The organism is Winogradskya consettensis (assembly GCF_018332715.1).
Taxonomy (GTDB): Bacteria; Actinomycetota; Actinomycetes; order Mycobacteriales; family Micromonosporaceae; genus Actinoplanes; species Actinoplanes consettensis.
Map to the genome: position 1 here is coordinate 111,258 of NZ_BOQP01000046.1, position 57,172 is coordinate 168,429.

General features: G+C 70.8%; 51 protein-coding genes and 2 pseudogenes (2 of these 53 only partly in view). 27 read left to right on the plus strand and 26 right to left on the minus strand.

Translation table 11 applies throughout. The features are described 5' to 3' along the window. On the plus strand, window positions 1-154 hold the 3' end of the coding sequence (locus tag Aco04nite_RS37505; RefSeq protein ID WP_213001980.1) for a nitroreductase family deazaflavin-dependent oxidoreductase. Its footprint begins 269 nt before the window's first position; 154 of the gene's 423 nt are visible here — the last part of the coding sequence; the start codon falls outside the window, past its left edge; it ends in the stop codon at window positions 152-154. A 416-nt stretch (window positions 155-570) separates the two neighbouring features. On the opposite strand, the gene Aco04nite_RS37510 is transcribed toward Aco04nite_RS37505, so the two are convergent. Together Aco04nite_RS37510 and Aco04nite_RS37515 are read right to left on the minus strand one after the other, a co-directional pair. Continuing rightward, window positions 571-2,043: an aminopeptidase P family protein gene (locus Aco04nite_RS37510; RefSeq protein WP_213001981.1), complete on the minus strand. Its 1,473-nt coding sequence runs from the start codon at window positions 2,041-2,043 to the stop codon at window positions 571-573. Between the two features lie 90 nt (window positions 2,044-2,133). Continuing rightward, window positions 2,134-2,799, minus strand: a complete 666-nt coding sequence (locus tag Aco04nite_RS37515; protein WP_213001982.1) for a superoxide dismutase family protein — start codon at window positions 2,797-2,799, stop codon at window positions 2,134-2,136. 106 nt (window positions 2,800-2,905) lie between these two features. Between Aco04nite_RS37515 and Aco04nite_RS37520 the strand changes: the two genes are divergently transcribed. Further along, the gene (locus tag Aco04nite_RS37520) at window positions 2,906-3,844 is read left to right on the plus strand and encodes a carbohydrate kinase family protein (protein ID WP_213001983.1); all 939 of its coding nucleotides are present in this window, start codon (window positions 2,906-2,908) and stop codon (window positions 3,842-3,844) included. 78 nt (window positions 3,845-3,922) lie between these two features. Here Aco04nite_RS37520 and Aco04nite_RS37525 read toward each other — a convergent pair whose 3' ends face one another. From Aco04nite_RS37525 to Aco04nite_RS37540, 4 genes are all read right to left on the minus strand, one after another. Then, window positions 3,923-4,318 carry a thioesterase family protein gene (locus tag Aco04nite_RS37525; protein ID WP_213001984.1) on the minus strand — a complete coding sequence of 132 codons (396 nt, stop codon included), beginning with the start codon at window positions 4,316-4,318 and terminating at the stop codon, window positions 3,923-3,925. Between the two features lie 9 nt (window positions 4,319-4,327). After that, on the minus strand, window positions 4,328-5,872 hold the full coding sequence (locus tag Aco04nite_RS37530; RefSeq protein ID WP_213002071.1) for a PH domain-containing protein: 1,545 nt from the start codon (window positions 5,870-5,872) through the stop codon (window positions 4,328-4,330). Window positions 5,873-6,180: 308 nt separating this feature from the next. Continuing rightward, window positions 6,181-6,723, minus strand: coding sequence for a PH domain-containing protein (locus Aco04nite_RS37535; protein WP_213001985.1), 543 nt, complete (start codon window positions 6,721-6,723; stop codon window positions 6,181-6,183). 10 nt (window positions 6,724-6,733) lie between these two features. Then, complete coding sequence (locus tag Aco04nite_RS37540) at window positions 6,734-6,940, minus strand: hypothetical protein (protein WP_213001986.1); 207 nt, start codon at window positions 6,938-6,940, stop codon at window positions 6,734-6,736. A 586-nt stretch (window positions 6,941-7,526) separates the two neighbouring features. Between Aco04nite_RS37540 and Aco04nite_RS37545 the strand changes: the two are divergent. The 3 genes and pseudogenes from Aco04nite_RS37545 to Aco04nite_RS37555 form a co-directional block, all read left to right on the plus strand. After that, a pseudogene (locus Aco04nite_RS37545) lies at window positions 7,527-8,627 on the plus strand (AAA family ATPase); the annotation flags it as partial. A 796-nt stretch (window positions 8,628-9,423) separates the two neighbouring features. After that, window positions 9,424-10,410, plus strand: coding sequence for a DUF58 domain-containing protein (locus Aco04nite_RS37550; protein ID WP_213002072.1), 987 nt, complete (start codon window positions 9,424-9,426; stop codon window positions 10,408-10,410). Then, a complete protein-coding gene (locus Aco04nite_RS37555; RefSeq protein ID WP_213001988.1) occupies window positions 10,407-11,357 on the plus strand; it encodes a VWA domain-containing protein in 951 nt (316 codons plus the stop codon). Before Aco04nite_RS37550 ends, Aco04nite_RS37555 begins: the two co-directional genes overlap by 4 nt. A 450-nt stretch (window positions 11,358-11,807) precedes the next feature. Here the strand turns inward: Aco04nite_RS37555 and Aco04nite_RS50115 are convergent, their stop codons facing one another. The 4 genes from Aco04nite_RS50115 to Aco04nite_RS37575 all read right to left on the minus strand — a co-directional run bounded on the left by Aco04nite_RS50115 (window position 11,808) and on the right by Aco04nite_RS37575 (window position 16,479). Next, window positions 11,808-13,010: a hypothetical protein gene (locus Aco04nite_RS50115; protein WP_344646585.1), complete on the minus strand. Its 1,203-nt coding sequence runs from the start codon at window positions 13,008-13,010 to the stop codon at window positions 11,808-11,810. 125 nt (window positions 13,011-13,135) lie between these two features. Next, complete coding sequence (locus Aco04nite_RS37565; RefSeq protein ID WP_244876581.1) at window positions 13,136-14,059, minus strand: alpha/beta hydrolase; 924 nt, start codon at window positions 14,057-14,059, stop codon at window positions 13,136-13,138. Window positions 14,060-14,413: 354 nt separating this feature from the next. Next, on the minus strand, window positions 14,414-15,067 hold the full coding sequence (locus tag Aco04nite_RS37570) for a response regulator (RefSeq protein WP_213001990.1): 654 nt from the start codon (window positions 15,065-15,067) through the stop codon (window positions 14,414-14,416). After that, window positions 15,064-16,479, minus strand: a complete 1,416-nt coding sequence (locus Aco04nite_RS37575; protein ID WP_213001991.1) for a sensor histidine kinase — start codon at window positions 16,477-16,479, stop codon at window positions 15,064-15,066. Before Aco04nite_RS37575 ends, Aco04nite_RS37570 begins: the two co-directional genes overlap by 4 nt. A gap of 202 nt (window positions 16,480-16,681) precedes the next feature. On the opposite strand from Aco04nite_RS37575, the gene Aco04nite_RS37580 reads away from it, so the two are divergent. The 5 genes from Aco04nite_RS37580 (at window position 16,682) to Aco04nite_RS37600 (ending at window position 27,882) form a co-directional block, all read left to right on the plus strand. Continuing rightward, on the plus strand, window positions 16,682-17,386 hold the full coding sequence (locus Aco04nite_RS37580; protein ID WP_203834482.1) for a beta-ketoacyl-ACP reductase: 705 nt from the start codon (window positions 16,682-16,684) through the stop codon (window positions 17,384-17,386). Between the two features lie 31 nt (window positions 17,387-17,417). Beyond that, window positions 17,418-18,185: an enoyl-ACP reductase FabI gene (fabI, locus tag Aco04nite_RS37585; RefSeq protein ID WP_203834481.1), complete on the plus strand. Its 768-nt coding sequence runs from the start codon at window positions 17,418-17,420 to the stop codon at window positions 18,183-18,185. A 382-nt stretch (window positions 18,186-18,567) separates the two neighbouring features. After that, window positions 18,568-25,998: a hypothetical protein gene (locus Aco04nite_RS37590; protein WP_213001992.1), complete on the plus strand. Its 7,431-nt coding sequence runs from the start codon at window positions 18,568-18,570 to the stop codon at window positions 25,996-25,998. Between the two features lie 53 nt (window positions 25,999-26,051). Beyond that, entirely contained in the window at window positions 26,052-27,080 is a 1,029-nt protein-coding gene (locus tag Aco04nite_RS37595) for a ferrochelatase (protein ID WP_213001993.1), read from the plus strand. A gap of 22 nt (window positions 27,081-27,102) precedes the next feature. Further along, window positions 27,103-27,882, plus strand: a complete 780-nt coding sequence (locus Aco04nite_RS37600; RefSeq protein ID WP_213001994.1) for an HAD-IIA family hydrolase — start codon at window positions 27,103-27,105, stop codon at window positions 27,880-27,882. Here Aco04nite_RS37600 and Aco04nite_RS37605 read toward each other — a convergent pair. Further along, window positions 27,869-28,483, minus strand: a complete 615-nt coding sequence (locus Aco04nite_RS37605; RefSeq protein ID WP_213001995.1) for a TetR/AcrR family transcriptional regulator — start codon at window positions 28,481-28,483, stop codon at window positions 27,869-27,871. The two genes, Aco04nite_RS37600 and Aco04nite_RS37605, sit on opposite strands and share 14 nt — an antisense overlap. 96 nt (window positions 28,484-28,579) lie before the next feature. On the opposite strand from Aco04nite_RS37605, the gene Aco04nite_RS49820 reads away from it, so the two are divergent. The 4 genes from Aco04nite_RS49820 to Aco04nite_RS37625 are packed head-to-tail and all read left to right on the plus strand — an operon-like array spanning window position 28,580 to window position 30,602. Further along, window positions 28,580-29,119 carry a hypothetical protein gene (locus Aco04nite_RS49820; protein ID WP_213001996.1) on the plus strand — a complete coding sequence of 180 codons (540 nt, stop codon included), beginning with the start codon at window positions 28,580-28,582 and terminating at the stop codon, window positions 29,117-29,119. A 28-nt stretch (window positions 29,120-29,147) separates the two neighbouring features. Continuing rightward, window positions 29,148-29,642 carry an NUDIX domain-containing protein gene (locus tag Aco04nite_RS37615; RefSeq protein WP_213001997.1) on the plus strand — a complete coding sequence of 165 codons (495 nt, stop codon included), beginning with the start codon at window positions 29,148-29,150 and terminating at the stop codon, window positions 29,640-29,642. 46 nt (window positions 29,643-29,688) lie between these two features. Beyond that, complete coding sequence (locus Aco04nite_RS37620; RefSeq protein WP_213001998.1) at window positions 29,689-30,111, plus strand: Fur family transcriptional regulator; 423 nt, start codon at window positions 29,689-29,691, stop codon at window positions 30,109-30,111. After that, the gene (locus Aco04nite_RS37625) at window positions 30,108-30,602 is read left to right on the plus strand and encodes a Dps family protein (protein ID WP_213001999.1); all 495 of its coding nucleotides are present in this window, start codon (window positions 30,108-30,110) and stop codon (window positions 30,600-30,602) included. Before Aco04nite_RS37620 ends, Aco04nite_RS37625 begins: the two co-directional genes overlap by 4 nt. 44 nt (window positions 30,603-30,646) lie before the next feature. Here Aco04nite_RS37625 and Aco04nite_RS37630 read toward each other — a convergent pair whose 3' ends face one another. From Aco04nite_RS37630 to Aco04nite_RS37645, 4 genes are all read right to left on the minus strand, one after another. Then, the gene (locus tag Aco04nite_RS37630) at window positions 30,647-30,814 is read right to left on the minus strand and encodes a hypothetical protein (protein ID WP_213002000.1); all 168 of its coding nucleotides are present in this window, start codon (window positions 30,812-30,814) and stop codon (window positions 30,647-30,649) included. Then, window positions 30,811-31,365, minus strand: coding sequence for a hypothetical protein (locus Aco04nite_RS37635; RefSeq protein WP_213002001.1), 555 nt, complete (start codon window positions 31,363-31,365; stop codon window positions 30,811-30,813). The genes Aco04nite_RS37630 and Aco04nite_RS37635 overlap by 4 nt, the downstream gene beginning before the upstream one ends. 237 nt (window positions 31,366-31,602) lie before the next feature. Next, a complete protein-coding gene (locus Aco04nite_RS37640; RefSeq protein ID WP_213002002.1) occupies window positions 31,603-32,103 on the minus strand; it encodes an NUDIX domain-containing protein in 501 nt (166 codons plus the stop codon). Next, window positions 32,096-32,878, minus strand: a complete 783-nt coding sequence (locus tag Aco04nite_RS37645; protein ID WP_213002003.1) for an Rv1486c family protein — start codon at window positions 32,876-32,878, stop codon at window positions 32,096-32,098. Before Aco04nite_RS37645 ends, Aco04nite_RS37640 begins: the two co-directional genes overlap by 8 nt. Before the next feature lie 96 nt (window positions 32,879-32,974). Between Aco04nite_RS37645 and Aco04nite_RS37650 the strand changes: the two genes are divergently transcribed. Further along, the gene (locus tag Aco04nite_RS37650) at window positions 32,975-33,802 is read left to right on the plus strand and encodes a DUF3097 domain-containing protein (protein ID WP_213002004.1); all 828 of its coding nucleotides are present in this window, start codon (window positions 32,975-32,977) and stop codon (window positions 33,800-33,802) included. On the opposite strand, the gene Aco04nite_RS37655 is transcribed toward Aco04nite_RS37650, so the two are convergent. Next, window positions 33,762-34,838 (minus strand): aldo/keto reductase, encoded by a 1,077-nt coding sequence (locus Aco04nite_RS37655; protein ID WP_213002005.1) that lies wholly within the window; start codon window positions 34,836-34,838, stop codon window positions 33,762-33,764. The two genes, Aco04nite_RS37650 and Aco04nite_RS37655, sit on opposite strands and share 41 nt — an antisense overlap. 80 nt (window positions 34,839-34,918) lie before the next feature. Between Aco04nite_RS37655 and Aco04nite_RS37660 the strand changes: the two genes are divergently transcribed. Then, window positions 34,919-35,776 carry an AraC family transcriptional regulator gene (locus Aco04nite_RS37660; RefSeq protein WP_213002006.1) on the plus strand — a complete coding sequence of 286 codons (858 nt, stop codon included), beginning with the start codon at window positions 34,919-34,921 and terminating at the stop codon, window positions 35,774-35,776. 73 nt (window positions 35,777-35,849) lie between these two features. On the opposite strand, the gene Aco04nite_RS37665 is transcribed toward Aco04nite_RS37660, so the two are convergent. Then, entirely contained in the window at window positions 35,850-37,163 is a 1,314-nt protein-coding gene (locus tag Aco04nite_RS37665) for a serine hydrolase domain-containing protein (protein WP_213002007.1), read from the minus strand. A 120-nt stretch (window positions 37,164-37,283) separates the two neighbouring features. Here Aco04nite_RS37665 and Aco04nite_RS37670 point away from each other — a divergent pair, with 120 nt between their 5' ends. From Aco04nite_RS37670 to Aco04nite_RS37700, 7 genes are all read left to right on the plus strand, one after another. Further along, entirely contained in the window at window positions 37,284-37,733 is a 450-nt protein-coding gene (locus tag Aco04nite_RS37670) for an NfeD family protein (RefSeq protein WP_213002008.1), read from the plus strand. 29 nt (window positions 37,734-37,762) lie between these two features. Further along, window positions 37,763-38,878 carry an SPFH domain-containing protein gene (locus Aco04nite_RS37675; RefSeq protein WP_213002009.1) on the plus strand — a complete coding sequence of 372 codons (1,116 nt, stop codon included), beginning with the start codon at window positions 37,763-37,765 and terminating at the stop codon, window positions 38,876-38,878. Window positions 38,879-39,001: 123 nt separating this feature from the next. Continuing rightward, the gene (locus tag Aco04nite_RS37680) at window positions 39,002-39,670 is read left to right on the plus strand and encodes a hypothetical protein (RefSeq protein WP_203834462.1); all 669 of its coding nucleotides are present in this window, start codon (window positions 39,002-39,004) and stop codon (window positions 39,668-39,670) included. Between the two features lie 45 nt (window positions 39,671-39,715). Further along, window positions 39,716-40,306, plus strand: coding sequence for a dihydrofolate reductase family protein (locus Aco04nite_RS37685; protein ID WP_213002010.1), 591 nt, complete (start codon window positions 39,716-39,718; stop codon window positions 40,304-40,306). 50 nt (window positions 40,307-40,356) lie between these two features. Next, window positions 40,357-41,529 carry a UDP-N-acetylglucosamine--N-acetylmuramyl-(pentapeptide) pyrophosphoryl-undecaprenol N-acetylglucosamine transferase gene (locus Aco04nite_RS37690; protein ID WP_213002011.1) on the plus strand — a complete coding sequence of 391 codons (1,173 nt, stop codon included), beginning with the start codon at window positions 40,357-40,359 and terminating at the stop codon, window positions 41,527-41,529. A 58-nt stretch (window positions 41,530-41,587) separates the two neighbouring features. Then, a complete protein-coding gene (locus Aco04nite_RS37695; RefSeq protein WP_213002012.1) occupies window positions 41,588-42,232 on the plus strand; it encodes a LysE family translocator in 645 nt (214 codons plus the stop codon). Between the two features lie 458 nt (window positions 42,233-42,690). Next, entirely contained in the window at window positions 42,691-43,008 is a 318-nt protein-coding gene (locus Aco04nite_RS37700; protein ID WP_213002013.1) for a hypothetical protein, read from the plus strand. A gap of 310 nt (window positions 43,009-43,318) precedes the next feature. On the opposite strand, the gene Aco04nite_RS37705 is transcribed toward Aco04nite_RS37700, so the two are convergent. From Aco04nite_RS37705 to Aco04nite_RS37710, 3 genes and pseudogenes are all read right to left on the minus strand, one after another. Further along, a complete protein-coding gene (locus Aco04nite_RS37705; RefSeq protein WP_213002014.1) occupies window positions 43,319-43,681 on the minus strand; it encodes a hypothetical protein in 363 nt (120 codons plus the stop codon). Between the two features lie 598 nt (window positions 43,682-44,279). Continuing rightward, window positions 44,280-44,447, minus strand: a pseudogene (locus Aco04nite_RS49255) (IS630 family transposase); the annotation flags it as partial. Window positions 44,448-44,509: 62 nt separating this feature from the next. After that, window positions 44,510-45,112, minus strand: a complete 603-nt coding sequence (locus Aco04nite_RS37710) for a TetR/AcrR family transcriptional regulator (RefSeq protein WP_213002015.1) — start codon at window positions 45,110-45,112, stop codon at window positions 44,510-44,512. Between the two features lie 91 nt (window positions 45,113-45,203). On the opposite strand from Aco04nite_RS37710, the gene Aco04nite_RS37715 reads away from it, so the two are divergent. Next, window positions 45,204-45,938, plus strand: coding sequence for an SDR family NAD(P)-dependent oxidoreductase (locus tag Aco04nite_RS37715; RefSeq protein ID WP_213002016.1), 735 nt, complete (start codon window positions 45,204-45,206; stop codon window positions 45,936-45,938). 85 nt (window positions 45,939-46,023) lie between these two features. On the opposite strand, the gene Aco04nite_RS37720 is transcribed toward Aco04nite_RS37715, so the two are convergent. Then, the gene (locus Aco04nite_RS37720; RefSeq protein ID WP_244876582.1) at window positions 46,024-47,367 is read right to left on the minus strand and encodes an MDR family MFS transporter; all 1,344 of its coding nucleotides are present in this window, start codon (window positions 47,365-47,367) and stop codon (window positions 46,024-46,026) included. After that, entirely contained in the window at window positions 47,368-48,297 is a 930-nt protein-coding gene (locus Aco04nite_RS37725; RefSeq protein WP_244876583.1) for an NADP-dependent oxidoreductase, read from the minus strand. It abuts the gene before it with no gap. A gap of 83 nt (window positions 48,298-48,380) precedes the next feature. Here Aco04nite_RS37725 and Aco04nite_RS37730 point away from each other — a divergent pair, with 83 nt between their 5' ends. Next, window positions 48,381-48,989, plus strand: coding sequence for a TetR/AcrR family transcriptional regulator (locus tag Aco04nite_RS37730; protein WP_244876584.1), 609 nt, complete (start codon window positions 48,381-48,383; stop codon window positions 48,987-48,989). Here the strand turns inward: Aco04nite_RS37730 and Aco04nite_RS37735 are convergent. Continuing rightward, window positions 48,979-52,083, minus strand: coding sequence for a diguanylate cyclase (locus tag Aco04nite_RS37735; RefSeq protein ID WP_213002017.1), 3,105 nt, complete (start codon window positions 52,081-52,083; stop codon window positions 48,979-48,981). The genes Aco04nite_RS37730 and Aco04nite_RS37735 overlap by 11 nt on opposite strands. 36 nt (window positions 52,084-52,119) lie before the next feature. Next, window positions 52,120-52,917 (minus strand): TrmH family RNA methyltransferase, encoded by a 798-nt coding sequence (locus tag Aco04nite_RS37740; protein ID WP_213002018.1) that lies wholly within the window; start codon window positions 52,915-52,917, stop codon window positions 52,120-52,122. 39 nt (window positions 52,918-52,956) lie between these two features. Between Aco04nite_RS37740 and Aco04nite_RS37745 the strand changes: the two genes are divergently transcribed. Continuing rightward, the gene (locus Aco04nite_RS37745) at window positions 52,957-53,493 is read left to right on the plus strand and encodes a GNAT family N-acetyltransferase (RefSeq protein WP_213002019.1); all 537 of its coding nucleotides are present in this window, start codon (window positions 52,957-52,959) and stop codon (window positions 53,491-53,493) included. Between the two features lie 29 nt (window positions 53,494-53,522). Here the strand turns inward: Aco04nite_RS37745 and pruA are convergent, their stop codons facing one another. Further along, window positions 53,523-55,145 carry an L-glutamate gamma-semialdehyde dehydrogenase gene (gene pruA / locus Aco04nite_RS37750; RefSeq protein ID WP_213002020.1) on the minus strand — a complete coding sequence of 541 codons (1,623 nt, stop codon included), beginning with the start codon at window positions 55,143-55,145 and terminating at the stop codon, window positions 53,523-53,525. A 12-nt stretch (window positions 55,146-55,157) separates the two neighbouring features. Further along, window positions 55,158-56,078 carry a proline dehydrogenase family protein gene (locus Aco04nite_RS37755; RefSeq protein ID WP_213002021.1) on the minus strand — a complete coding sequence of 307 codons (921 nt, stop codon included), beginning with the start codon at window positions 56,076-56,078 and terminating at the stop codon, window positions 55,158-55,160. 112 nt (window positions 56,079-56,190) lie between these two features. Here Aco04nite_RS37755 and Aco04nite_RS37760 point away from each other — a divergent pair, with 112 nt between their 5' ends. Beyond that, window positions 56,191-57,172 carry the 5' portion of a PucR family transcriptional regulator gene (locus tag Aco04nite_RS37760; RefSeq protein ID WP_244876585.1) on the plus strand. 155 nt of this gene lie beyond the right edge of the window, so the window shows 982 of its 1,137 coding nt (coding positions 1-982); its start codon is at window positions 56,191-56,193; its stop codon lies off the right edge, out of view.

The following is a 57,172-nucleotide window of genomic DNA, read 5'->3' on the forward strand; positions in this document are numbered from 1 at the left end:
TGGCACGGACACCTACGCGGCGACAGCCGAGATCCTGCGCGGCCAGGACCGCGCCGACCTGTGGGACCGGGTGATCGCCGTCGCGCCGGGCTACGCCGACTACCAGAACCGGACCGCCCGCGAGATCCCGCTCATCGTCATCCGCCGCCAATAGGCGCCGGCCAGGGTCAGGCTGGGATTGCGGCCTGCGGCCCCGAGCGACCGGCGGCCCCGAGCGACCGGCGGCCCCGAGCGACCGGCGGCCCTGAGTGGCCGGCGGCCCTGAGTGGCCGGCGGCCCTGAGTGGCCGGCGGCCCTGAGTGGCCGGCGGCCCTGAGTGGCCGGCGGCCCTGAGTGGCCGGCGGCCCTGAGTGGCCGGCGGCCCTGAGTGGCCGGCGGCCCTGAGTGGCCGGCGGCCCTGAGTGGCCGGCGGCCCTGAGTGGCCGGCGGCCCTGAGTGGCCGGCGGCCCCAAGTGGCCGGCGGCCCTGAGTGGCCAGCGGCCCCAAGTGGCCAGCGGCCCCAAGTGGCCAGCGGCCCCGAGCGGCCAGCGGCCCCGAGCGGCCAGCGGCCCGCGGCGGTGGCGGAGCGGGTTACTCGGGGAGGCGGGGGCCGGCTTCGCGCTGGGAGGTCAGCCAGGACTCGACGTCGGAGGAGGAGCGGGGCAAGCCGGCCGAGAGGTTGCGGTGGCCGTCGGCGGTGACGAGGACGTCGTCCTCGATGCGGATGCCGATGCCGCGGAGCTCTTCGGGGACCAGGTCGTCCTCGGTCTGGAAGTAGAGGCCGGGCTCGACGGTGAGGACGTAGCCCTCCTGGAGGGTGCCGTCGCGGTAGAGCTCCTTGCGGGCGGCGGAGCAGTCGTGGACGTCGATGCCGAGCATGTGGCCGAAGCCGTGGAGGGTCCAGCGGCGGTAGACCGTGGAGTCCTCGGACATGGCTTCGTCGACGCTGACCGGGAGGAGGCCGAGGTCGTGGAGGCCTTCGGCGAGGACGCGCATGCAGGTGAGGTGGATGTCCTGGTAGGCGACGCCGGGTTTGACGGCGTCCATGCCGGCCTGCTGGGAGGCGTGGACGATGTCGTAGACCTGGCGTTGCAGGGGGGTGAAGGTGCCGTTCACCGGGATCGTGCGGGTGACGTCGGCGGTGTAGAAGGAGCGGGCCTCGACGCCCATGTCCATGAGGAGGAGCTCGCCGGGCTTGGTGATGCCGGTGTTGCGGACCCAGTGCAGGATCGTGGCGTGGGCGCCGGCGCCGACGATGCTGCCGTAGCCGACGTCGTTGCCGTCGGTGCGGGCGCGCAGGCCGAAGATGCCCTCGAGGAGGCGCTCCTTGACGCCGCGGTCGGCGGGCAGGACGCGGGCGACGTCCTCGAAGCCGCGGACCGTGGCGTCGATGGCCTCCTGGAGCTGGGCGATCTCCCACTCGTCCTTGACGAGTTTGAGCTCGGAGATCACGGCGGCGAGGGCGCGGTCACGGCGGACCGTGGGGTCGGCCTCGTAGGCGAGGACCGTGCGGTCGACGGCGGGGTCGAGGCCGCGCAGGACCCGGGTGCGGGCCGGCGCGGAGTCGGCGAGCGCCTGGCCGAGCAGCTGGTAGGGGGCGGTGTCGATGCCCAGCTCGGTGGAGCGCTCGGCGAGGGTGTGCCGGCGGCCGACCCACAGCTCGCCGTTGCGGCTGCGGAAGAAGCCGTCGGTGTCCTTGGAGTTGCGGTCGTGGGTGTAGAGCACCGCGTCGTGGCCGGAGCCGCTCGGGCGCATCACGAGCACCCCGTCGGGGTCGGCGTCACCGGTGAGGTAGACGTAGTCGCTGCCCGGCCGGAAGTTGTAGTCGGTGTCGTTGGCGCGCACCTTCTCGTTGCCGGTCGGGATGATCAGCGTCTCGCCCGGGAACGCGTCGGAGAGCGCGGCGCGGCGTTTGGCGTAGTTGGGAGCCTCGGGCCGGGTCACGACCTCGAGCGCGTCCTCGCGCCATCCGTCCCGCATGAACTGCAGGAACGCCTCCGGGAAGTCGGGGTCGTGCGACTCCGTCTTCGGCGCTGACGCCGGTGTTGCTGCCTGCTCGGCCATGGTTGGCCCTCCCGTCGGTCCGCGTGCCGTCCATGACGTTACCGCCTGGGGCCGACACAAATCGCGCCCGGATGCCCGGGTGAAGATCAACTACGGGTGCAGGGTGAGGCACGCCACTCTCGGTCCGGCCGTGCCGGCCTTTCCCGCCTCGGTACGCGTGAGCTCGGCATGCACGATCAGCGAACGAGGCGACGTGGTCGTGTCGAACGCCCAGTCCTGGTTCGCGGCGACGGTGGCGGCGCCCTTGCTGTCGGTGGTGAAGTCGAGCCACACCTCGTTGCGCGGGTTCGCGTACGCCGGATCGACGCTCGGTTTTGAGGGGTCGGCCTGGTGCTGGTAGTGCGGTCCGGCGTCGTCGGGCACGGATGTGCAGGTCATCGTGTGCAGATGCGCCCCGTACGCCCGCCGCGCGAGCATTCCGGTGACCGCGAGCCGTACCCGTACCCCCATGGTGGTGGTGGCGATCGTGACCTGAGCCGTCGCGCCTGCCGGGACCACCGCCTTGTTGTAGGTGATCGCCTGGACGCCCTGCGGCGCGGGCTGGAACGTGCCGGACGCCGTGCCCTCGGTCATCGGGGCCTGCGGGTCGGCGGACGCGGAGCTGGACGTGGTGGCGACGGGAAGACCGCTGGAGACGATCCACGGCGTGCCGGCCGGGGGCAGTGTCGGGGGCGTGCTGCTGCTACTTCCCGGGGTGCCGCAGCCGGCGAGCGATGTGACCAGGAGGGCGAGAGCGGGCAAGACAAGACGAGGCATGGTCAAATAATGCCAAACCAGTTCATAACGGACGAGCATCGGGCGGGTGCTAGCTTTCTGACGCTGCGGGCGCGAGGCCGGCGGCGAGGCCGGGAGGGGATCAACAATGGGGTACGCGGTAGTGCTCGGCGAGGCGCTGATCGACCTCCTCGAAACCGAACGCGACGGCGAGCTGATCTACCGCCAGGCCATCGGCGGCGCCCCGCTCAACGTGGCGGTCGGCGTGACCCGCCTCGGCGGTGACGTCCGCTACGTGGGCTCGCTCGGCAGCGACACCCTCGCCGACCGCATCGCGACGTTCCTGCGCGAGACCGGGGTCGGCACCGACTCCACGATCCGCGTCCCCGTGCCGACCACGCTCGCGGTGACGACGTTCGAGGGCGCCGAGCCGACGTTCCAGTTCTACGGCGAGCCGCCGTCCTACGCGCTGGTCGGCCCCGACGACGTCGACGAGCAGTCGGTGGCCGGTGCGGCCGTGCTCTACGCCGGCTCGATCAGCCTGATGCGCGAGCCCTTCCAGGCGGCGGCCCGCGCGGCCTGGTCGGTGCCCGGCCCGCTGAAGGTCTTCGATCCCAACGTACGCCCGAAGCTGCTGCCCGACGTCGCCGCGATCATCGCCCTGCGCGAGCTCGTCGAGGAGTACTTCGCCACCGCCGACCTGGTGAAGCTGAGCTCCGCCGACGCCGAGGTCCTGTGGGACGGCGCGACCCCCGCGACCGCCGCGGCGCACATCCTCAAGCTCGGCGCCCGCGCGGTCGTCGTGACCTGCGGCGCGAAGGGTGCCTACGTCGCCACCGCCGAGGGCACGACGATGCTCCCGGCGCCGACGGTGGCCGCGGTCGACGCCACCGGCGCGGGCGACTCGGTGATGGCCGCGCTGGTCAGCCGGCTGCTCGCCGACGGCGTCCCGGCCGACCTGGCGGGCTGGCAGCGCTACGTCACGTTCGCCCTCGCCGTGGCCGGCCTGGTCTGCGAACGCCCCGGCGGCGCGGTCGCCATGCCGACCACCGACGAGCTCACCGCCCGCTGGGGCGCGCTGAGCTAGCGGCTGTTCCTCGCTTCCTCGCTCTCGCGGTGAAGCGCTACCGGATGTTGATTGCTTTCTCGCTCTCGCGGTGAAGCGCTACGGGATGTTGATTGCTTTCTCGATGAAGCGCTGACGGTCGAGGAGGGCGCGTTCGACGCGCACCTCGGCCACCAGCGTGGCACCGTCGTGGACGGTCACGTCGAAGAAGAGCCGCCGGCCGTCCACCTTGGCGAGGACGGCCTGCGCGACGACCTTGCGCCCGATCGGCGTCGGCAGCAGATGCTCCACCGTGGCCCGGGTGCCGACCGTGGTCAGCCCGCCGGGGATCAGCCGGGAGGTCACCACCACCGTCGCGGTCTCGGCCAGCGCGAGCACCCGCGGCGTGGCGAGCACGGGCACGTCGCCGGAGCCGAGCGACTGGGCCGTGTCGGCGTCGGTGACGGTCAATTCCACCCGGGCACTGAGCCCGGGCTTGAACTCGGGAAACTCCATCCACCGACCCTATGCCGTCGGTGCCTGGGCGCGATCGGGTCGCTGCCAGAGCGCGTCGACCGGCTCGTTCACCGTGGACGTCATCAGCGGTGCGGGACCGCGGGCCTGCCGGGCGCGGATGGACAGCTGCTCGGCCAGCCACCACGCCTCGGCCACGTCCCGGTCCTTCGCGACCCCGGACTGCCCGCCGGCCGTGTCCGCGTAGACCGTGGCGAGGTCCAGCAGGCGTTGCACCGGGCCCTGGATGACGCGGACGCTCTGCAGGCGTGCGTACGGAACAAGGGTCATTTCCCTGGTCAGCACGCCGGTCCGGGCGACGAAGACCTCGGGCGTCAGCCCGGCACCCATCGCCCGGAACGCGAACGGATGCAGCCAGCGGGCCCGGCGCGGCGGGGGAGCGGTCGGCAGCGCCCCCAGATCGACACCCGGCAGCACCTCCCACACCAGCAACCGGCCCGCCTCGAACACCCCGACGGGCAGCAACCGGTCGGAGCGCTTGTCGTCGCCACCTGACTGCGGTCCCGCGTACCCGGCGATGTCGAGCCGCAGATGCAGCCAGCCCTGCAGGCGCCACAACAGCGGCCACGTCACCCCGATCGCCTGCACCCGGTTCAGCGGGACGATCTGGCTCCGCGTCTCCACCAGTCCGAACCGGACCGACAGCCGCCCGTCCGCGTCACGCCCCAGCCGGAAATCCCAGTCCTGCAGCACGCGGCGAACCGGCTGCAGCACCACACCGGCCATCGCGGTCACGGTGCTCGCGATACCGATGAACGTCCACGACCCCTCCAGCACGAACTGGGTGACCACGAACGCCACCCCGACGGGCAGGAAGAACGCCTGCGGCGTGAGCAACTGGCTGATCACGAGATCCCGGTTACGCACGCGGAACAACGGGCGTTCCGGCATCGGCGCCTGCTCAGCGGTGGCCTGCTCTCCCGATCCGGGGGTACGCCCGGCAAGCGCGAGCAACCGCTCCCGCAACGCCGAAGCCTCCTTCACCGACAGGTACGCAAGCGGCGCCTCGGTCTTGCCCCCGCCCACCACCTCGAGGCGCAACTCGGCAAGCCCGGTCAGCTGAGCGAGCAACGGCCGCCTGAGCTCCACGGCCTGCAACCGGTCGAGCGGGATCGCCCGGTTCCGCCGCCAGAGCAACCCGTCCTGGATCCGCAGCTCGCGCCCGACCAGGTGATACCCGGTGTTCAACCACCCGATCACCGAGTAGATCACCACCCCCACGGCCAGCACGGCCACCACGATCGCGAACCGCTCCAGCCCGACCTGCGACAACGTCTGCCAACTCAACGCCGCCACGATCACGGCAATCGACTTCGCCCCGTTCAGCAACGGACTCAGCGGATGCAACCGCCGCCGCGGCTCGCCCCGGGTTCCACCACCCTCAGCACCGTGCCCGCCCGCATCCGGCCCGTCCGGCAGACCCGGGTAGGCAGGCAGCCCGTCTGGCGGGCCCGCGTGGGTAGGCGGTCCGCCTGGCAGGCCTGGGTGGGTGGGTGGTCCGCTCGGAGGGCCCGGGCGGGTGGGCGGCCCTGCCAGCTGACTTGGGTGGGTGGGCGGCTCGCTCTGATAGGCCGGGTGTGTGCCCGGCCAATGGGGGCTGGGAGCGGATTGTGCAGGCGGTCCGGGCTGCGTCAGGCCGGCCTGCGATGCTGGTCCGGGCTGTGGTGCTGGTCCGGGCTGTGGTGCTGGACCGGGCTGTGGTGCCGGGCCGGACTGCGATGCCGGGCCGGCTTGCGGTGTCGGGTCAGGCAGGGGTGTGGGGTCGGCGTGTGGTGTGGCGGCGGGCAGAGGTGTGGGGCCGGGTGGCGAGGGCGGGTCGGGTTGGGGGCGGGCGTCGGGGGCGGTCACAGGCCCTCGGCCCGGTCTTCGCCGAGGGCGGTGAGGCGGTCGCGGAGGCGGGCGGCTTCGGCGGGGTCGAGGCCGGGGATCTTGGCGTCGCTGGCGGCCGAGGCGGTGTGCAGCTGAACCGTGGCGAGTTTGAAGGCGCGTTCGAGGGGGCCGGCGGTGACGTCGACGAACTGCATCCGCGCGTACGGAACGATGGAGAGCCTGCGCACCACCAGGCCGTGCCGGACCAGCAGGTCGTTGTCGCGCTCGGCGTAGCCCCAGGCGCGGACGGCGCGCACGGTCACCACCGAGCGCCAGATCGCCGCGACGACCACCAGCGCCATCGCCGCGGGCCAGAACCAGTGCCGGTTGAACCACCACCCGGCGCCGAGGCCGGCGAGCACGACGACCACCAAGGAGGCGCGGTTGATCAGTTCCACAGTGATCAGGCTCCGCGAGACGGGCCGCCACTGCACGGTCTCGGGCCATGGCTCCAGGGCGCTGAGGGGTGCGCCCGGCGGGTTGGCGCCGGGTTGAGTCACGCCGGAAAGCTCGGTCACCTTTGAAAGATTAGGCGGTGGGACGGAACGCGGTCACCTCACGCAGGAAACCCCGGGCCCCCAGAAACTCACCCAGCGTCTCCCGGTGCAGCTCACAGGCCAGCCAAATCTTCCGGTACGCGTCGGAGTGCAGTTTCGGATTGTTCCACCGAAGCTCCCACAGCGCCGCTTCACGGCAGCGTTTCGCCGAACACTGAACCGCAAGCTCCTCCACCACGCCCCCGACCGTACCCGCCCCGGTCGCGTGGCCGGGCGTGGGCACAACCGGCGGCCGGGCTCGGTTCGGTTCGGCAGTAGGACTGAAGCGGAGGCGGCGGCTGGGGCCGGCGTGGTTCCGCAGTTGGGTGGGCACGGCGGCGGCTGTGGTTTGCGCACTGAAAAGGGGGGCGGTCTCAACTCGCCCGGCGTGACCGGTGGGCCGGTGTGGTTCTTTCCGACATTTCGCCGGAGTGGAATGTCCGTTACCGGCGGGCTGCGGACATCGGGCGAACCGGGCCGGTGGGGAGTGGAGTCGCTGCTCGAAACCGCGGACAACCAGCGGGAACGGCGAATATTTGAGCGCCGGGCGACCACGGGGGAAGTCGCCCGGCGACGGGGTGAATGTTACACGGGTGATCCGGGCTTTCGTCTACCCGCTCGTTGTGCCCGTCCGTGCGTATCGCGCAGAAAGATCGACATCTCCGTAGTCTGGCGTCGGCGCGTAATGCGGCACTGCCGGACTGCTCCCAGCATGGTCGTGTAAGTCTTGAGCGTCGGCATACGCGCCGACTCGACCGCGAAGTGCACACGCTGTTGGAGGACCGGTGGCCCAGCCGACCACGCCCGAGGGTACGACCAGCGCTTCCGCGACCGGTAACCCGGCGGGAGCCCCGGTGCCGCCCGCGCAGGACGCCACCCAGCTCGAAAGGGCGATGTTCGAGGTCAAGCGGGTGATCGTCGGGCAGGACCGGATGGTCGAGCGCATGTTCGTGGCGCTGCTCGCCCGCGGCCACGTGCTGCTCGAGGGTGTGCCCGGTGTCGCCAAGACGCTCGCCGTGGAGACGCTGGCCCGGGTGGTCGGCGGTTCGTTCTCCCGGGTGCAGTTCACGCCCGACCTGGTGCCCGCCGACATCGTCGGCACCCGGATCTACCGCCAGTCGAGTGAGAAGTTCGACGTCGAGCTCGGGCCGGTCTTCGTCAACTTCCTGCTCGCCGACGAGATCAACCGCGCTCCCGCGAAGGTCCAGTCGGCCCTGCTCGAGGTCATGGCCGAGCACCAGGTGTCGATCGGCGGCGAGAGCCACCGCGTCCCGGACCCGTTCCTGGTCATGGCGACGCAGAACCCGATCGAGCAGGAGGGCGTCTACCCGCTCCCCGAGGCCCAGCGTGACCGCTTCCTGATGAAGATCATCGTCGGGTACCCGACCGACGCCGAGGAACGCGAGATCGTCTACCGCATGGGCGTCAGCGCGCCGGAGCCCAAGACGATCTTCAACGCCGACGACCTCCTCGCCCTGCAGCGCCGCGCGGACCAGGTCTTCGTGCACAACGCCCTGGTCGACTACACGGTCCGCCTGGTGCTCGCCACCCGCGCCCCCGCGCAGCACGGAATGCCCGACGTGGCCCAGCTCATCCAGTACGGCGCCAGCCCCCGGGCCTCCCTCGGCATCGTCCGCGCCACCCGGGCCCTGGCCCTGCTCCGCGGCCGCGACTACGCCCTGCCCCAGGACGTCCAGGACATCGCCCCGGACATCCTGCGCCACCGTCTGGTCCTCAGCTACGACGCCCTCGCCGACGACATCCCCGCCGACCACATCGTCGCCCGCATCATGTCCAGCGTCCCGATGCCCTCGGTCGCCTCCCGCCAGGACGCGTCCAACGGTCACACGCCGGCCGCCCCGCCGAACGGCGGCTACCCCGGCCAGGTCTCGGCCGTCCCGGCCCCGGCGAGCGGCGTGCCGTATCCGCACCCCGGCGCCTACCCGGTCGGCCCCGGAGCCATGGGTGGCCAGGCCGCCCCCACGGGCCTCGCCGGCTTCGGCAACCAGGGCGCTTTCGGCGGCCAGCCCGGCCCGGGCGCGCAAGGCGGTCCGGGCCAGGGTGGTCCGGGACAGGGTGCGCCGGGCCAGGGCGCCCAGGGTGGCCCCGGGGACGCGGGTCAGCCGCAGCCGGGTCAGGTGCGCTCCGGCCAGCCACCGACCGGCCAGCCACCGACCGGCCAGCCACCGACCGGCCAGCCACCGACCGGCCAGCCACCGACCGGCCAGCCACCGACCGGCCAGCAGCCGACCTGGCCGGGACAGCAGTGACGGTCCGCCCGTGACGACACCTGACAACCCGCCCCCACCCGCCGAACCCGCCGAGCCAGCCGCCGGATCAACCACCGCCGGATCAACCACCGCCGGCCCGGCCAGTTCCGGCCCGGCAGGCACTGCGCCGAGTGCTTCCGATTCGAGCGCATCGCCTGCCGCCGGCCAGTCCGGGGGCATCGATTACGCCAGCGGCTCGCCCTCCCGGGCGAGCGCCGACTACGCGACGGCGAATGCTGCAGGTAACGGATTCACCGGCGCGCCGGCCTCGTCGCCCAGCACCGGTCCCCAGCCGACCGCCCCCAACGGCGGTTACGCACCCACGGCGGGCAACGGCCGCGGCACAGCAACGACCACCAGCAGCAGGCCCGCGAAATCCGGGTCAGGCCGCACCGCGGATCTCCCGCCCCCGATCACGGGTGCCGGCACCGCTCGCGCCGAGGTGGTTCTCGCGCGCCTGCAACTGCTGGTGACCCGCAAGCTCGACGGCCTGCTCCAGGGCGACTACGCGGGCCTGCTCCCCGGCCCCGGCAGCGAGGCGGGCGAGAGCCGCGAATACCGCCCCGGTGACGACGTACGCCGCATGGACTGGCCGGTGACCGCCCGGACGACGATGCCGCACGTCCGGCGTACGGTGGCGGATCGGGAACTCGAGACCTGGATGGCGATCGACCTGTCGGCGAGCCTGGATTTCGGCACCGCGCGGTATCTCAAGAGTGACCTGGTGCTGGCGGCCGCGACCGCGATGGCGCACCTGACCGTCCGCGGTGGGAACAGGATCGGCGCGGTGGTGGGCACAGGTTCGGGTCTTACCGTACGCAGTGAGCGCGCCCCTTTCTGGAAACGCCGCCGGAAAACCGTCGAGCAACCACCTGAGCAGGCACCGGTCGTGCGCCTCCCCGCGCGGCCCGGTCGTAAAGAGGCTCAGGGGCTGTTGCGCGCGATTGCGCGTACCGAGATCAGGCCCGGTCGTGCGGATCTGGGTGAGTTGATCGACATGCTGAACCGGCCACCGCGCCGCCGGGGTGTGGCAGTGGTCGTGTCGGACTTCCTGGCGCCGGTGGAGAGCTGGTCCCGGCCGGTCCGCAAGCTGGGCGTACGCCACGACGTGCTCGCCATCGAGGTGGTGGACCCGCGGGAGCTGGAGCTTCCCGACGTCGGCGTGCTGACCCTCGCCGACCCGGAGACCGGGTCGCTGCACGAGGTGCACACCGGTGACGCGAGTCTGCGGGCTCGGTACGCTGAGGCCGCGGGGCAGCAGCGAGGCGAGATCGCGCGGGCGTTGCGTGCCGCGGGGGCCGCTCACCTGAGACTTCGTACCGACACCGACTGGCTGCTGGACATGGTCCGCTTCGTGGCCGCCCAAAGACACGCTCGCACCCGGGGGACCACCCGATGATTCGTTTCCTGCAACCGTGGTGGCTGCTCGCCGTCCTGCCCGTGCTGCTCGTGGCCGGTGCGTACGTGTGGCGCCAGTTCCGCAAACGTCAGTACGCCATGAAGTTCACCAACGTGGACCTGCTGCGCACGCTCGCCCCCAAGGGACTGGGCTGGCGCAAGCACATCGCGGCCAGCGCGTTCCTGCTGAGCCTGCTGATCCTGGCGCTCGCCCTGGCCCGCCCGTCCGTGGACCGCGACGAGCCCCTCGAACGCGCCACGGTCATGCTGGCGATCGACGTCTCGCTGTCGATGGAGGCGGACGACGTCGCCCCCAACCGCATCGAGGCGGCGCAGGAGGCGGCGAAGGCGTTCGTGCAGGAGCTGCCGCCGACCTACAACCTGGGCCTGGTCTCGTTCGCGAAGGCGGCGAACGTGCTCGTCTCCCCGACGAAGGACCGCGCGGCCGTGATCGCCGGCATCGACGGCCTCACCCTCGCGGAGGCCACGGCGACCGGCGAGGCGGTCTTCACGTCCCTGGACGCGATCCGCTCGGTCCCGTCGGACGGCGCGGACGGTGCCCCGCCCGCCCGGATCGTGCTGCTCTCCGACGGCTACCGCACCTCGGGACGCTCGATCGAAGACGCCGCCACGGCTGCCGAGTCGGCGAACGTGCCGGTCTCGACGATCGCGTTCGGCACGGACACCGGTGTGGTCGATATTCGTGGGGCGCTGCAACGCGTACCCGTGGATCGGTTGTCCTTGCAGCAGCTCGCCGAGAAGACCAAGGGCTACTTCTACGAAGCGGCCTCGGTCAGTGAGCTGAAACAGGTCTACGAGGACATGGGCAGTTCCATCGGCCACCGGACCGAACCCCGCGAGATCACCCAGTGGTACGCCGGGACGGCACTGCTGTTCGGTATCGCGGCGGCGGCGTTGAGCCTGCTCTGGACGTCCCGCCTGCCGTGATCTTTTTTGCTCGGCCCTTACTTTGCCAAGGGCCGAGCATCCCGGTCACGGGTTGTTGTGGACGAGGACGAACACGACGACCACCCAGGCGGCGGCGATGGTGAAGCTCAGCGGAGCGACAAAACGGTTCATGGCTATGACTTTCCGGTAGGGCGTACGGGGAAAGTGCGCACCAGGAAGTCGCGACCGGGACCCCCTGCCATGCCGCGGCGCAGCGCGACGGACATCCGGGCACGCGGCGGCGAACACGGATGTGGCAGGAGGCATCAGGGAAACTGGGTCAGCGGGTCATGACCGGCCTGCGCACCCCGATGACGGGGTGCGAGGAGGGCTCAGAGCGGCTGACGAGCGGCCCGGCCACGACTAGGAGGATCGCTATCTCGCACAGCGATCACCTCCGTCGGTAGGGGCCGTCTAGAACCGAGCCAGACAGTACTCCTTAAGCGCAAATTAAGAAATTCGGCCCCACCGTGTCGTACGCCACCTCACCCCGGCCACCGCCGCCAGCCCCACCCCGAGCACCGGCAGCCACGCGACCCGCTCGAACACCCATCCGCGCCCGTCCGGAACCCCGACCAACCCACCCCGGCCTGCGAAAACAGCCACCGCCCCCAGCAACACACTCTGATGCCAGAGATACACGGGTACGCCCACCCGGTTGACCTCCCGAACCGCCCTCCGGGCCCACGCCGCCCCGGTGCGCCCGGGCTTGCGGAGAGCGAGAAATACCCCTATCTGGGCGACCCCGAGCGCCACCGCCACCAGCGAGGGCGGAGCAAGATTCGACCGCCCGTCCCCCGGCACCCCGACAGCGCTCACGGGATACCCGCCGACGGTCACGAGCAGCCCGAGCACCACACCCCCGCCGACAACCATCCACACCCCGCCCCACCTGCTCCCGACCCCACCCGCCACCGCAATCCCCAATACCCACGGCACCACCCACCCCGCCACCACAGCTACCCCACCGGGCACCCACCCAAGGTCCGTTCCCACAACCACCACCACCGCCGGAACGGCAACGAGCACGCCGTACCGCCCGACCCACCGCACGAGAAACCCGCTACAGGCCCGCAACACCAAATAGGGCCCCAAAAACCACAACGGACTGACCACCACCAACCCCACAGTCCGCAACGTCCCACCCGGCACCCCCGCAACAACACCAGCCCCCAGCACAACCCCCCACCCCCCAACCAGCCCCAAGACCCCCCTCCCGGTACGCCCCAGCCCCCCGCTCCCACCGCCCCATGTCCGCCGTTCGCCCCATGTCCGCCGTTCGCGCTGCGTCTGGTGTTCGCGTTGTTTCTCGGGCTCGCGCCGTACCCCTTGGTCGCGCTGTACCCCTTGGTCGCCCTGCGTCGCCGACAGCCGCGACCGAGCGGCGGCGAACCCGCCGGCGAAGAAGAAAAGCCCAAGCGTCTGCAACACCCAGCTCACCGGCGCGAACAACGGCATAGCGCTGAGCGGACTGGCATTACGTAACCCATCCGGCCCCACAACGAACCCGGTAACCAGCCAATGCCCCACCACCACGCCACCCATGGCCCAGACCCGCAACACATCAACACCCCGATCCCGAACCGCCACACCACCCGCCCGAGACCCACCCGGCCCGGCCTCGCTGCTGGGCGTGCCGCCGGGCTCGGGCATGGTGCTGGGCGTGTCTCCCGATCCGGTCGTGGTGCTCGGTGTGCCGTTCTGCTCGGTCGTGGTGCTGGGCGTGCCGCCGGGCTCGGCCTCGCTGCTGGGCGTGCCGGTCCGCTCGGGCCTGGTGCTCACAGGGCGCTGCCCGGTGCGCGGCGGGGCGGTGTCGGGGTCAGGACGATTTCGGCGACTGCTTCCAGGGTTTCGGAGCCGGGGCTGAGGTAGCCGTCGTGGCCGGTGACGCCGCCGGTGGGGAGTTCGACCGCGCCGAACCGGGGGTTCGACGGGCGTCGTCCGTGGCCCAGGTGACCGATCCGGGCCTGCGGGATACGGTGGATCCAGTCGGTGGGGGCGAGCGCCGACCACACCTGGGCCCCGCCCAGATCCGCCGCCCGATTGTGGCCCATACCGGGTGCACCGAGGGCGATCACATCCGCGACCCTGGGCAGACTTGGCGCCGCCAGCCCGATCACCAGCGCGCCGTAGCTGTGACCGATGAGGGTGACGGCGGCGGGTGCGGGCAATGCTCGTACGAAGGAAATCAGGTCCTCGGCTCCCGCGCGGGCCCGCAGATCCCGGGCAGACTCCAGGTTGAGCCCCTCCGGCGGGTCATAGCCCAGCCAGGCAACCACCGCGACCCGGGCACCGGGATCAACCGCCCGCACAGCCGCAAAAATCTCCCGAGCCTGCACCGCCGGCGCCCGCCGCCGCACCCCACCCAGCCCCCGATCGAAATCCCGCAACGTGGTGTCCACCCCGGGCACCAGCACCGCGATCCGGGTAGCCCGCGCCAGATCACCGACCACTTCCACAGCCCGCCCGTCACCCCGCACGTCATACTCGAGAAAATTGCGCCCAGCGAACGCAGGCAGCACCACGCCGGCCGAGCCCACACCGGTTCCGAAGCGAGCGGGCATGGCCACATCGGATGCGTCCGGCCCGGCTCCGAAGCGGACCGGCAGCGCCACGTCGGGCGAGTCCGGGCTGGTTCCGAAATGGGCGGGCAGGCCGTAAACGCTGATGGCGAGCAGCAGGGCAATCGTCGTTATCCGCATACCGGGCAGCGTCGACTGCCGCCCATCCGCAGCGCGTCACCCCACAGCGCTCACCCAGGCGCAATACCGCAGAGCTATATGCCACCCGCCCACCCACCCGCCCGCCCACCCACCCGCCCAGTCACCCACCCGCCCAGTCACCCACCCGCCCAGTCACCCACCCGCCCAGTCACCCACCCGGCAAGTCACCCCCCAGTCAGCCGCCCGGCCACACACCCGCTCGGCCACACACTCGCCTGGCTGGGCGCCCGGCCAGTCACCCGGCCGCGCTGCGGGGCCGCTGTTGTCCGGCCGTGTGTCACGGGTCCGCTGTGCACGGGTCCGCTGTGCACAGGTCCGCTGGGCACCGGTCCGTTATTCGCCGGCTGCTACCAGTCCTGTTTCGTAGGCCAGGACGACAGCTTGCGCCCGGTCACGTAGCCCGAGTTTGGCCAGGACGCGGCCCACGTGGGTCTTGACGGTCTGCTCGGCGACCACGAGTGCGGCAGCGATCTCCTGGTTGGACAGCCCCCGCGCGATCAGGCGCAGGACCTCGGTCTCGCGGGGTGTCAGGCCGTTCAGGGCGGTCGCGCGGGGGCGGTCCGCGTGGGGGCGGGAGGCGAATTCCTCGATCAGCGTGCGGGTCACCGAGGGTGCGAGGAGCCCCTCGCCGGCTGCGACGACCCGGACCGCGTGGACCAGGTCGGCGGCCGGTGCGTCCTTGAGCAGGAATCCGCTCGCTCCGGCTCGCAGCGCCGCGAACACGTAGTCGTCCAGGTCGAATGTCGTCAGGATCAGGATGCGCGGGCCGGGGGAGCGGGTCAGTCGCCGGGTGGCCTCGATGCCATCGAGGACCGGCATGCGGATGTCCATCAGCACCACGTCCGGGTCGAGCCGGCGGGTCTCGGTGACGGCCTGTTCACCGTCCGCCGCGTCACCGACCACGAGGATGTCCGGCTGGGCGGCCAGCAGCGCCCCGAAACCCTGCCGCACCATCGCCTGATCGTCCGCGATCAGCACCTTGATCACGCGTCCGCCGCCCCGGCTGACGTCGCCTGTCCGGGCACAACGGGCGATGACGCTGCCGCCGTCGATCGTCCGGGCATGGGAGCTGGGGCCACCACCGTCGCCTGTCCAGCCGTCCCGTCCGGCGCCGCCGCCGCAACCGGATGTCCGGACGCCGCGCCCACCGCCACCGCGTCTCCGGTCGGCCCGCCTGGCGACGACCCGCCTGGCGACGACCCGCCTGGCGACGCCGTGAACGGTAGGCGGGCCGCGACCAGAAAGCCGCCCCGGCTCTGCGGTCCGGCGTCCAGCGATCCGCCCAGCGCCGCTGCCCGCTCCCGCATCCCGATCAGGCCGTGGCCGCCCTTTCCTGCGGGCCGGGGGACAGGCTCCGCCGCCGGCCCGTTCTCCACCTCGACGAGCAACGCACCGGAAGCCCCGCGGACCGCGATGTGGACCTGGCCGCCCGGCGCGTGCCGGGCGGCGTTCGCCAGGGCTTCCTGCACTATTCGGTACGCCGCCAAACCGACCGCCTCCGGCACGTCCGACGGCAACGAGGTGGCCTGCGGGAACGTCACCGAGATGCCGGCCCGGGACGCGGCAGCCACCAGCGCGACCACATCGGAGAGCCCGGGTTGCGGGGCGAGCGCCGGCTCGTTGTCGGAGCGCAGGACGCCCAGCAGGCGGCGCATGTCCGTGAGGGCTGCCCGCGCGGCCGTCGCGATCGCCAGGAATTCCTGCTGTGCCTGCTCGCCGATACCGTCCACGCGGTACGGCGCGGTTTCTGCCTGGACGGCGATCATCGACATGTGGTGGGCGACCACGTCGTGCATCTCGCGGGCGATCCGGGTGCGTTCCTGCAGGACCGCGCGGCGGGCCTGCTCCAGCTCGGTCAGCTCGGCCTGCTCCGCGAGCTGCTCACGGGAACGGCGGCGACGGGACACGGTGTCACCGACGAGGGCTATCGCCACGATGCCGGTCGCGGCTCCCCAGGCGTTCGCCTCAGGGGCGTACACAAAGATGGGCACTATGGTCAGGGTTGTCGCCCACGCGATGACACCCGACTCCTCGCGCAGCGCCAGCCCGCCGAAGACCACCAGGAAAGCCAGGAGCTGAATCGGGGTCCACGGCCATGGTTCATTCGGTTGCAACCCGATGACCCCCAGGAACACCACGGGGTACGCCACCCGCCACGCGAAAAGCGGCCTCCCCGCGGACACCAGGGCCACTGGCAGCACCGTGAGAACTGTCAGCGTCGCAGCGACCCAGGACGCCAGGCCCCGGGTGTCGGTCAGGTAGGCGGAATTGCCCAGCCCCAGGCCGATCAGGACCAGAAGTCCGAGGGGAACGGCGTACACATGGAAGCGTGATGCCGGCAGGGGCCGCCGGCTGTCACGCCCGACGGCCAGCCGGTGCAGCGGGCCGAAAATCTCCATGTCCGGCAGGCTACGGCCGATTGCTGCCCGCGTCGTCGGACCAGGGTCGTATCTTGGACCCCCTACCTGAGTGTGACGTGAGCCGCCTCCCTGCGGCCCGGTCCGGGTTCCGGATACCGGCTGGTAACGCCTAGTCTTCGAGCGATCCGTCTCCGCGGTGCACCCGGCCGCGGCGACCCGTGACGAAAGAAGGAGCAGCGCGTTGGCCCGCACCGTCCTGGTGACCGGAGGAAACCGTGGCATCGGCCTCGCCATCGCGCAGGCTTTCGCCAAACAAGGTGACCGGGTCGCCGTCACCCATCGAGGTAGTGGCGCGCCCGAGGGCCTCTTCGGCGTCGAGTGCGACATCACCGACAACGCCGCCGTCGACGCCGCCTTCACCACGGTGGAGAAGGAGCTCGGCCCGGTCGAGGTGCTCGTCGCGAACGCCGGCATCACCGACGACACGCTGCTGCTGCGCATGTCCGAGGAGCAGTTCACGCGCGTCCTCGACACCAACCTGACCGGCTCGTTCCGGGTCGCCAAGCGCGCCAGTTCCAAGATGCTGCGTGCCAAGTGGGGCCGGATCATCTTCATCTCGTCGGTGGTCGGCCTCTACGGCGGACCGGGCCAGGTGAACTATGCGGCGAGCAAAGCCGGGCTGGTCGGCATGGCCCGCTCGATCACCCGTGAGCTGGGCAGCCGTAACATCACGGCGAACGTGGTCGCGCCGGGCTTCATCGACACCGAGATGACCGACGTGCTGTCCGACGCGCGCAAGGCGGAGATCCTCAAGGCCATCCCCGCCGGGCGGCTCGCAGCCCCGGACGAGGTCGCCCAGGCGGTCACGTTCCTGGCCGGGGACAGCGCGGCGTACATCTCGGGTGCGGTCATCCCGGTCGACGGCGGCCTCGGCATGGGTCACTGACCCTTCCATAATTCGGAAAACTGGAGAATCTGTGTCTGGACTGCTGGCCGGTAAGCGGCTGCTCATCACCGGCATCATCACCGACGCGTCGATCGCGTTCTCGGCGGCGAAGATCGCCCAGGAGAACGGCGCCACGGTCGTGCTGACCGGCTTCGGCCGGCTCTCGCTGGTCGAGCGGATCGCTAAGCGGCTGCCCGAGCCCGCCCCGGTGATCGAGCTCGACGTGACCGACCCGGAGCAGCTCGCCTCGCTCGAGGGCAAGGTCCGCGAACACGTCGACGGCCTCGACGGCGTGCTCCACTCCATCGCCTTCGGCCCGCAGAGCGTCCTCGGCGGCGAGTTCCTCAACGCCGGCTGGGACGACGTGGCGAAGGCGCTGCAGGTCTCCACGTTCTCGTACAAGTCGCTCGCCACGGCCTGCGTCCCGCTCATGGGCCAGGGCGGCAGCATCGTCGGCCTGACCTTCGACGCGACCAAGGCCTGGCCGGTCTACGACTGGATGGGCGTGGCCAAGGCGGGCCTCGAGTCGGCGTCCCGCTACCTCGCACTGCACCTCGGCAAGCAGGGCATCCGCAGCAACCTCGTCTCGGCGGGCCCGCTGCGCACGATGGCGGCGAAGTCGATCCCCGGCTTCGAGCAGTTCGAGGACGCCTGGGCCAACCGCGCCCCGCTCGGCTGGGACCTCACCGACCAGGAGCCGACGGCCCGGGCCATCTGCGCCCTGCTCTCGGACTGGTTCCCCGCCACCACCGGCGAGATCATCCACGTCGACGGCGGGTACCACGCCCTCGGCGCCTGACTCATCGCAGTTTGAAAGCAGGGGCCGCGCGGAAGCGCGGCCCCTGCTGCGTTCCGGCCGCCGCCACCCAAGCCCAACACCTCGCCCCCGCGCCTCGCCCCCCAGCGCCCGGCCCAGCGCCCGGCCCAGCGCCCGGCCCCAACGCCTGCCCCGACCCCCGCAGTCCGGCCCAACGCCCGCAGGCCAAGCTGCCTACCCTTTTGCCTAGCCTCCTAGGATGCTTAAGGCGGTGCGGCGGCGGTTACGCTGCCCCGAAGCCACTCGTCGGACAAAGCCGCAGACCCTAACGTGACAAATGCGTCGGCACGCTGATACGTCAGACTTGTGAGGGTTATTCGGAAACAAAAGATCTTTCGCTTTTGCGGGGTTTAGCGTCTGGCTCGTGGTGCATACACGCTTGTTCCGGGATGATTCGGTGCTCTCGCAACGGTCGGCGATCTTCGCCGTCGTCCTGCTCGCCGTGGCGCTGGTGGGTCCGCCCAGCGCAGCCCAGGCCGCCCCTGCCAACGTCAACACGACGGCGCAGGGCATCCGCGCGACCCTGAGCCTGCTCGGGCTCCCGCTCGGCCCGATCACGACGCCGCAGAGCACGTGGCAGACCGGCCAGTCGATCAACACCAAGACGACGGCGAACGTGAGCCTGCCCGGCGTGGTCGGCACCGGTGCGGTTTCCGCGGTGACCGGCCCGGACGGCGACGGCGGTAACGCCGCGGCGAAGGTCGACGGCCTGAACCTGCTGGGCTCGGGCGGGGTGAGCGCGGACACCGTCAGCACCGCCTGCTCGATGACCCCGGCGGCTGTCACCGGCGGGACCGATGTCCTGAACCTGACGGCGCTCGGCGCGAACGTCAACCCGGCGACCGGTCTGGACCTGAATCTGCCGAACCTGCTGACGGGCAAGCTGGACAAGCAGACCGCCACGTACAACGCGAGCACCGGCCGCCTGGTCTTCACGGTTCAGGCGCTGAATCTGCAGCTGGCGGCGGCCGGCGTCGCCACCGGCACCGTGGTGGTCGCGGAGTCGACGTGTTCGGGTGTGGTGAAGTTCGGGGCGATCGACACCACTGCCAGGACCATCACCCCGGGCATGACGGGTACGCCCACAGTGGCGGTGACCAACGCCGGTGAAGTGGCGGCCCCCAACACCGTGATCACCATCCCCGCCCCGCCGACCGGCTACACCCTCGGCAACGTCACGACGACCGGTGGCGGTACCTGTTCGACGGCGAGCACCACGCTGATCCGCTGCACCGGTGTGACCGTGCCGGGCGCGGGGAGTGTCACCGTGTCGCTGCCGGTGACCGTGGGTGCGAACGCGGCGGGTGCGGGCAACTGGCAGCCGGCTGCGGGCACGATCACCGCGGTCAGCACGCCGTTCCCGGCGTTGACCGGCACCACGATCGAGGTGAGTGGCGCGGGCCGGCTGGTGACGGTCGGGACCCCGCAGACGACGAGCGGGTCGATCGTCGTCACGCAGATGTCGTTGCCGGCGGGCAAGACCGCGCAGACGCCGATCACCGTGAGCAACGGCGGCCCGTCCGACGCGACGACGACGGTGACGGTGCCGCTGGCGGGCCGGCCGAACGGTGTCTCCGTCGTGAGTGCCGCGGTGGGTAGCAATCCGTGCACGGTGTCCGCGAGCACGATCACGTGTTCGTCGGTGACGGTGCCCGCCAATGACAAGATCGAGATCACGGTCAAGGCCGCGGCGACCACCACCACCCCGGTGGGTACGACGTGGGATCTGACCGGCATCGCGGCAAGCCTCAACGGGTACGCGCTGACCGGCGCCGGCCGGCTGCTGACCGTCAGCGATCCCGACGTGAACCTCAACAACGGGGTGACGATCACGCCGGTCGACGCGATTCCGGGTGGTCCCGCGGCGATCGTCCGGGTGCGGGTCGCGAACTCGGGGATCACGGCGGGGACGAACACGTCGGTGACCATCCCGGCGCCGCCCGCTGGTTACACGGTCGGGAACGTGACGACGTCCGGTGGCGGTTCGTGCGTCAGCAACTCGGCGAGCATCTACTGCACCAACGTGACGGTGCCGCCGATGGGGGCGGTGACGGTGTCCGTGCCGGTGACGCTGGCGTCGGGTGTCACGGCGAACTGGACGACCACGCCGGGCGCGCCGGTGAGCGCGGCGAGCGGTGACTCGACCGGGCAGGCGTCGGGGCTGATGGTCACGGCGACGCCGCAGTGGACGTTCTCGGTGGACGTGACCGGGCCGGCTCCGCGTACGGTGCGTCCTGGTCAGAGCACGACCATGAACGTCACGGTGACCAACGACGGCCCCTCGGACGCGACCGCGTCGGTGTTCACGATCCTGGCGCCGCGGTCGACGACGTTCGGCACCTTGACGGGTACGGCGGCGCAGCGCTGCACGGTGACCGGGCCGGCGGCGCTGCGGTGCACGGTGACGCTGGTGGCGGATGACGACGTGGTGTTCGTGCTGCCGTTGACCATCGCGGCGAACGCGGATCCGGCGACGCCGCTCGACGGTGGTTGTGTGAGCTTCAACGGGGACGCGGACTGCTCCGACCCGGAGGACGAGGGTCTGCCGAGCATCCAGTTGCGCACGCCGCTGGGCACCAGGCTGAACGTCGTGCCGGTCCGGGCGACGATCACGCCGGGTACCAGTGGTGTCGCCAAGCTGCGGCTGACGTCGACGCAGGACGAGTCCGGTCTGACGGTGAGCGTGCCGACCCCGGATCTGCCGGCCGGGTTCCAGTTGACCGCGGTGAGCACCACGGCGACCTCGGGTTCGTGCTCGATCGGTGCGAACGCGGTGTCCTGCAGCGGCCTGGTCCTGACGCCGAACCAGCCGCGTGAGGTGGCGATGACGGTCGCGGTCGGTCCGGCGGTCGCGCAGGGCACGGACTGGACCTCGACGGCCACGAAGGTGTCCGACGGGGACGAGACGCTGACCCAGCCCGCGGATCTGGCCGTGACGGGCCCGCCGGTGATCGATCTGAGCGCGACGGTGACCGGCCCGCCGGACAACACCGTGCAGCCCGGTGACACGACGCAGGTGACCGTGGTGGTCGCCAACGCCGGCCCGTCGGACGCCGCGACCGCGAAGGTGAGCGTGCGGGCGCCGCAGGGCACGACGTTCGTGCCCCCCTTCCCCGCCGGGTGCACGCTGACGTCACCGACCGTGGTGGAGTGCACGGCTACGCCGATCGTGGCGGGTGGCCAGGGCCCGCAGTGGGTGCTGCGCCTGCTCGTGCCGGACGGCGAGGGCACGGACACGCCGCTGACCGGCGGTTGCGTGGATCTCGACAACAACGGGGTCTGCGACACGACCGACAAGAGGATCGAACCGATCGTGCTGCTGGTGCCGTTCGACCGGCAGGTCACGATCGACTCGGACCCGGCGACGGTGACTCCGGGCCTGCAGGACGTCGCGCGGGTCACGGTGACCGCCACGCGCGGCACCCTGACGAACCTGACGGTGACGGTCCCGCTGGGTCAGCTGCCGCCTGCCCTGTCGGTGGTGAGCCAGACCAGCACGAGCGGCAGCTGTACGCGTACCTCAACGGTAGTGACCTGCTCCGGTGTGACCGCCGACGCCGGTCAGACCGCGACGATCTCGCTCGGGGTGGCCGCGACGTCGGCGGCGACCGAGGGGACGACCTGGACGGCCACGAACGTGGGGGTGGCCCGGGGTGCGCAGTCGGTGTCGGCGCGGGCCCGGCTCGCGGTTGTCGCCGCGCCGCGGTTCACCCTGGATGTCACCTCGACGCCGCCGGGTCCGATCCCGCCCGGCGGGCAGGGTGACCTGACGATCGACATCGACAACCTGGGCCCGTCCGACGTGAACGACGAGGACATCAGCGTCCTCGCCCCGGACGGTGGCACGTTCGGGCCGCTGGGCCCGCCGACGTCGGGGATCTGCCGGCTGGCGTCGCCGACCCGTGCCGTCTGCACGATCACGTTGACGCCCGATGACGATCCGGTGATCCTGAAGCTGCCGATCGTGGTGTCGCCGGGTGCCGACCCGGGCACGCCGCTCGGTGGTGGCTGCGTGGACCTGAACAACAACGGGCTCTGCGAGACGCCGACGCCGGACAAGCCGTTGCCGCCGATCACGCTGGCGACACCGTTCGACCGGCAGGTGGACATCAGCACCACCCCGGCGCGGATCACCCCGGGGAGTTCCGGCAACGCGCTGGTCCTGCTGTCGGCGAGCCCGGCACAGACGAACCTGACGATCACCATCCCGACGGACACCAAGCCGGCGCAGATGGTCGTGGGCCTGGTGAGCTCGAGCACGACGGGTGTCTGCCTGCCGATGTTGCTGGTGCAGGCGATCCGGTGCACGGGCGTGAACGTGCCGGCGAACGGTGCGATCATCACGGTGCCGGTGACCGTGCCGGGTAACGCCCCGGCGAACCTGGTCTGGTCGACGCGGGCGATCATCGCGGCCAACTCCAACGGTGACACGGCGACCGGTTCGGGTCTGCTGGTGCGCACGGGGGCGCCGGAGTACACGCTGAACGCGACGGTGACCGCTCCGGCGCCGGGCACGACGCTGCCGGGTGACACGGCCATCGAGCGGATCACACTGACCAACTCCGGGCCTTCCGCGGCCACGGATGCGCTGGTCACGCTCAAGGCTCCGCCGGGTACGGCGTTCGGCGCGCTCACGGCGCCGATGTCGGATGTGTGTACGCGGGAAAGCGCGACCCGCATCAGCTGCTCCGTCACGCTCGGGCTGGCGCCGGCGACCCTCGTCTGGGACCTCCCGATCGTGATCCCCGGCAACTACGACCCGTCGTCCTCGGTCACGGGCGGCTGCATCGACCTGGACGGCGACGCGGCGTGCGGCGGCACCGGGGACCAGCAGCTGGCCGACATCGTGCTGGCCACCCCGCTGGGCCGGATCACCACGGTCAGCGCCACGAACGTGCCGCTGGTGCCGGGGCGCACGGCGACGACGACCTTCACGGTGGCGATGAGCCAGGCCCGCGACGGCGTACGGGTGACGATCCCGCGCGACGCCTTGCCGGCCGGGGTCACGACCACGGGCATCACGGTGGACGGCGGCGCGACCTGTACGACGTCCGGGGCCGCGTACACGTGTGGTGATTTCGGTGTCGGTGCCGGTGGCAGCGTTGCCCTGCGGGTGGCGTTGTCGGCGACCGGGGCTGCCCTGCCGGGTGCGGTGTGGGCTCCGGCGGTGACGGTCGCCCGTGCCGGCGAGTCGGTGAGCCGTACGGTCACCGCGGCGACGGTCGGTGCCGCCGACGCGCCGTTGACGGTGACGGTGGTCGGCCCGGCGCCGGGCACCCTGCAGCCCGGTGGGACCGGTGACCTGGCGATCACGGTCACGAACCCGGGGCCGTCGGACGCCCGTAACGCCCGGTTCGTGTTCCGTGCGCCGACCGGCACCACGTTCGGGTTGCTGAACAGCACGGCAGCGCAGATCTGCGTACGGTCGTCGGCCACCCAGGTGGATTGCACGATGGACGTGGCGGCGAACACGAACCGGCAGTTCACGCTGCAGATCCGGGTGCCGGCGGCGGCGGACCCGGACGAGCCGGTGACGGGTGGTTGCATCGACACGAACCGCAGTGCGACCTGTACGTACCCGCCGGACAGCCCGATCCCGGACATCACCCTGGGGTCGCCGCTGGACGACGCGCTGACCGTGAGCACCCGTGGCGGCACGGCGACCCCCGGTCTGACCGGCACCGGATACGTCGTGGTGACCGCGCAGCGCTCGGAGAGCAATCTGACGATCACGGTTCCGCTGACCGAGCTGCCGAACACGTTCTCGGTGACCTCGGCGACCGGCCCGACGGGTTCGTCGTGCCAGGTGCAGGCCGTGCAGATCCTGTGCACGGGGGTCAGCCTGGTCAAGGGCGTCAACCAGGCGGTCACGATCGTGACGACCACCGCCTCGCGGCTCGCCGCCGGGGTGGCCTGGACGGCGAGCGCGATCACCGTGACCCGCGGCACCGACACCGTGCGGGGCACCGGCACGATCGTGACGACCGGGCCGCCCGTGCCCGGCGTGCGGGTGGCGCTGACCGGGCCGTCCGCGCCGGTGAAGCTGGGTGACACCACGACGATCACCGCCACGGTGACCAACGTGGGCCCGTCGGACGCGACCGGGAACACGGCGACGATCTCGGCGCCGAGCCAGACGACGTTCGGGGTGCTGTCCGGGCAGGCCGCCGCGGACTGCACCCCGGCCTCGACGATCCTGCTGAACTGCCGCTTCGACCAGACGGTCGGGCAGAACGCCCGGGTGTGGCTGCTGCCGGTGATCGTGAACACCGACGCCGACCCGACGCTCCCGGCGACTGGGGGCTGCGTGACGGTGAACGGCACCGCCACCTGCCTGTCGGATATCACGCTGGACGGCGAGTTCGCGCTGTACCAGCCGCTGACGAAGACCGCGAAGATCACGTTCGGGCCGCAGGAGATCGCACCGGGCAGCACCGGCGACCCGACCGTCGTGGTGACCGACACCGGTGACCGGGACGGGCTGAGCCTGGTCGTGCCGCTGAACCGGATCCCCAGCAGCTTCAAGGTCACCGGCGCGACGCCGGTGTCGAGCGACGGCGACAACTCGTCCGGCAGCTGCGACGTGGGGACCAGCGAGGTGACCTGCACCGACATGGCGGTCTCGGCGGGCACGATCACGGTCACGCTGGACGTGGCCGTGTCGGGCAGCGCGAGCGACAGCGACAAGTGGACGGCGACGAGCGTCACCCTGACCGACGACGACAGCACCACCGACCAGCTGGTCGCCTCGGGTGTGCTGGTCACGACCGGGGAGGCCACCGACACGGTGACCACGACGTTCGGTGAGCCGACCGTCAACCCGGCCGCGCCGGGGCAGAAGACGGTCCTGCCGATCACGCTGAGCAACCCGGGCCCGAACGACGCGAGCCCGCACGTGATGACGCTGAAGGTGCCGACGGACCTGACGCCGGGCTCGCCGCTGCCGGACGACTGCTCGTGGGACGAGGGCAGCAACGTGGTCACCTGCACCCGCGACCTTGCGGTGGGCGACGAGTACACCTATCGGATCCCGTTCGTGGTGGGGCGCACGGTCAGCGTGGGCACGACCATCGACGGGGGCTGCCTGGACGCCGAACCGGCCAACAACAGCTGTGCCGACGACGGTGACCAGCCGCTGCCGGCGATCTCGGTGGTCGCGTCGCGGGTCGACCTGGAGCTGAGCCTCAAGCGCAAGACGACCACGGCCAGGGCCGGGGGCACGGTGCTGATCAAGATGCCGTACAGCAACAACGGGTCGCAGACGGCCGGTGGGATCGTGTTCGAGGTCGACCCGCCGACCGGGGTGAACCTGGTGCTGGCCCGGGTCCTGCTCGACGCCTCGGCGCAGAGCGCGGCGGCGGGCAGCGCGCTGGCGCAGGCGGCGGCGACCGACGACGAGCTGGCGACGATCGACTGCATCCCGGACGAGCTCGGCGACGAGAACGCCGTGGTCTGCGACGGGCCCGACGCGGCGGTGGGGGCGACCAGCGAGCTGTGGCTGTCGCTGCGGATCACCTCGACTGCCAAGAAGGGCGTGCACCCGGTACGCGTGACGATCAGCACCACGAGCCCCGAGGGCAATGTGGTCAACAACACGATCGAGGCGCTGCTGTCGATCGCGGGGGCGGTCACGGACACACCTACCGACAATTCGGATAACGGCGGGACCGGCACCGACAACCTGCCCAAGACCGGTCAGAACCTGGTCGGCCTGCTGGTTCTCTCGGTGATGCTGATGATCGGCGGCATGTTCCTGCGGGTCGGAGCGCGCAAACGGCCCGCGCGGAAAAGCTGACCGGGGCCAGGGGTGAGTGGGCGCCACCGGAGCGGAAGGGGGAGACTGGTCCGGTGGCGTACGACGCGTTTCTCCTGCTCTCCTTCGGTGGCCCCGAGCACCCCGACGACGTGATGCCGTTCCTGCGCAACGTGACGCGCGGGCGCGGTGTCCCCGAGGAACGGCTCACGGAGGTCGCCGAGCACTACATGCACTTCGGCGGCGTGTCACCGATCAACCAGCAGTGCCGCGACCTGCTCGCCGCGGTGCAGGCCGACTTCGCGGGCAACGGGGTGGCGCTCCCGGCGTACTGGGGGAATCGCAACTGGGGGCCGATGCTGGCCGACACCGTCGCGCAGATGCGTGACGACGGTGTGACCTCGGCCCTGGGCTTCGCGACCAGCGCCTACGGCGGCTACTCCTCCTGCAAGCAGTACTGGGAGGACATCTCCCAGGCCCGCGCCAAGGTCGGCCCGGGTGCCCCGGCGATCACCAAGCTGCGGCAGTTCCACGACCACCCCGGGTTCGTGCAGCCCCACACCGACGCGGTCGCCGCCGCGCTCGCGAAGCTCGACCCGAGCCGGCGCGAGAGCACCCGGGTGGTCTTCACCGCCCACTCGATCCCGTCGTCGATGGCGGCCACGGCCGGCCCGACCGGTGGGCGTTACGAGGCGCAGCTCCACGAGACGGCCGCGCTGGTGCACGCCGCCGCGGCCCCCGACCTGCCCTGGGACCTCGTGTGGCAGAGCCGCTCCGGCCCGCCGCAGGTCCCGTGGCTGGAGCCCGACATCAACGACCACCTGCGGATCCTCGCCGAGAAGGGCGTCACCGATGTGGTCGTCAGCCCCATCGGGTTCGTCTCCGACCACCTCGAGGTCATCTGGGACCTCGACAACGAGGCCAAGGAGACCGCCGCCGACCTCGGCCTCGGCTACGCCCGCGCGGACACCCCCGGCACCGACCCCCGCTTCGTCGCCATGATCCGCGAGCTCGTCCTGGAGCGCACCGAGGGCGTGAGCCGCGAAAAACTCGGTACGCTCCCCGTCTGGGACGTCTGCCCAGCGGACTGCTGCCCGCCGCCGCGCCGCCCTTCGCACAGCTGACCGGCTGACACCGAGGAGTTTTATGCCCGAGCGCAAGGCCATCGAGACCTGGCTGACCGACATGGACGGGGTCCTCGTCCACGAGGGCGTCCCCGTCCCCGGAGCGCCCGAGTTCGTCAACAAGATGAAGGAATCGGGAAAGCCCTTCCTGATCCTCACCAACAACTCCATCTACACACCCCGTGACCTGCAGGCCCGCCTCGCCCGGATGGGCTTCGACGTGCCCGAGCAGTCGATCTGGACGGCGGCGCTGGCCACCGCCCAGTTCCTGGCCGACCAGCGGCCGGGCGGCACCGCGTACGTCATCGGTGAGGCGGGCCTGACCACCGCCATGCACGCGGCGGGTTACATCCTGACCGAGTTCTCACCCGACTACGTGGTGCTGGGCGAGACCCGCACCTACAGCTTCGAGGCGCTGACCAAGGCCGTCCGGCTGATCAACGACGGCGCCAAGTTCATCTGCACCAACCCCGACGCCACCGGCCCGTCCAACGAGGGCGCGCTCCCGGCGGCGGGCTCGGTGGCCGCGATGATCAGCAAGGCCACCGGCGTCGACCCGTACTTCGTCGGCAAGCCCAACCCGATGATGATGCGTTCCGCGCTCAACGTCATCGGCGGCCACAGCGAGAGCACCGCGATGATCGGCGACCGGATGGACACCGACGTCCTCTGCGGCCTCGAAGCGGGCCTCGAGACGATCCTGGTCCTCACCGGCATCAGCACCCGCGCGGAGAGCGAACGCTACCCCTACCGCCCGTCCCGCATCGTCGACAGCGTCGCCGACCTGATCAACGAGATCTGAACAGCTCGCCGAGGCGGTATTCCACCGTCTCGGCGGCCTCGGCCGGGCTGCGCAGCCCGGCAACGACCATCGACGCGAGGCCCGCCCCCAGCGCAGCAAGCCCGCGGGCCTCCAGCGTCGCATCGACCCCGGCCGGCACGTCCCCGGCGGCGACGGCCAGCTCGATCTGAGCGGCGAGGAGATTCTCCAGCGCCGTCGGCGGGGGAGTCCCCGCAGCCCCGGCCGCCGCGGCGATCGCCGGATCGGTCAGCGAAGCAGCGAAGTACGCCGACTGCACCCGCGACATCATCAGACTCCGCTCATCGGTCGGCAGCACCGCCGCCAGGCAGATCCCCATCACATCCCGCGGCCCCGGCGCCCGCCCCAACTCGGCGAACCGCTCCCGCATCCGCTCCCCGAACGCAGCCGTCAACTGCTGGAACGCCGCGACGACCAACTGCTCCTTGGTCTCGAAGTAGTACTGCACCAGCCGCATGGAAACCCCGGCCTCACCAGCCACCTCCCGCAGCGTCGCCGCGGGCAACCCCCTGGTGGCGGCGATCCGCCACACCGCCTCCGCGATCTCCCGCCGCCGGACCTCATGATCCACCCGCTTCGGCACACCACCCACTCTGGCACAACGCCTCCGGCGACTTCTTTCGGGCACATGTACGCCCAGAGCCCCCCACTCAGCCCCCCGATAAGGTCTGCTGTCCGGATGCTCCGCCTAGGTCCCGCACTGGCCGCAGCCGGCGTCCTGACCCTCGCAGCCTGCGCCGACACCCCCGACAACTCCACCTCCACCACCAACGTCCCCAGCGTCTCGGTCTCCGCCGCAGGCTCCTACCGCGACTGCCTGGAAGACAACGGCATCGACACCTCCGGCATCCCCGGCGGCCAGGGCGCCCCGGGCGGCCCGATGCCCGGTGACCCGATGTCCCCGGGCGGCATGCCCGGCCCCGGTGGTCCGATGCCCGGCGGACCCGGCGGCGGGACGCCTGGTGGTCCCGGCGGTGCGATGCCGCCCGGCGGGCTTGGCGGTCCGGGCGGTCCGATGCCGCCAGGCGCTCCCGATGGTGCGATGTCCGGCGGCGTGGTCGGTCCGGACGGTGTCCTGCCTACCGACAATGTGGGCGTGCCCGGTGGTGGCGTGCCCGGTGGCGGGCTCGGCGCGTTGACGAGCAAACCGGCCGGGGTCTCCGACGAGACCTGGGCCAGGGCTCAAAAGCTCTGCGCGAGCCTGGCACCCACCCCGTGATCCCACAGCTGCGCCCTAGGGTGGGCGCATGGGACTGTCCTGGGAAGAGTCGTATCTGGGTGGACTACGCGCGCTGGCCGGCGACGACCGCGTCCTGATCTCGGTCGGCGCGCACAGCATCGTCCGCGACGACCGTGGCCGCATCCTGCTGATCCAGCGCTCCGACGATCTCACCTGGGCCCTGCCCGGCGGCAGCACGGAACTCGGCGAGACCCTGCGCGACTGCGCGATCCGCGAGGTCCAGGAGGAGGCGGGCCTGATCGCCCACGCGGTCACGCCGTTCGGGCTGTACACCCACGCCCGCGACCTCAACCGGAACATGTTCGGCCACGTCTACCACTCGATCGCCCTGATGTGCCGCGTCGACAGCTTCGAGGGCACGGTCCAGCGCGTCACCGACGAGAGCGTCGACGCGGTCTGGTTCGACGTCGACGCCCTGCCGGAAGGTGCGGGCACGCTCGTCCGGCGCGGGCTCAGCGACCTGGCCGCGTACGAGAAGGACGGGACTTTCGCTCTGGACTGACGGTCCTTGTTTGGACTGAGTCAAAACTAGAGCTATCGTTCGGTACGTGACCACGGCTGATGAACTGATCAAGCGCGCGGGGCTCCGCAGCACGGCACCCCGCCGGGCGGTCCTCGACATGCTGCTCACCCGGCCGCACCTGACCGCACCCGAGCTCGCCTCGGCGCTGCCGGCCACGCTGTCGCACCAGGGCCTCTACAACGTCCTGGACGACCTGCGCCGCGCCGGGATCGTCCGCAGCTTCGAACCGGCCGGCTCCATCGCCCGCTACGAGACCCGCGTCGGCGACAACCACCACCACCTGGTGTGCCGCGACTGCGGCAAAATCACCGACGTCGACTGCGCGATCGGCATGCCACCGTGCCTGACCCCGATCGACGACGCGGGCTTCAGCGCCATCGACGAAGCCGAGGTCACCTGGTGGGGCACCTGCACCACCTGCACCGAGTCACAGAAAGGCCAACGATGACTATCACCAGGGACATCCCGACCACTCAGGCCTTCCGCGCCACCCCCGCCCAGGCCGACCGCCTGCAGCGCATCCTCGTCGACCTGGTCGCCCTGCACCTGCACGGCAAACAGGCCCACTGGAACATCGTGGGCACCAACTTCCGCGACCTGCACCTGCAGCTCGACGAGCTCGTCGACCTCGCCCGGGACGCCAGCGACACCATCGCCGAACGCATGCGAGCCCTCGACGCCATCCCCGACGCCCGCCCCGAAACCGTCGCGGCCACCACCACCCTGACCACCCTCGGCCCGGACGAGATCGCCACCGACCACGCCATCGTCCTGGTCACCGGCCTGATCAACCAGACGGTCGCCACCATCCGCGACGTCCACGACGCCGTCGACTCGGAGGACCCGACAACGGCGGACATCCTGCACGGCGTCATCCACGACCTGGAGAAGCAGGCCTGGATGCTGTCAGCCGAAAACGCAGCCCCGCGCCGCCGCTGACCCTGGAAAGCCCACCCCGGTCATGATCGCCCGGGGTGGGCTCGTCACGCCTGCCCGGCCAGATCCTCGACCGAGATCTTCAGCGTCGCCAGCAAACTGCTGTGCTTGTGCGTATCCACCTCATCGGGAAGCTCACGCTCCACCCAGTCAGCCCGCGACCCCTGCCCACGCTCGCGAAGAGTCCTGACGATCACATGCTTGGGAATAGTCATCGATCAACCGCTCTGAAGCCGCAGCGGAAGAGCCCCGGCCCAGAAAAACCGGCATACCTCGAGCGCGCAAGCCCCGGTAGAACCAACCCGGATGCTGCCATGACAACCAGCCGCAGTCCCGCGGCCGGCCCCCGCAGCCTACCGCCGCCCGGCCCCCCTTTCGACGCACGCGTCAAGCGCGCGAACGGCTCTGGCCCGATCTGTCGGCGAGTTGAATGGCGACGAGCCGATGGTGCCTGGTCTCCGTGCCCCTTGGTCAGGTGCCGGACAACTGTCTCCTCGGCGTCATCGCCGCATCTGACCTCCGGGATCTTTCCCGAGGCAGTGGGCATCGTGGCCAGCGACTGACCGATCGACGAGAGAGCCTGTTGCAGCGGGGACAGGATGCGGATCGCTTCCTCGACCCCGATCGCGTGGCCGGCGATGCCCTGCCCGTGCAGCCGGCGCTGCATGCGGGCCAACAATTCCTCAGCGGACGTGACGTCGAGGTCTTTCGGATTGAGTTCGGAGCTGACGAAGCTTCCCTCGAACCAGATCGCGTGGACGGGCACGCGATCACGGATGAAAGCGTGCGCGGCACGCCAATGGCTTCAGATCTCCTGCCGCCTCACGGATGAACGCATCGCGTCGCAGGTGACGAACCGATCGACTATCTCCGCTTCGGTGGCGGGGTGGCGGGGTAGCGCCCGCACGGCAGAAAGCCGGAGGACGGGTTGAGGGGCGGAACAATGGTCGTGGAACAGCCATGAAACCGACAGTCGAGGCCATAAATCGACAGTTCTTCGTATTTAGAAGCTGTTGGCGACCTGCGTGAACCAGCGGTTGGCGGCTTGGGTGTGCAGGTCGAAGCCGAGCGGCGCGGGCCGTTCCAGGACTTCGCGCCCGGCGGTTTCCGAGTCGGTGTGGGCGGGCAGGTCGGCCGCTGAGGCGAGCCCCGGTAGCAGGCCGAAGATGAGCAGGGTGCCGTCCGGGGCGCTGCGGGCGTCGAAGAGCCGGATCGCGTCCGGGTCCGATGAAACGCCGGTTTCCTCGAGCAGCTCGCGCGAGGCGGCCTGTTGCCAGCTTTCCGCGGCGTCGATGTAGCCGCCCGGCAGCGCGAGGCTCCCCACCGCGGGTGGCACGGCGCGCCGGATGACCAGCAGACCCGATCCGACCGGCTGCAGGGCGACCGCCACGGGTTTCGGGTTGAGGTAGCTGGTTTCGCCGCAGGCGCCGCAGCGGCGGGGCCAGGGCTGGCCGGGAGGGAAACGGGCGCCGCAGAAGGTGCAGTGCGCGTAGCGGTCAGGCATGCAGCGGGGCGTTGCAGGCGGCGACGAGGGCCTGGCGGCAGGCGTTCAGCAACGGGCGCAGAGCGGCGTCGCGTTGCTGGGCCTCGTAGGTGTTGACCGCGCCGCCGGGGGCGTTGTGCTCGGCGAGGGTGAGGACCTGGTCGAGGATGCTGGCTCGGGCGAAGAGGCGGCGCGAGCGGGGGTCGAAGCCCGGGGGCAGTGTGGCGGTGCTGTCGGGGCGGCGCAGGGCCTGGAGGGCGCCGGCGAGCTCGGGGCGCCACTGGGCGACGTCGAGGCGGGTCAGCTGGGTGGTGGCGGCGGTCAGGGCCTGGGTGAGCTCGGCTTCCGCTTCGGCGGAGCCCATCTGGAAGACCGGCTTGTAGGTGGCGACCGGGTAGAAGCGCCACATGACTGTTTCGAACGTCACGCCGGAGCCGGAGGTGTGGGTGCGGACCGAGGGGACCACGCCGAAGGTGGGGGTCATCACGGCTTCGCCCTCGAGCAGGGCCGCGCCGGTCAGCTCGCCGGGGCCGGGGAGACCGCGGGGGTCGCCGGGGGCCGGGAGGACGAGGCGGATGTCGTCCGGGGGCAGCTTGGCGAAGGCCGGGAGGGCCTGGGCCAGCGGGACATCCGTCCAGGTGCCGGGGGCATCGGCGACGAGGTGTTCCTCGTCGCCGGCGATTTCTTCGGCCAGCTCGTCGAAGGGGACGAGGCCGGCGCGCCAGGCGCGTACCCACGCCACGAACCGGGTTGACCGGCGTGCCGTGAGGGTCGCCGCATCTGCTGCGGGGGACATGCAGGCAAGGGTACGTGGCACCTGGCGGAGTTGTCTCGGTGAGAAGGTCGGTGCGTCGTGTCGGCGTGGCGGCGCGCGGAGGGTTACCGTGCCGGGATGTATGGGGAGGACGTGCTCTCGGGGAACTGGCGGCGGCGCAAGGTGATCCCGGAGGTCGAGGCCGAGGCTGACCTGGTCGTGGAGGATGCCGATTCCGGGTTCTGCGGTGCCGTGGTCGGGTTCGAGTTCGGCGCGGTGGTGCTGGAGGACCGGCACGGCAAGCGGCGCAACTTTCCGCTCGAGCCGGCCGCGTTCCTGCTGGAGGGCCAGGTCGTCACCCTGACGAAGCCCGCCGCGGTGCAGGCTCCGCCGCGTCAGTTGCGCACGGCGTCGGGTTCGACAGCGGTCAGCAATGTACGAGCTCAGGTGGCGAAAGCGTCCCGTATCTGGGTCGAGGGCATCCACGACGCCGCCCTGGTCGAACGGATCTGGGGCGACGACCTGCGTATCGAGGGTGTCGTGGTCGAGCCGCTGGACGGCATCGACGACCTCGCCGGTGCCGTCCGTGACTTCCGTCCGGCGCGGGGACGCCGCGTCGGGGTGCTCGTCGACCATCTCGTGCCGGGCTCGAAGGAGAGCCGCATCGTCGCGGCGGTCACCGATCCGAACGTGCTGGTGACCGGGCATCCGTACATCGATGTGTGGCAGGCGGTGAAGCCTGAGCGGGTCGGGCTGCGCGCGTGGCCGGTCATCCCGCCGGGCCAGCCGTGGAAGGAGGGCGTCTGCCGGGCGGTGGGCATCGGTCAGCCGTACGAGATGTGGCGCCGCATCCTCAGCAGCGTCAACAGCTACAAGGACGTCGAGACACCCCTGATCAACGCCATGGAACGCCTCATCGATTTCGTCACAGAGCCTCCAGAGCCTTCAGCGGCGGATAGACAGTAGAGGGCCGTCCGTCGACCGTCGCGCCCGCGAACTGCAGCATCGCGCCGGTCTCGCGGTTGAGGCCGTGCGGGTAGTTCAGCTTCGGTGCCGAGGCCTCGTCGAGAACGGCGAGGTGTGACGGGTCGAGGCGCACGTCGAGGGCGGCGAGGTTCGCGTCCAGGTGCTCGATCTTGCGCGGTCCCAGGATCGGCGCGGCGACCCCCGGCTTGCTGAGCAGCCAGGCGAGCGCGACGGCGGCAGGCGTCGAGGACACCGACGACGCCACCGACAGGAGCGCGTCGATGACGGTGAACTGCTCCTCGGAGGGACCACCGATGATCGCGCCGCGCTGCGAGTCCTGCGGTGCCGCGCCGCGGGCGTACTTTCCGGAGAGGAACCCACTGGCGAGGGGGCTCCACGGGGTCAGGCCCATGCCGGCGTCCAGGGCCAGCGGGGTGATCTCGCCCTCGACGGTCCGGGCCAGCAGCGAATATTCCACCTGCAGCGCGATGAGCGGTGACCAGGCGCGCAGCAGGGCGGTGGTCTGCGCCTTGGCGGTGTACCAGGCAGGGGTGTTCGAGAAACCGAGATACCGGACCTTGCCGGCGCTGACCAGTTCGTCCAGCGTGCGCATGGTTTCTTCCACCGGTGTGTACGCGTCGAAGTTGTGCAGCCAGTACACGTCCAGGTAATCGGTGCGGAGCCGGCGCAGCGTGTCGTGGAGCTGGGTGACGATCGCCTTGCGGGAGGCGCCGCCCGCGTTCGGGTCGCCCGGGTACAGGTTCGTGAAGAACTTGGAGCCCAGCACGATCCGGTCGCGCAGCCCCGGCCGGTCGGCGAAGAAGTCACCGAGGATCTGCTCGGACTGCCCGTTGGTGTAGAAGTTGGCGGTGTCCAGGAAGTTGCCGCCGAGGTCGAGGTAGCGCTGCAGGATCCTTTCGGACTCCGCGACGTCGGCTCCCCAGCCGCCGGACGTGCCGAAATTCATCGCGCCGAGTGCGAACGGGCTGACCCGCAGTCCCGACCTACCCAGTGTCACGTATTCGTCGAGTGCCATGAATCCATTTCACCGTCCCGCGGGCCGGACGGGTAGCACGATGCTTGCGTACCGTTGCACGATCCTGCTTTTCTTGCGGTGTGTCCCTTGCCGAGCTCAGGACCCTCATCACCCGGCACGTACGCCGTGACAGCGCCACCGCGATCGACGGCGTGCTGCTGTCGAGTGTCGACGTGCCGGGCCCGCCGGCATCGTCCACGACCGGGACGGTGTTCGCCCTCGTCGCGCAGGGCCAGAAGCGGATGTCCCTCGGCGACCGCGTCCTCGACTACGGCGCCGGGCAGTATCTACTGGCCTCGGTCGACCTGCCGGTCACCGGGCACTTCAGCGTGGCGCCCGCGCTCGGCTTCGGCCTGATCCTGCGCCCGGCGGCCATCGCGGCGCTGGTGCTCGAGGCCGGCCTGACCGGGTCCAGGGCGGCGGCTCCGGGGCTCGCGGTCAGCGACGCGTCCCCGGAGCTCATCGACGCGGTCGTGCGGATGGTCCGGCTGCTGGAACAGCCCCGCGACAGCCCGGTCCTCGCCCCCATGATCGAACGGGAGATCCTGTGGCGGCTGATCACCGGAGACCAGGGCGGCACCGTACGCCAACTGGGCCTCGCCGACAGCGGCCTGTCCCACGTCAGCCGCGCGGTCCAATGGATCCGGGACAACCACGCGGAACCGTTCCGCGTGGAGGATCTGGCCCGCACGGCCGGCATGAGCGTCTCCGCCTTCCACCGCACGTTCCTGGCGGTCACCGCGATGAGCCCGATCCAGTTCCAGAAACGGATCCGCCTCCAGCAGGCCCGGCTCCTGCTGATGGGCCGTCCCTCCGATGTGGCCGGAGCGGGCCTCGCCGTCGGCTACGACAGCGCCTCCCAGTTCAGCCGCGACTACCGCAGGCTCTTCGGCGAGCCCCCCGGCCGCGACGCCGCCCGCCTGACCGCCGGGGCCTGAGCCTCAGGCGAGGTCCGGGCCGGCCCCGGCAGCGGCGTTCAGGCGAGGTCGGGCCGACCCCCGGCAGCGGCGTTCAGGCGAGGTGAGCCGGGTCCCGGCTGAAGACGAACGTCGCGATGTCGAGCTGCTCGGCCGAGCCGTCCGGGCCGCGCAGGACCGCGAGCAGCTCGCCCAGGTTCGCCCCGGCGCTGCCCCGCCACCGGTCCGGCGCCTCGCGGACAAAGCGCCACGGCGCCTTCGCTGAGAATCCGACGGGGGTGATGACCAGGTCCTCGCCGTCCGCGGCGGCCTCGTACTCCGTGCCCATCCACCACCAGCGCCCGCACAGATCGGCGGCCTCGCCCTCCGGTGAAGCGGACGGCAGCCACGGCGACGGGACGACAGGTTCGGCGTCCAGCACCGCGGTCAGCGCCTCGAGGGCGACCGCACGGATGCTCGTGCCACGCAGCCCGTACGAGTTGGCGAACGCGATCACCCCGATCCGGCTGGCCCGGTGGACGGCGAGCTGGGAGACGTACCCGGGCATGGAACCGCCGTGGGTGACGTAGACGCGTTCGCCGACCCGGTTGAGCTCAGGGCCGAGCCCGTGCCCGGCGGTCCAGGTCTCGTCCTGCATGACGACGGGCGTGCACATCTCGTCGACGGAGTCGCGGCTGAGCACGGACGGCGCCGGGTCGGCCAGGAACGCCGCCCACTTCGCCATGTCCGTGACCGTGGACCAGAGCTGACCGGCCGGGGCCATCGCGCCCGCGTCCAGCCGTGGCTCCTCGTGCAGGCTGCCGTCGAGGGCGTGCACCACGTAGCCGCGGGCGAACGGTTCGGCGGGGTGGTACGTCGTGCGCAGCATCCCCAGCGGTTCGAGGACGCGCTTGCCGACCAGGGCCGCCCACGATTCCCCGGTGACCTTCTCGAGGATCGCGCCGAGGAGCCCGTACGCCAGATTGGAGTAGTGGTAATGCCGGAACGGCGGTCCGAAGATCTTGTCCGGGGAGAGCTCTTTCAGCAGGTGGTCGGCGTTCCCGCCGGCGTGGCGTTCCCACCACGGGCCGTCCGGCTCGCGTTGCAGCCCGGAGACGTGCCCGAGGAGCTGGCGCAGGGTGACGCCGCCGATCGGGGTGCCGGGCAGGTGCCGGTAGAGCAGGTCGTCGAGGGCGAAGAAGCCCTCGTCGCGCAGCTGCAGCACCATCGTCGCGGTCAGCGTCTTGGTGATCGAGCCGAGCCGGTACTGCGTGGTCGGGTCCGGCGGAGGCGTCTGACCGGCGCCGGTGAAATGCATCAGGGAGCGGTCGCGGACCACCGCGAGGGCCAGCGACGGCGCGCGGCCGGTGGACTGCGCGCGGGCGGCGATCTCGGTGACGCGCCGGCCGGTTTCCGGCAGCAAGGACACGAGCGGTTTCCTCCAGAGTTCGGTCGGGGGTTCTAACTGCGCGGGCCCGATATGGGAACGCGCAAAGACTGCAGTGACGCAATGTCGCTAGAGATGCGCGGACGTGTCACGATCAGAGGTATGGAAGCAGTCCTCTGGGTGGTCCTCGCGGTCGCGCTCGCGATCGGCGAGGCATTCACGGCGACCTTCCTCATCATCTTCTTCGCGGTCGGTGCCCTCGCCGCGGCCGGTGTCGCGGCGCTCGGCGCTCCGCTGCTGCTCCAGGTCATCGTGTTCGCGATCGTCTCCGGGCTCTCCCTCGCGGCGTTGCGCCCGCTCATCCTGCGGCTCCAGCAGTCCTCGGGCGAATCGGGCGACACCATGTTCGGCATCGAGGCCCTGGAGGGCCAGCACGGCCTCGTGCTGGAGGAGGTCGCGGCCGACCACGGCATGATCAAGATTGACGGCGAGATGTGGCAGGCCCGGTCGTTCGACGGCGCGGAGATCTACCCGCCGGGCGAGCGGGTGCGGATCATCAAGGTCAAGGGCAACACTGCGATCGTCTGGCGGGACGAAACCCCCAATCTCTGAACGCGCATTCCCTAGATGGAGAGGCACCCATGGAAGCGATAGTCGGTGTACTCATTTTCGTGATCGCCCTGTTTGCGGTGATCACCCTGATCCGGTCCGTCCGGATCGTCCCGCAGCAGCGGATGGACGTCGTCGAGCGGCTCGGCAAGTACAAGCGCAGCCTGTCCCCGGGTCTCAACCTGCTGATCCCGTTCGTGGACGCGGTCCGCACCAAGGTCGACATGCGCGAGCAGGTCGTCAGCTTCCCGCCGCAGCCCGTGATCACCTCCGACAACCTCGTGGTGAGCATCGACACCGTGCTCTACTTCAAGGTCGTCGACCCGGTGCGCGCGACCTACGAGATCTCCAACTTCCTGCAGGCCATCGAGCAGCTCACCGTCACCACGCTGCGTAACGTCATCGGCTCGCTCGACCTGGAGCGCGCGCTGACCAGCCGCGAGGAGATCAACCGGCATCTCTCCAGCGTGCTGGACGAGACCACCGGCCGCTGGGGCATCAAGGTCACCCGCGTCGAGATCAAGGCCATCGAGCCGCCGGCGAGCATCCGCGACTCCATGGAGAAGCAGATGCGCGCCGAGCGGGAGCGCCGCGCCACGATCCTCAACGCCGAGGGCCACAAGGCGGCCCAGATCCTCACCGCCGAGGGTGAGAAGCAGGCCGCCGTGCTGCGCGCCGACGGTGACCGCCAGTCGCGCATCCTGCAGGCCGAAGGTCAGGCCAAGGCGATCCGTACGGTCTTCGACGCGATCCACACCGCGAACCCGTCGCAGAAGGTCCTCGCGTACCAGTACCTGCAGGCCCTTCCGCAGATCGCCAACGGCACCGCCAACAAGGTCTGGATCATCCCGACCGAGCTGACCAAGGCTCTCGAAGGACTCGGCGGTTCACTCGGCGGCCTGGCCAACATGGTCGGTGACGTCCCCCGGGCCGGCGTCGACTCGGCCGCCGTCGAGCAGGAGGCGCTGGCCGCCGCGCAGGCCGCCGCCGACGAGGCCGCAGCGGTCAACGAGCAGGTCCGCTCGGCCGCCGCCGAGGTCTCCAGCGACCCGAACCCGCAGGCCCTGCCCGCTCCGGAGCACATCCCGCCGTCGGCCGCCCTCGGCGCCGCCGACTACAACGGTGTGGGCGACCCCGAACGCGCCTGACCTGGAAAAAGCGTCATCTAACTGTGGCAAAACCCCGCGCGGAGGTGCGGGGTTTTGTCATGGTGGTCCGAGGATTCCGACGGTGCCCCCGGCCGCTCGGCTTGAGCCAACCAAGGCGGAGCCATGAGCATGTCGCAGTTCCAGACCGCGAGCGGACGCCCACTGCGCGTGTCCCCGGCCTGGGTGGGCGCGGCCAGCCCGGAGGACACCGACGACCGGTTGCTGTCGGTGCAGGAAGCGGTCTGGATCTGGTCGGTACGCAGGTACGCGCGCGCCGCGCTCTGGGGACTCCCCGCCGGCGCCGCCCTCTACGGCTGGTCCACGCTCGGTGTCGCGGTCCCGCCCGGCCCGCTGCTGGTCGAGCTCGCCGCGGGCTGGCTCACCACGGTCGCGATGATCGGGCTCGCCGGGCTGCTGGCCGGTTCCCGTACCCGTCGCACGGCCCTGTTCGGCATGCTGATCGGCCTGGCGGGCGCGATCCTCTGGCTGCCACTCACCGCCCTGCCCGCCGGCACGGCCCCGGACGGTGCGGGTCTGACCCCGGATTCGGTACGCACGACCGCGCTCGTCGCCGCCGCCGTCATGGGCACCGGCTGGCTCCTGCTCGGCTGGGCGGTGTTTCGTTCCAAGCTCGTGAACCCGGCGGACGGCATCCTGCTGATGCTGGCGGCGATCTCGATCGGGGCCGGCTCCTACGCCGTCAAGCCGCTGCCCACAGTGGGTGCCTTGTTACTGCTCGCAGCGGGTATGGGCCTGGCCTGGACCGGCTCGCGGCTCATCCCGCCGGCCTGATCCCGGCTGCCCGTTCGGGCGTACCCGGATGGCATGCTTCATCGCATGGCGAAAGTTGTTGCTGACATCTCGGTCTCGCTCGACGGCTTCGTGACCGGCCCGGGCGTCGACCTGGAGAACGGCCTCGGCCGGGGCGGCGAAGCCCTGCACACGTGGGCGCTGAGCGGCGACGCCGTGGACCGCGAGATCCTCGAGGCGGCCACCGACGCCACCGGTGCGGTCGTGATTGGCCGCACCCTGTTCGACTTCATCGACGGCCCGAACGGCTGGACGCAGGAGATGGGGTACGGCGCAGGCCTGGCCGCGACGCCCCCGGTCATCGTGGTGACCCGCAACCCACCCGCATCCGTCCGCCTCGGCGACCGGTTCAGCTTCGTGCCCGACGGCATCGCCGGCGCCGTCGCCGCGGCCGTCGCGATCGCCGAGGAACGCGACGTGGTCATCATGGGCGGCGCGCAGACGGTCCGCGGCGCCCTCGACGCAGGCGTGGTCGACGAACTCCGCCTCCACCTCGCCCCGGTGCTCCTCGGCGCCGGCACCCCGCTGTTCGCCCCGGGCACGATCCCGCGCACCCTGCGCCAGATCCACGTACGCCCCTCCACGACGGCCACACACCTGACCTACCGCCTCAGCTGAGGCCCGCGGTCCTCCCCTTACCCCCCGGCTTTCGTGATCTTCGGAGTGGCATGTCTGTCTACAGCGCCCAGCACCTGCAGCAGTTCCGGCTCGTCGTCACCGGCGGCGGCACCGGCGGGCACACCTACCCCGCCCTGACCACCATCAACGCGCTGCGCGAACGGCTCGCGAAGGCCGGCATCGAGCCCGACCTGTTGTGGGTCGGCGTGCACGGCGGTCTCGAGGAGAAGATCTCCGCCCGCGCCGGCGTCCCGTTCCGGGCGATCACGACGGGCAAGCTGCGCCGCACACCGACCCCGCGTGAGCTGATGCGCAACGTCGTCGACGCGTTCCGGATCCCCATCGGCATCGGTCAGGCGGTGCTCACCGTCGCCCGCAACAGGCCGTCGGTCGTGCTCTCCACCGGTGGGTACGTCTCGGTGCCGATCGGGCTGGCCTCGCGGCTCTTCGGCGTGCCGTACCTGATGCACGAGCAGACCCTCGCTCTCGGGCTCGCCAACCGCATCCTCGCCAAGTTCGCCACCCGGATCCTGCTCAGCCAGGAACCCTCCCTGCAGCACCTCACCCCCAAGGCCCGCGAACGAGCCGTCGTGACCGGCAACCCGATCCGCCCCGAGCTGTTCACCGGCGACCGGGAGAAGGGCGCCGCCGCGTTCGGGCTCGACCCGCGCGTACCCATCGTGGTCGTGACCGGCGGAGCCGCAGGCGCCCAGCAGATCAACCGGCTCCTCGCCGCGGTCCTGCCCGACGTCCTGCCCTACTGCCAGGTCATCCACCAGTGCGGCAGCCTCAGCTACGCCGAGATGCAGCAGGTCGCCGCGCAGCTCCCGCCCGCCCTCGCCCACCGCTACAAGGTGCTGGACTTCATCCACGAGCAGATGCCCGACGTCCTCGCCGCCGCCGACGTGGTCCTCGCCCGCAGCGGCGCGGGCACGGTCGCGGAGCTCACCGCCCTGGGCAAACCGAGCATCCTCATCCCGTACGGAGCCTCAGCCGGCGGCGAACAGCGCAGCACCGCCAAACACCTCGCGGGTCTCGGCGCGGCAGTCATGCTCGACGGCCCGACCGCCACCCCGGAAAACCTCTGCACCGAGCTGATGTCCCTGGTCAGCGACCCGGCCCGGCGCGCGGCGATGGCCCACAGCGCGGCAGCCCAGGGCCACCCCGACGCCGCCGACAAGGTCGTCGACGAGATCCTCACCGTCGCCTCCCGCGGCGCCTGAACCAGCACTTCAGAATTGGCCGTCCCGGGACGCGGCGGCATCCACCAGAGTGAACGACGTGATCACTGTGACGTCGTTCCTCGGGGTGGCCGCCGTCGCCCTCGGCATGGTCCTGACCCCCGGCCCGAACATGATGTACCTGGTCTCCCGCAGCATCACCCAGGGCCGCCGCGCGGGCATCGTCTCCCTGGGCGGCGTGGCCCTCGGCTTCCTGATCTACCTGACCGCCACCAGCCTCGGCCTGGCAGCGGTCTTCGTCGCCGTCCCCGAGCTCTACCTGACCGTCAAACTCGCCGGAGCCGCCTACCTCGCCTGGCTGGCCTTCAAAACCCTGCGCCCCGGCGGCACCTCGGTCTTCGAACCCCACCCCCTGGCCGCCGACAGCCCCCGCCGACTGTTCACGATGGGCCTGATGACGAACCTGCTCAACCCCAAGGCCGCCCTGATGTACCTGTCCCTCATCCCGCAGTTCATCCACCCCGACGCCGGCCACGTCGCGCTCCAGGGCTTCCTGCTCGGCGCCGTCCAGATCCTGATCAGCATGACGGTCAACCTCACCCTGGTCCTGGCCGCCGGCACGGTCGCCCTCTTCCTGACAAAACGCCCAGCCTGGCTACGACTCCAGCGCTACCTCATGGGTACGGTCCTGGGCGCCCTCGCCGTAAAACTCGCCACCGACCGCGCCCCCACAGCCGCGTCCTGAACAATCCGCCGCGCTCCCGGCCCGGCTCGGCTCTTTCTCAGACGCGAACGAATCCACCCCGCGCGTCCCCCAGGCAGCCACTGAGCGGCACGCCTCCGGTTCGTCCTCCCGAGCGCCGACGATCACGGCCACGGATGTGCACGTCCGACCACTGAATAGTTGGTGGCATTCGCGGCCCTGAGCCGATGAAGTTGCGGGATCGGTTTTGTTCGCGAGTCTGGCACCAGAGGTCGCTGAGTTTCGCCCCCGCCGAGGTCTCGCCCATTCAGATGTTCGCGAGGTAGGACTCCACCCCCTGCGAGACCCGCTCACTCCGCGCCGACCGGCCTCGCCGTTCACGCACGGTGATGGGTACCTGGACGGGGCGCCTTGTCTGCGGCAGAAGAGGGCACGTGATCAAGCCTCGCGAGTGCCACCTGAACGACGATATGCTTAGTTGCTGCGAGATGATGAGGCCAATGGATCGCGTCGAAAGCCGGTGCCACCTGGACTGGTGGGCGAGCTCTGTAACCTTGCTCGCCAGCGTTGAGATCGCGGTGGTCATTGCCGCCGCCGATACCGGCTGGGCCGCCGAGGGCTGCTTGATCAGCGACGACCAAGAAGAACGCGATGGATTCGCCTTCCTGTGCGACATGGATCCCGTCTTCATCCTGAGGTTCGACGATGAAAGCACGATCACCGTGACCGTGCATCCGACTGCCGACAACAGGCGGTTCGCTCTGACGGAGTACACCGGGCCAGCGCATCGACCGATCAACCACAGAGTCACGATTTAGTCCGCCGCGCCGCCGCGCCCTATCCGCGGCATGAAAGCGTGCCGCCGGAATAGTGGCCGAAGATCGGTTTGTTGCTCGATCGCGGCTGGGTTGCTGCCGTTGCCGAGGCGAAGTGCGGCATGGGCGGGCCTCGCGAAGAAAACGCGGAGGATTGCCTGCCTGCGTCCGGCTCGTACGCGTAGACCCACCACTTCGCGTCCGTTCCCGCCGAACTCGCCACCGGTCGTGGACTTTGGTTGAGTAATTTCACGTGCGCGCGTTAATTGCCGTATCAAGCCCCGGATTTGACGCAGAGTCCGGTGTTCGTCGGTTAGTATGCGGCGGCGTACTTCACCAGCCAGCGGTTGGTGAACCGGCTCCAGTCGAACAGGTCACCGGCGGCACGCCTGCGGTCACGCTCATGGTCAGCGGCGGCCTGTGCCCGGTGGGAGTTCGCCTCACGGAACAACGCTCTTGCGGCCTCGATCCACATCAGCTTGCCGTCCGGTGTCCGGGCTTCGGGCGAGTCGCGCCGCAAGCGGGTGGTGTGGCCGAGAGCCTTTCCGAAAGCCCGCCGAACCTTGTGCTCACGCCGGAACTCTTCGGTTGCCGCGGAGTAGTTCCGGCGCCGAGTCGGGTCACGCATCCACGCCAGTTCAACGGTCGTAAAGATCTCCAGCTGAGCGTATTTCATTCCTTTATTGTTCTCAGGGAGTTCCATGATCGGAAGGGCGGGTGTGCCATTGTTGGGTTGAGGGGGATCACACAGATTTGAATGGCAGATAGCGAATATTCGGATAGCCATAGAGTGGTGGTGGATGGATCCTGGGAGGCGATCCTGGTGCTCATTGCGTCACGGGTTCGTTGGCCGTCTTGCTGTCATCGGCAGATCCGCGCATCCACTCCCAGAAAGGCTTCATGATCGCTTGCATGCAGCGTGAGCGGTATCCTGAGGGATTGCTGGCGCCGCCGGTGGTCATGATCCGCGAGTGGTGCCGGTTCTCGCGAACATTGCGGCGAGCGGTGTCGGCGAAGTCGAACCGAAGGTCGCGAACATCTGGCGCCCAAACTCGCGAACGAATGCACGGGATCTTGGTCTACAAAGCAACAAACACACCACGCACTGCAATAGTTTTCTTGCAGTCTGAACGATTACTGCGCACTCGACAGCCGACCCCGCACAAGGCTGCGCCCACCCAGCCCCGGCACAACATCGAACCCACGCCCAACGCCCTCAGCCGCCGCCTTCGCGCCGCGCCCCATTTCTCGCCCTGTGCCTTCGCCGGCCGCATCTAGTGTCGCGGGTCTGAGGTCTTTTGCCGGTTGGCTTTGGCCAGGATCTGATCGGCGGTCTTGGTCCAGCGGAACGGTTCGCAGCGCTGGTTGTAGCCATCGATGAACGCCCGGATCGCGCCGACCAGGTCGCCGACGCTGGTGAACGTGCCGCGACGGATGGCCTCGGGGTCGGGCGTGGTGGTTGCAGGCGGGCGCCGGCCGGTCGCGGCGGTTGTTGGTGAGCGCCTCAGTGCCAGGTGGGGGCGGGCATTGGCAGGGGGCTGGCGCCCTGGGGGCGTAGGCCGTCGAAGATGATGGTGAGGTAGCGGCGCCACAGGTCCGGGGCGGGGTTCGGCAGGAACTCGATCACGTGGACCGGCGCGCACATCAGGGCGAAGACGTCGGTCCCGGTGACGTCGTCCCGCACCGCGCCCGCCGCGCGGGCCCGGTCGACCAGGGCCGTGATGGTCGCGACGAGTTCGTCCCGCAGTTCGATGACCTTCGAGTCGTCCCCGCTGACCGTCTGTAGGAACGTCAGGTCGCTCTGCTGGCGTTTGTCCGCGGAGACGGTCAGGAAGTCGAACAGTGCCGTCCCGGGATCCGCTGCGTCCAGCGCCTCCCTGGCGACCGCGGTGAGCGACGCGATGTGCTCGCCCACGATCGCGGCCATCAGCTCTTCCTTCGTGGCGAAATGCCGGAATACCGTGCCCTTCGCGACGCCTGCCCGCCGCGCGATGTCGGCGACCGAGGCGTCCGGCCCCCGCTCGGCGAATTCCGCCTCGGCCGCGGCCAGCAGCAACGCGCGGTTCCGGGCCGCGTCCACACGCAGAGGCCGAACAGGTGTCGTCACGATCTCACCCTATCAAGTTGACCGCCGGGTCATTTTATGCGTACGGTCGTGACGTCAACATGACCCAGCGGTCAGCTTTTCTGGAGGATCCTTGAACGTCCAAGGCGCCACCGCCCTCGTCACCGGCTCGAACCGTGGCATCGGCCGGCACTTCGCCGTTGAGCTGCTGGAACGCGGCGCGGCCAAGGTCTACGCCACCGCCAGGCGCCCCGAGCTCGTCGACATCCCCGGCGCAGAGGTGCTCCGCCTCGACATCACCGACCAGGCCTCCGTCGACGCCGTCGCCGCGATCGCCGGGGATGTCGACCTGCTGATCAACAACGCGGCGTTCGCGCTCGGCGGCAACCTCGTGACCGGCGACCTCGACACGATCCGGCTCACGATGGACTCGAACTACTACGGCACGCTCGCCATGGTCCGGGCGTTCGCCCCGGTCCTCGCCCGCAACGGTGGCGGGGCCGTCCTCAACGTCCTGTCCGCCGCGGCGTGGGCCACCGTCGACGGCAACACGTCCTACGCCGCCGCCAAGTCCGCGCAGTGGGGCCTGACCAACGGCATCCGCCTCGAACTCGCCGCCCAGGGCACCCACGTCGCCGCCCTCGTCCCCGGGATGACCGCGACCGAGACGATGAAGGAGTTCGCCCGCAATGCCGGCGTCGACCTGCCCGAGGGTGCGATGAACGACCCGGCCGACCTCGTCCGGCTCGCGCTCGACGGGCTGGAGGCGGGCGACCTCGAGATTCTCGACCGCTTCGGCATCGACGCCAAGGCGGCCCTCGCCGGTCCGCCCCGCGCCTTCGACATGACGGCCCCTGCGGCGGGCTGAACCATGACGGCCCCTACGGCGGGCTGAACCATGACGGCCTCTGCGGCGGGCTGAGCCATGACGGCCTCTACGGCGGGCTGAGCCCCTACGGGTACGCGGGCCGGCCCGGGAGGAGCAGGCAGACGGGGGCGGCCACGGCGGTGAAGCCGATCGCCCACCAGAACGCGTTGCCGAACGACGCGTTCTGCAGGACGACGGCGAGGACGGCCGTTCCCATGGATCCGCCGACCTGCTGGGCGACCCTGCTGATGATGCTCGCGTGGGGCACCTCGTCGTGAGCCAGGCCGATGAACGAGGCGCCGGTCAGGGGGATCACCGCTACGCCCATGCCGGCTCCTCGCACCAGGAGCGCGGCGAGCAGGAGAACGTAGCTGGTGTCGGCGGTGACGAAGCCGAACGGGATGGTCGCCACGGTGACGACCACGAATCCGGCGAGCGCGACCCATCGAGGCCCGAATCTGTCCGTGTACCGGCCGGCGAGTGTGCGCGACAGCAACGTACCGACGCTCTGTGGGATGAGCAGGAGGCCCGCACCGAGCGCGTCCTGACCGCGGATGTCCTGCCAGTAGAGCGGAAGCAGGAACATCGCGCCGTACAGTGTCGCGCCCGCGAGGAAGCCCAGGAGTGATCCCGAGGTCAGCGGCCGGTGCCGGAAGAGCCGCAGATCGATGAGTGCTTCGGTGCCGCGGCGCAGGGCCCACGCGATGAAGGCGCCGACCAGGGCCAGTCCGGCGATGACGGGGACGAGGTCGTCGGCGGTGAGGCCGTAGATCACCGCCGTGATGCCCGGTGAGATGAGAGCGAGACCGATGACGTCCAGGCGTACGCCACGGCTGGGTTTGTCTGTTGGCAGATTGCGGCAGGCGAGCCAGGCACCGGTCAGGCAGAGGGGGATGTTGACGAGGAACAGCCAGCGCCAGTCGGCGACGGCCAGGATGAGCCCGCCGAGTACCGGTCCGATGATCGGGCCGAGGGCGGTCGGCAGCGTGATCGTGGCCATCACTCTGCCGATGTTGCGGCCGCCGGTGGCCTGCATGATGAGGGTGGTCATCAGGGGCAGCATGATGCCGCCCCCGATGCCCTGAACCACCCGGGAGACGATCAGGCTCGTGGGGTCCCAGGACAGGGCGCACAGGACCGAGCCGAGCAGGAAGATCGACAGCGCGGCCAGCCACAGCCGCTTGCCGCCCAGCACGGCCTGGGCCCAGGCCGTGACGGGGATCGTGACGAACATCGCGAGCAGGTAGCCCGTGCTCACCCACTGGATCGTGCTCAGTGAGGCGTGGAGCTGCGTGGTCAGGTCGTGGATGGCGACGCTGACGATGGTGCCGTCGAAGACAACGGCCATGGCGCCGATGACGATCGTGAACGCGGTGACCCACACGGCCCGATCGATGGGGGCGGGGTCGGTACGGTCCGGGTGGAGCACCTAGAGCTCGATGACGACTTTGCCGTGCACGTGACGTGCGGCCTGCAGCTCGACCGCGTCGCGGATCCGCTCGACGGGGAAGCTCGCCGCGAGGGGCACGCGGAGCCGGCCCGTCGCCACGAGGCGGGCGATCTCCTCGATGGCGCCGGGAGCGGCGTTGGCGCCGTTCGCCGGGGTGATGCCGGCGACCTGGGCGGCGATGGTGGTGATGCGCTCGTCGGGCACGCCGAGCTCCCGTGCGGCCTGCGCCGTGTCCGTCGCGTGCAGGTCCATGGCCGCGGTGACGCCGCCGGGAGCCAGGGCCCGGACCCGCTCGACCAGGCCCTCGCCATAGGTGACCGGCTCGGCCCCGAGGGCGCGCAGGGCGTCGGCCGACGACGCCGATCCGGTCCCGATTACCCGCGCGCCCGCGAGAACGGCGAGCTGGACGGCGAACACACCGACCCCGCCGCCCGCGCCACCGATGAGCACCGTGTCGCCGGGGCCGGGCTTGACGACGGCGAGGGCTGCGGCGGCCGTGCAGCCCGCGATGGCGAGGGTGGCGGCGGTGCGGTCGTCGACGCCGTCGGGAGTGTGGTGCGCGTCGCCACCCACCGCGATGGTCCCTGCCGCGTCGATCACGACGTGGTCGGCGACCGTACGGGAGAGGGCGCCGCCGAACACTCGGTCGCCGGTCGCGAACCCGGTCACTCCGTCACCGACCTGGTCCACGACTCCGGCGTAGTCGGTCCCGAACCCGGACGGCAGTGTCAGGCCGAACCGGGCGGCGGTCTCCGCGTCGGAGGTCATGAACCAGTCCATCGGGTTCAGCCCCGCCGCCGTGACCCGCACCCGGATCTGCCCCGGGCCTGCCTGCGGCTCGGGCATCTCGCGCAGCTGGAGGGACTCGGGACCACCGAACGACTCGACGAACTGGACAGCTCTGCTCACTGTGACTCCTCTAGCACCTGATGAAGAAGCGGAAATGGACTATGCTCCGTTTCCAGGAACCACCGTAACACAAAAACCGGAGCGTGATCCGTTTGCCGAAATCAGCAGAGCCGCCAGAGTCAGCAGGACCGGACGGTCGCGGGCTGCGCGCGGATGCGACCCGCAACCGCAACCAGCTCCTCGAAGTCGCCACCCGCGTGTTCGTCTCCGCAGGCACCGAGCCGTCGATGCGCGCGATCGCCCGCGAGGCCGGCGTCGGGATCGGCACGCTCTACCGGCACTTCCCGACCCGCGAGTCCCTCGTCGACGCGGTCTATCACGATCAGGTCGCCCGGCTCACCGACGGCGCCCGCGAGCTGCTCGCCGAGCTTCCCCCGCCCGCGGCGCTGCGCCGCTGGATGGACCTGTTCGGCGACTGGATCGCGACCAAGAACGGCATGCTCGACACGCTGCTGGCGATGATCGAAACGGGCGAGATCGCCCACCTCGGGACCCAGGCCAAGCTGCTCGCGGCCATCGACGCGATCCTCGACGCCGGCCGCGTCACGGGCGACCTCCGCACGGACGTCTCCGCGGAGGACATCGCCGCCGGTCTCATCGGCATCTTCACGGTGGCCCGCCCGCCCGAACACGCAGCCAGGGCCGACCGGCTGCTGAACCTCCTGATGGACGGCCTGCGTCCTACCCCCTGAGCCGGCTCAGCGTCTGCAGCGTGGCGGCCTGCCGGCTGAGATCGTGGGTCTCCGCGAACTTGCGTGCCGCGGTTTCCAGCGAGGCGATCGCCGCGTCCGTGCGGCCCAGGGTCAGCTGCACGGCGGCCAGTTCCTCCAGCAGCGACGCCGCCTCGAAGAACGCGCCGGCCCGGTCGAAGGCGGTCAGGGCCCGGGCGAAGCTGTCGGCGGACTCCTCGGGACGGTCCAGCAGCGCCAGCAGGCGGCCCGATCGGGAGGCGGTCAGGCCGAGACCGACGGGATGGTCGCCGCGTTCGGCCACCCCGGCTGACCGTTCCTGCAGGTCCAGGGCCTCGGCGAGGTGCCCCGCGGCGCTGTGGGCCTCGCCGAGATGGCTGAGGGCGATGGACAGGCCGGTGACGAAGTCGATGTCGGTGAAGAGGGCGACGGCTTGCTCGTACCAGTCGCGGGCCTGATCCGGGCGGTCGCTGCGGAGCGCGCAGTTGCCGAGATAGAGCAGGGCCCAGCCCTCCTCGGTGCGGTTGCCGACCTCCCGGGCCAGAGCAAGGGCCTCGACCAGCAGCGGCTCGGCCTCGGCGATCCGCTGGTGGACGGAGTAGGTCCAGGCCAGATAATCGATGAGTACGCATTCCGCGCCGCGATCGCCGAGGGTACGGGCAGCGTCGACACCCAGGGCGAAGACCTCCCGCCACTCACTCTGGTACCAGCGCACGTCGGAGTACCAGTGCATGGACCAGGCGAGCCGCAGCACCGCGGCGGGGCGGTGCGCGGAGAGCCGCAACGCTCCCAGCCAGTTGCCCCATTCGGCGTCCAGCCAGGCGATGGCGGTGGCGGGGGAGTCCCAGCGGGGTTCCAGCGGGTGGGGAGCCTCGGGGCCGGGACCGTCCTCGTCACCGGGGCTGATGTGCACGGCGGCCTGCGCGGCGACCGCGAGCAGCCAGGTTTGCAGGCGCTCCTCGTGACCCCGGACGGCCTCCGGGCCCTCCGCGACGGTGAGGACCTCGCGGGCAAAGAGCCGCAGCAGGTCGTTGAAGCGGTAGCGGCCGGGGGCGGGTGCGACCTCGACCAGACCGGCGTCGACGAGCTCACCGATGAGATCCTCGGCGTCGAACGGGTCCTCGTCGAGCAGCAGACCGGCCGGGACGGGGTCGAAGTCCGGGCCGGGGATCAGCCCGAGCCGGCGGAACGCGACCTGGGCCGGCGCGGTGAGCTGCCGGTAGGAGACCGAGAAGATCGCGGTGAGCTGCAGGTCACCGGCCTTGAGGACGGCGAGGCGGCGCTGGTCGTTGCCGAGCTGCTTCGCCAGGTGGTCGATGCTCCAGGTGGGCCGGCTGGCGAGCCGGTTGCCGGCGATGCGCAGCGCCAGCGGGAGGTTGCCGCAGAGCCTGGCGACCTCGGCGGCGGCGTCCGGTTCGGCGTCGACCCGCTCGCGGCCGGTGATCCGGGCCAGCAGGTCGACGGCGTTCGGCGTGGTGAACGTGTCGAGGGCCAGGCGGCGGGCACCCTCGAGCCCGGCGAGGCCGCGGCGGCTGGTGACGAAGACCAGGAACGTGGGGCTGGCCGGGAGCAGCGGGCGCACCTGGCTCTCCGTCGAGACGTTGTCGAGGATGAGCACCTGACGGCGTTCCCGGGTCAGCGACCGGAAGAGCGCGGTCCGCTCGGTCACCGACGGAGGAATCCTTTCCGCGGGTACGCCCAGAGCGGCCAGCAACCGCCCCAGCGCGTCGGCGGGCTGCATCGGGTGCTCGTCGGTGCCGAGCAGATCCAGATACCACTGCCCGTCGGGGAAGTCCTCGGCCAGCACGTGCGCCAGGTGCACCGCCATCGAGGTCTTGCCCACGCCGGGCGGACCGGAGATGGAGGCCACGGTCGGCGCGGTGCCCTGTCCTGCGGTGCGGGCAGCGTCGACGAGCACGGCGAGTTCGACATCGCGGCCGGTGAAGTCGGGTGCGTGCGGCGGCAGGCGGCACAGGCTCGCGGCCAGGGTGCTGTCGCTGTGGTCGCCGGTCGTGCCGCTGCGGCGCTCGGCCCCGGCCTGGACGGCGCCGGTGAGGGTCCAGCCGTCGCCGGTGGTGCGTTCCAGCGCGGACTGCTCGACGAGCCGGTTCAGTTCCCGGGTGACCAGCGCGGGCAGGCCACCGCTGCGGCTGTCCAGCCAGTCGACGAGTTGCGGGCTGGGCTCGCCGCGCAGGGCGGTGCGCAGGAATGTGCGTACGGCTGCGGCGGACCAGGGTTTGAGCTCGATGTCTGCGCCGGGATCGGTCGTGGCCCGCACGAGCGCGACGGGTGCACCCGGGGTGGCGTTGCTGACCAGGGCGGCGGCGTCCTGCAGCGCGGCGCCGTCGGCGAGGTCGAGCAGCAGCAGAGTCCCGCCCGGTGCCGCCGAGAACGCTGGGACATCGGTCAGCACGGACATGCCGCGCAGCCGGGCGAGCTTGGCGATCTCGGTGAGGAAGCGGGTGTGACCGACGCCGGGCACGCCGGTGACCCGCAAAGTTCCCGACGAGCCGTTGAGTACGCGGGACAGGAACGTCGCGGCGTGGGTCAGCGCGGCGTCCCGTTCGAGGAGCCTCGACTCGCCGGTGTCACCGGGAGCGTCCGCGGCGTCGTCGGTGGCTGCCTGAGCCCGGCCCCGATGCTTGGCGAGATAGTTGCGCCGGTCGGCGACGGCCAGCAACCCGGCCGCGTCGGTGGCCTCGCCGGGGTACGTGCTCACACCCAGGCTGATCGTCAGCGTCAGCGGCGGCTGCCCGGGGAACGGCGTCGCGCCGACACCGTCGACGATCCGGCGGGCGATCACCCCGGCCTCGCCGCGGGCGGTGCCGGGCAGGACGACGACGAGCTCGTCCCCGCCGTACCGGAAAAGGAGGTCCTGTTCGCGCAGCAGCGCGCGGATCCGTTCCGAGACGCCGGACAGGATCTCGTCACCGCGGGCATGGCCGTAGGCGTCGTTGACCGATTTGAAGTAGTCCAGGTCCAGCAGGAACAGCGAACATTCGGTGCCGGTCCCGGCGGCGTGCAGCAACGCCTCCGGCAGCAGGGAGTCGAGCGCGGCCCGGGTACGGCAACCGGTCAGCGCGTCCAGGGCGGGCACAACCCTCCCATCGGCACCCGCCGCGCGATTCTGACCTTAAGCGCGGGACAGCTCGTAGAACGCGATCGCGGCGGCCGTGGCCACGTTGAGCGAGTCGACGCCGTGGTGCATGGGGATCGCCACGCGTACGTCGCTGGCCTCCATGGCCTGGCGGGTCAGACCGGGGCCCTCGGCGCCGAGCAGCAGGGCAGGGCGGGCGCGCTGCTGTTCGGTGAGGCTCGCCAGCGGGACGGTGCCGGGGCCGGGGGTCATGGCCATGAGGGTGAACCCGGCGGCGCGGACGGCGGCGAGCGTTTCGGGCCACGATTCGCTCTTGGCGTACGGGATGGCGAAGACCTCACCCATGCTGACCCGCACCGATCGACGGTAGAGCGGGTCGGCGCAGTCGGGCGACAGCACGACGGCGTCGATGCCGAGGGCCGCCGCGCTGCGGAACAGCGCACCCAGGTTGGTGTGGGTGTTGAGTCCTTCGAGGACGGCCAGCCGGCGGGCACCGGCCAGCACCTCGGTCAGCTCGCGGGGCGGCTGCCGGTGGAACGACGCGAGGACCCCGCGGTGCACGTGGAAGCCGGTGATCGCCTCCAGCACCGGCTGGGTGCCGCCGTAGACGAGGGCGTCCTCGGGGATGCCCGTGAGCTGCCCGGCGCGCTTCTCGTCGACCAGGACCGAACGCAGCCGGTAACCACCGCGCAGGGCCCGGTTGATGACCAGCTCACCCTCGGCGATGAACAGGCCGTTCGGCGGTTCCCATCTGGTACGCAGCTCCACGTCGGTGAGCGCCCGGTAGTCGGCGATACGGTCGTCGTCCGGGCTGCTGATCTCTGCGTACGGCACGACAGGCATTCTGCCGTCCCGAGCGGCTACCTTTGCGCGGTGGGTGCCAGTCAGATAGAAACCGAGCGGCTGATTCTGCGGCAGTGGAGCGATGCCGACATCATGCCGTGGGCCGCGATGAACGCCGACCCGCTCGTCCGGGAGTACTTCACCGAGATCCTGAACTACGAGCAGAGCGCACGCTCGCTCGGCAGCTTCCGGTCCGAGCTGGACGAGCGCGGCTGGGGGTGGTGGGCGGTCGAGATCGCGGAGACCGGCCAGTTCGTGGGCTTCGCCGGTCTCGACGTGGTCGACGACGGGCTGCCGTTCAAGGGCGTCGAGGTCGGCTGGCGGCTCGCCCGCGAGGCCTGGGGCCACGGGTACGCCACCGAAGCCGGCCACGCCTGCCTCGACTACGGCTTCGACGTGCTGCGCCTCGACGAGATCCTCGCCCTGACCGCCGTGGGCAACGTACGGTCCCGGGCTGTCATGCACCGCCTCGGCATGACCTACGACCCGGCCGACGACTTCACCGACCCGGACGTCCCCGGCGGCCACGCCGTGCTCTACCGCAGCCGGAGCGCCCGGATGCGGTAGCGCACGTCGCCCAGATCATGGCGGTGGTGTCAGGCCATGTGCGGGTAGCGGTGGTCGGTCGCGGGGACGAAGGTCTCCTTGATCGAGCGGGCGCTGGTCCAGCGGCGCAGGTTCGAGGATGCGCCGGCCTTGTCGTTGGTGCCCGAGGCGCGGGCGCCACCGAAGGGCTGCTGGCCGACGACGGCGCCGGTGGGCTTGTCGTTGATGTAGAAGTTGCCCGCCGCGTTGCGCAGGAAGTGCTGGGCGTGGGCGATGGCGGTCCGGTCCTGGGCGATGATCGCGCCGGTCAGGGCGTAGGGCGCGGCGGACTCCATCTGGCGCAGAACCTTGTCGTAATCCGCGTCGTCGTAGACGTGGACGGCGAGGACCGGGCCGAAGAACTCCGTGGTGAACACGGCGTTGCCCGGGTCGGTGCCCTCGATGATCGTGGGCCGCACGAAGTAGCCCACCGAGTCGTCGGCAGTGCCACCGGCGACCACGGTCAGCGTGCTGTCCTGCTTCGCGCCGTCGAGGACCTTCGCGAGGCGGTCGTACGACTTGCGGTCGATGACGGCGCCGCCGAAGTTGGTGAAGTCGGTGACGTCGCCGTAGGCCAGCCCGTCGGTCAGCGCCACGATCTCGTCGCGGATCTTCGCCCAGACACTGCGGGGGACGTACGCGCGTGACGCCGCCGAGCACTTCTGGCCCTGGTATTCGAACGCGCCCCGGATCATCGCGGTACGCAGCACGTCCGGGTCGGCCGACGGGTGCGCGACGATGAAGTCCTTGCCGCCGGTCTCACCCACGAGCCGGGGGTATCCGCGGTACGAGCCGATGTTCTCGCCGACCGTCTTCCACAGGTGCTGGAACACCGCGGTGGAGCCGGTGAAGTGGATGCCGGCGAGGTCCCGGTCGGCGAGCACCACGTCGGACACCGCGAGACCGTCGCCGGGCAGCATGTTGATGACGCCGGCGGGCAGCCCGGCCGCTTCGAGCAGGCGCATGGTGAAGTGCGCCGACAGCTGCTGGGTGGGTGCTGGCTTCCAGACGACCGTGTTGCCCATCAGCGCGGGGGCGGTCGGGAGGTTCGCGCCGATCGAGGTGAAGTTGAACGGCGTGACCGCGTAGACGAAGCCTTCGAGCGGGCGGTGGTCGAGCCGGTTCCACATGCCGGGGCCGGAGACGGGCTGCTCGGCGTAGATCTCGGTCGCGAAGTGCACGTTGTAGCGCCAGAAGTCGATCAGCTCGCACGCGGCGTCGATCTCGGCCTGGTACGACGTCTTGCTCTGCCCGAGCATGGTCGTGGCGTTGATCGTCTGGCGCCACGGGCCGGCGAGCAGGTCGGCGGCCTTCAGGAAGACGGCGGCGCGGTCCTCGAACGACAGCTCGGACCAGCCGGGGGCGGCGGCCTTCGCGGCGGCGACGGCGGCCTGCGCGTCCGCGCCGGTCGAGTGCGCGGAGACACCGAGCACGCGGGCGTGGTCGTGGGGCACGACGACGTCGAAGGACGCGCCGCCGGCCATCCGCTGCTCGCCGTCGATGGTGGCGGTCAGCTCCGCACCATCTTTGAAGCCGGACAGTTCGGCAACGAGCGCGGCACGCTCGGCGGAGTCGGGGGCGTAGTCCTTCACCGGCTCGTTGCGCGGCGGGGGAGTCTGAGCGATCGAGTTCATGGCGAAGGTTCCTTAGCTGGCGGAGACGAGAGAGCGGAGGAAGAAGCCCATGTTGGCGGGGCGCTCGGCGAGCCGCCGGGAGAAGTAGCCGTACCAGTCGGTGCCGTAGGGGACGTACACCCGTACGGTATGACCGGCGTCGGCCAGCCGCAGCTGCTCGCCGGTGCGGATGCCGTACAGCATCTGAAATTCGGATTCCGAGCCCGCCGGCGTCAGGACCTGCTCGGCGATCCGGATGATCCGCGGGTCGTGGGTCGCGACCATCGGGTACGCCGGGGACTCCGCGAGAATCCGCAGGTTCCGCACGTACGCGCGGTCCACGTCGGCCTTCACCTGATACGCGACGCTTGCGGGCTCGGCGTACGCGCCCTTGACCAGCCGGATCCGCGACCCGTCGACGGCCAGCTCGCGCACATCGCCCTCGGTGCGGTGCAGCATCGCCTGCAGCACGCAGCCCGCCCGCGGGAAGTCGGCCCGCAGCGTGCGCAGCGTCTCGAGGGTGTCGTCGACGGTGGTGTGGTCCTCCATGTCGAGCGTGACGTCGACGCCGTGCCGGTAGGCGTGCGCGGCCAGGTCCCACACCGCCTCGGTCGCCCGCGCCGGCCCCTCAGCGCCCAGCGACTGCCCGAGCGCGGAAAGCTTCACGGAGATCTCATTGCCATCGGCCAGGCCGGCATCAGCCAACCGATTGATCAGTACGCGGTAAGCGCCGACGGTCACCTGAGCCTGCGCCGCGTCGGTGATGTCCTCACCGAGGTGATCGAGCGTGACCCGCAACCCGTCGTCATGCAGCGCCTTGATCGAGGCCAGCACCGATTCGACGTCCTCGCCGGCGATGAACCGCGACACCACGGGCCGGCTGAGCGGGCTCGCCGTCACCGTCGTACGCACCGCGGGGTTGCCGGCGACTGCCAGCACCATTCGACCGAACACGGCATCCTCCTTCGGGCCTCAGCCTCTCCTGAGTGCGACGTTAGAGAGCCCGATCGTCCGCCCCTAGATACAGAAGTAAGACACTGCCCGGCCCCTGTCATACATTTGGATGATGAGCGACGCGAGCCCGATCCAGATCCAGGAACTGGTCGACATCGTGGCCGCCCGCACCGGCGCCCCGACCACCCTCGAGGACCGCGAGCTGCACCTGGTCGCCTCCTCCGGCCACGAGGGCGCCGTCGACGAGGTCCGCCGCCGCTCGATCATGCGCCGCCGCTCCAGCCCCGACGTCCAGCGCCTGTTCGCCAGCTTCGGCATCGCCGCCGCCGAGGAACCCCTGCGCATCCCCGGCAACGCCATGCCCGGCCTGTTCGCCCGGTGGTGCGTGCCGGTGCGGTGGCGCGGGGTCGCGTACGGCTATCTGTGGCTCCTCGACCCGGACGAAACGGTCCCGGTCTCGGCCGTCCGCGCTGTCGCCGACATCGTCGACCAGCTCGCGGTGTCGATGGCCCGCCGCGCCCGAGCCAGCGACCACACCTCCTGGGCCGTCCCCGAGCTGCTGTCCGCGGACGCCGGCGCCCGCGCCCGAGCAGCCGAAGAACTCCAGCGCGACGGCCTGATCCCCGCCACCCGCGACATCACCGTCGTCGGCCTGGCCCGCCACGACGGCGGCCCGGTCGGCCCGGTCAACACCTGGCTCCTGCCCCGCGGCGTCCTCAGCGCCCCCATCGGCCAGCGCGGCGCCCTGGTCTTCTCCTCCGGCCCGGACACCGCCCCCGACATCGCCGACCGCGCGGCCCGCTCCCTGCTCGCCGAGCACACCAGCGGCGTAGCGGCAGGAATCTCCGGCCCGGTCCCCGCCACCGACGGCCACACCGCCTGGCGCCAGGTCGACGCCGCGCTGCGGGTCGCCCTCCACGACGGCGCGGGCGCGGTCACCGTACGGTCATGGTCAGATCTCGGTGTCCTGCGCCTGCTGTCGTTCGCCGAACCGGACACCCTGGTCACAGCCCTGTCCGACCCCCGCGCCCAAAGCCTCCTCACCGGCGACCCCGACCTGCTCCGCACCGCCCGCACCTACCTCGACCTGGCGG

Coding starts and splice junctions, on each gene's coding strand:
- Aco04nite_RS37510 (WP_213001981.1), bottom strand. CDS start 2,043: ATGGCCGAGCAGGCAGCAACACCGGCGTCAGCGCCGAAGACGGAGTCG.
- Aco04nite_RS37515 (WP_213001982.1), bottom strand. CDS start 2,799: ATGCCTCGTCTTGTCTTGCCCGCTCTCGCCCTCCTGGTCACATCGCTC.
- Aco04nite_RS37520 (WP_213001983.1), top strand. CDS start 2,906: ATGGGGTACGCGGTAGTGCTCGGCGAGGCGCTGATCGACCTCCTCGAA.
- Aco04nite_RS37525 (WP_213001984.1), bottom strand. CDS start 4,318: ATGGAGTTTCCCGAGTTCAAGCCCGGGCTCAGTGCCCGGGTGGAATTG.
- Aco04nite_RS37555 (WP_213001988.1), top strand. CDS start 10,407: ATGATTCGTTTCCTGCAACCGTGGTGGCTGCTCGCCGTCCTGCCCGTG.
- Aco04nite_RS50115 (WP_344646585.1), bottom strand. CDS start 13,010: ATGCCCGAGCCCGGCGGCACGCCCAGCAGCGAGGCCGGGCCGGGTGGG.
- Aco04nite_RS37565 (WP_244876581.1), bottom strand. CDS start 14,059: ATGCGGATAACGACGATTGCCCTGCTGCTCGCCATCAGCGTTTACGGC.
- Aco04nite_RS37575 (WP_213001991.1), bottom strand. CDS start 16,479: ATGGAGATTTTCGGCCCGCTGCACCGGCTGGCCGTCGGGCGTGACAGC.
- Aco04nite_RS37600 (WP_213001994.1), top strand. CDS start 27,103: ATGCCCGAGCGCAAGGCCATCGAGACCTGGCTGACCGACATGGACGGG.
- Aco04nite_RS49820 (WP_213001996.1), top strand. CDS start 28,580: ATGCTCCGCCTAGGTCCCGCACTGGCCGCAGCCGGCGTCCTGACCCTC.
- Aco04nite_RS37615 (WP_213001997.1), top strand. CDS start 29,148: ATGGGACTGTCCTGGGAAGAGTCGTATCTGGGTGGACTACGCGCGCTG.
- Aco04nite_RS37625 (WP_213001999.1), top strand. CDS start 30,108: ATGACTATCACCAGGGACATCCCGACCACTCAGGCCTTCCGCGCCACC.
- Aco04nite_RS37630 (WP_213002000.1), bottom strand. CDS start 30,814: ATGACTATTCCCAAGCATGTGATCGTCAGGACTCTTCGCGAGCGTGGG.
- Aco04nite_RS37640 (WP_213002002.1), bottom strand. CDS start 32,103: ATGCCTGACCGCTACGCGCACTGCACCTTCTGCGGCGCCCGTTTCCCT.
- Aco04nite_RS37645 (WP_213002003.1), bottom strand. CDS start 32,878: ATGTCCCCCGCAGCAGATGCGGCGACCCTCACGGCACGCCGGTCAACC.
- Aco04nite_RS37650 (WP_213002004.1), top strand. CDS start 32,975: ATGTATGGGGAGGACGTGCTCTCGGGGAACTGGCGGCGGCGCAAGGTG.
- Aco04nite_RS37655 (WP_213002005.1), bottom strand. CDS start 34,838: ATGGCACTCGACGAATACGTGACACTGGGTAGGTCGGGACTGCGGGTC.
- Aco04nite_RS37670 (WP_213002008.1), top strand. CDS start 37,284: ATGGAAGCAGTCCTCTGGGTGGTCCTCGCGGTCGCGCTCGCGATCGGC.
- Aco04nite_RS37675 (WP_213002009.1), top strand. CDS start 37,763: ATGGAAGCGATAGTCGGTGTACTCATTTTCGTGATCGCCCTGTTTGCG.
- Aco04nite_RS37680 (WP_203834462.1), top strand. CDS start 39,002: ATGAGCATGTCGCAGTTCCAGACCGCGAGCGGACGCCCACTGCGCGTG.
- Aco04nite_RS37685 (WP_213002010.1), top strand. CDS start 39,716: ATGGCGAAAGTTGTTGCTGACATCTCGGTCTCGCTCGACGGCTTCGTG.
- Aco04nite_RS37690 (WP_213002011.1), top strand. CDS start 40,357: ATGTCTGTCTACAGCGCCCAGCACCTGCAGCAGTTCCGGCTCGTCGTC.
- Aco04nite_RS37700 (WP_213002013.1), top strand. CDS start 42,691: ATGGATCGCGTCGAAAGCCGGTGCCACCTGGACTGGTGGGCGAGCTCT.
- Aco04nite_RS37705 (WP_213002014.1), bottom strand. CDS start 43,681: ATGAAATACGCTCAGCTGGAGATCTTTACGACCGTTGAACTGGCGTGG.
- pruA (WP_213002020.1), bottom strand. CDS start 55,145: ATGAACTCGATCGCTCAGACTCCCCCGCCGCGCAACGAGCCGGTGAAG.